We start from the raw sequence: 57,671 nt of genomic DNA on the forward strand, positions 1-57,671 counted from the left end.
CACCACCGGTGCCACGCCCGCCGCCGAAGACGCGGCCACCGCGCGCTCGGCCGGCGCGCCGCCGCCAGGGTTCGGCGCGGCACCCGATTTCAGCGCGACCAATCCGCCGCCGCCCAATGCATTCCCGCCGTCGCCGCCGCGCTATCTGCGGCAGAGCGATTCGGCGTGGAGCGTGTTCGGCCGCATCATCGCGGCGCGCGCGCGGCAACTGTTCGATCGCGCGGGCCAGCGGATCACGCAGCGCACGCTGCGCATCGGCGTGTCGGCGCGCATCTTCCATCCGGAGCCGGGTGCGAAGGGGCTGCGCGGCAAGACCTTGCAGTATCTCGAGGAATCGATCGCGCACTGGGTCATGTCGCGCGACGTGATCGTGTTCATGATTCCGACGGTCGGTCATCAGGGCATGCTGCACCCGAGCAACATCCGCTTGCGCGACTACGCCAAGCATCTCGACGGCCTGCTGCTGCAAGGCGGCGCCGACGTCTCGCCGCAGACCTATGCGGAAACGGCAATCAGTCACGAGTGGCCCGGCGACCGCGTGCGCGACATGTACGAACTCGAACTGCTGCACGAGTTCGTCGAGTCGGGCAAGCCGGTGCTCGGCGTCTGCCGCGGCTGCCAGTTGATCAACGTCGCGTTCGGCGGCACCTTGTATCAGGACATCGCGACCGATGTGCCGACCGCCGGTGCGCACGTCAACGAGAACTACGATCAGCACCGCCACGGCGTCCATTTTCCGGACGGCTCGACATTGCTCAACATGTTCCCGGGACGGCGCGACGCGATCGTCAACTCGATCCACCACCAGGCGGTGAAGACGCTCGGCCGCGATCTCAATATCGAGGCGGTGTCGGCGTCGGACGGCATCATCGAGGCCGTGCGCTACCGGCGCGCGCCGTTCGTGATGGGCGTGCAGTGGCATCCGGAGTTTCATCGCGCGGGCGGCCCGGAACTGCTCGATTGCACGCCGTTGCTCGATACGTTCCTGCGCGTGGCGCGGGAGACGCGGTTCTAGCCGGGTTTTCCGCCTGCGTGCGAGGGGTGGCGCGCTCTGCGTTTCTCGTCGCCGGTTTGTTCGACGCGCTGTCGCGCTATGCGGCGGCGCGTTTTTTCTTCTGACGCTCCTGGTGTCGTACCGTTGCGGTCTGTGTTGCCGCTGTGCCGATGGTTTGCGCGTTGGCATGGGCGGCCGGCGTGCGTTCGCGCTTGCCGGTTTTTATCTGGATAGTCAGGAATCCACGGTGTTGCCCGGTCGCTGGCAAGGTGCGATGGCGGTTTCGTAACCGTGCGAATCTTGCTTGAATCTTTGCTGATCGACGTATCTCGATTTCCACCCTATTTGAGATAGAGCGAGACAGCGGCGCGGTACTTCGCCTTGTCGCGAATCCGCGCGATAATCACCGGCTATTCTGGATTGGCGTGGAGCAGGCAGTATGAGGTTTTCCCTGGTAATTCGACGCGCGTTGCTGCTCGCGGGCGCGTATGCGTTCTGGCATGCCGGTGCCGTGCAGGCGGGGCAGGACGGCGGCACCGCACCGGTGGCCGGCACGCGGCCGGCCGTGAGCGAACTGACGCCGCAACCCGGCGATGCCGCGTCTGCAAGCGCGGCAAGTGCGGCAAGTGCGGCAAGTGCGCCCACGGCTGCGGATGCCTCGGCGCCAGCGGGCAGTGCGCGAGGCGACGTCGCCGAGCTGATGCAATTGATACACGACTCGAACCTGAGCGAGTTGCGCACCACGTACAACGGCAGCTACGGCGCAAGCCTGCTTTTCTATCCGGCACGGATGACGTATTACGTCGCGCTGTTTCAGGACAAGCATTTCTGGCGCGTGATCCAGTCCGACGATGCCGGGCGCGCGGAAGCCATCTACGCCGATTTCGCGCAGCAGACGGCGCGGCTCGCCGACGTCGAGATTCGCCGCACGCAATTGCAGGCGCAGACCGCGTATCTGCAGGGCATCATCGCGACCTCGCAGGAACAGGCGCAGCGCTTGCAGGCCGACGTCGAGGTCGCGCGTACGCAGCAGGCCAAGGTCGACGACTATCAGCGGCAGGCGCACGGCGAAGCGCTCACGTTGAGCGCCGAGCGCGACAAGGCGCAAGCGCAGTTGCGTCAGGTGCAGAGCGAGGTCGAGCAGTTGCGGCAACAGGCCGAAGCGGGTTTGCCGGCGCAGAAATAAGCGCTTGGGGTCGGCCATGAACGCGACCCTGACAAAGCCCGGCTCTGGGGAAGAGCCGGGTTTTTTTACCTCCACCTATCGCTCGATCTATTGGTCGATTCGAACAGCGCAGCTGAATCCCGCCCGCGGATGACGTCGTGCGGACGTTCCGCTCACTTCGCGAATTGCTCCGGAATTTCGGTGACGCGGCGCTGCGAGATGTGAGTCATCCACTCCGTGCCGTTGCTGGCCGACGCATCGTTCGACGCGGCCGGGCGTGGCGGTGGCGCGATCTCGTACACGGGTGTGGCGGCGGCCATGGTCACGGCGGCGTATTCGTCGCGGCTAAAGCGTGCTTGCGCCGGTAGCGAGTCGGTTCGCACAACCGGGCGAGTGTGCAATCGAGGCGAAGCGACCGGTGCGGCACGCATGAGCGCGATGCGCGGCGTGCCATGTGACGACGCCATCTGCACAGGACCGCCTTGCTCCGGCCTGTGATCCTTCCTGGCGCGCGGCATGTTGCCGGAATGCCGGGTGACCACGTTGCTCGAATGGATCGAGTGAGCGGGGTGGATTGGCGCATCCCGTCTTAGCGCTTTGTGCACCGATGCAGCGACAGGTGGGACGCTCGGTGTAGCAACGACCTCGGCATGCCTCGTTGCCGGCGTAACAGTCACTGGAGCCGGAGCGTCGACTTCGCCGACATCCCGCGTTTGCCGATGCGCAACCTCATTGCGCGTGTAATCCTGCTCAGGCCGCACCTCGTGTACCTCGTGCACATCGTGGCTAGCCATAAGCATGTCGAAGGGTTTCAGCAGCGCACCTGCCATCCGAGTCGGCGCGAAATGCTGGCCCATCGCAATCCACGCCAGCATCGCCGCGCCGCCGACCATACAGGTACCGCCCGCTATCGCAGCCCAATGCCGCGAAGCGCGACGTTTTGCGTGCCGGGACGGGCGTACCCTGAGCGGGATTCGCATCGGCTCCTGGGCGAAGGTTCGCAGCGCGTCGGCACCGCTTGCGCTGGAAATAATCGTGGGCCGCGCAACCTCGGCGGCGCGCGTGGCCCTGGTCGCAGGCGCCGCCACATCCGGCCTGTCGAACGGCTGCCACTCGCAGCACGCGAACATGTCCCTGTCTCTCAGGCACGCGGTGCGCAGCAGCGCGACACAGCGCAATTCGAGTTCCGCGCGCCAGGCTTCGCCGGGCGGATGCGCAGACCAGTCGCGGCCGAATGGCGCGGGCAAATGAGCGAGCGGACGCAGGCGTGGTAGCGCGTAAGCGCCTTCGATCAAGGTGAACGGAGTGCTAGGCATCGGTTTCTTCCCGCACCCGACGACGACGGAGCGCCGGTGGGCAGTCGCAGAATCTGTGGGAGCCGATGGCGACTCGGCGCGAGCCCGGGCTGCTGCCGCTCATCGCGCGATCCCGATTGATTCGGAGACCTGATAGCGGCGCGATGCAAAGGCTCGACCCGATGAAGCCATCGGCAAACAGAAAATGATGCCTTGAAACAGCCCCTTTTGACGTTCGGACTTCTCCGAAAATGATGTCCTATACGTTCAGGGACTCAACCGGTACACATACCGCAACGCCGTGATGTCGACCCCGCCCATATGATCGGGCTCCGCGCCGACGAACTGCCAGCCCTGCCGCTCATAGAAGCCGATCGCCGGAGTATTGCCTTCGAGCACGTACAGATACAGCTGCGTCTCGCCTTGTGCGCGCGCCCAGTCTTCGGCGGCGCGCATCAGCAGCTTGCCGACGCCGATGCCCTGGTAGCCGGGCAGCGCGTGCAGGTTGTCGAGCAGCACACCCCACGCGGACTCGGGCTGTCGCTCGACGCACACGAAGCCGGTCGGCTCGTCGCCGAGTTCGGCGATCAGCACGGTGCGGCGCTCGCCGCCCGGCGCATCGAGACGCGCGGCCCAGTAGGCGGCGCGTTCGCGCGTGACTTCGCCATCGAGGAACGCATCGGGCAACAGGCCGCGATAAGTGGCCTGCCAGCTGGCGCTGTGAATCGATGCAATGAGCGCGGCGTCCTCGGTGGTCGCGGGACGCAATGAAAGAGCAGGGGTGGTTCGCATCGGGGTAAGAATCGACTCAATGGTGTTGCACGAAAAGTTTACCGCGCTGCGTGCCGGTGTCGCGTAAGCAAACTGTATGCGTTTCGCGGCGGCGTGTTCAGCAGTAACATTACGTGGCGCGGGCCCCGCATGAATCACGATGTTTACCCTGATACCGGCGGTGCATCGCGAACAGCAAAATGCGGCGCCCTCGCGCGCGCTTTTCCGGTATCGTTCGTGGCATCCGCTTGCCGAACGCAGGGGATCGTTTCAACTGCCTGACCGCGACTGTCGCCGACTATCGAACAGCACGGCGGGCTCACACGAGAGTGTCATGTCTACTGCGACCCACGCTACTTCCGCTACCGAAGAATCCAAGGTCAAGACAGTCTTCCGCGTCGTCAGCGGCAACTTTCTTGAGATGTACGACTTCATGGTCTATGGCTACTACGCTTCGGCGATCGCCAAGACCTACTTCCCGAGCGGCAACGATTTCGCCTCGCTGATGCTGTCGCTGTCGGTGTTCGGTGCGGGCTTCCTGATGCGTCCGCTCGGCGCGATCGTGCTCGGCGCCTACATCGACCATCACGGCCGCCGCAAAGGCCTGATCCTCACGCTGAGCCTGATGGCGCTCGGCACGCTGACGGTCGCGGCAATCCCCGGCTACGCGACCCTCGGGCTCCTCGCACCGGTGCTCGTGCTGCTCGGGCGGCTGCTGCAAGGCTTCTCGGCCGGCGTCGAGCTCGGCGGCGTGTCGGTGTATCTCTCGGAGATCGCGACGAAGGGCAACAAGGGCTTCTACTGCTCGTGGCAGTCGGGCAGCCAGCAGGTCGCGGTGGTGTTCGCCGCGCTGATCGGCGTGCTGCTCAACAAGCTGCTGCCTGCCGACCAGATGTTCGCATGGGGCTGGCGCGTACCGTTCCTGATCGGTTGCCTGATCGTGCCGTTCCTGTTCATCATCCGCCGCTCGCTGCAGGAAACCGAGGAGTTCGCAGCGCGCAAGCATCGTCCAAGCATGGGCGAGATCATGAAGTCGATGCTCGCGAATTACCCGATCGTGCTCGGCGGCATGGGCATGGTCATCATGACGACCGTGTCGTTCTACATGATTACCGCCTACACGCCGACCTTCGGCAGGGAAGTGCTGAAGCTCTCGGCCATCGACACGCTCGTCGTCACGGTCTGCGTCGGTATCTCGAACCTGATCTGGCTGCCGCTTTCGGGCGCGCTGTCGGACCGTATCGGGCGCCGTCCGGTGCTGCTCGTGTTCACGGTCCTGACGATTCTCACTGCGTATCCGGCGCTGCAATGGCTCGTCGCCGATCCGTCGTTCGTGCGTCTCCTGCTCGTGCAATTGTGGCTGTCGTTCCTGTACGGCTGCTACAACGGCGCGATGGTCGTGGCGCTGACCGAGGTGATGCCGGTCGAAGTGCGCACCGCCGGCTTCTCGCTCGCCTACAGCCTCGCGACCACGATCGGCGGCTTTACGCCGGCCATCGCCACGCTGGTGATCCACGTGACGAGCAACAAGGCGGCGCCGGGTCTGGTGCTCGGCGTGGCGGCGATCTGCGGTCTGCTCGCGACGCTGTTCCTGTATCGCACGCCGGAATCGCGCAATCAGTATCGGGCGGCCTGACGGGTTCGGCTGATCGTCTGAAAACAAAAAGCCCCGCGTATGCGGGGCTTTTTGTTGGGCGGCGCGTGGCGAGGCGCGAGAGTGTGCGACGGCGTAGGGTGGTTGCGACGCGTGCTCCTGCGTTCCCGCATTTCCGCGTTCCCACGACGCCGTGCGCTTGCCGCTAACCGTTGCGCAATGCCTTCGCCACCGCATCGGCCACGTCATCCCACGCGCCGGGCCGCGGCTGACGCACGAGTGTCGCGCCCGCATACCACGGGCTGCGCGTGTCGTCTTCGAACCAGCGCCAGTCGGCGGCGAACGGCAGCATCAGCCAGAGCGGCTTGCGCAGCGCGCCGGCCAGGTGCGCGATCGACGTGTCGATCGACACGACCGCATCGAGCCGCTCGATGATCGCGGCGGTATCGGCGAAGTCGCCGATACGTTTGTCGAAGCGATGAATCGAGGCCGCGCGCGGATGCGCGTCGAGCGTCGCGCGTTCGGCATCGTTCAGGTCGGGTTGCAGCACGATCCAGTCGATGCCGTCGAGTGCGAACAGCGGTTCGAGCGCGGCAAGCGGCATCGAACGCGTTTCGTTGCGCTGAATGCGTCCCGACCACGCGAGCCCGATCTTGCGTTTCTCCTGGCCGCCGAGCGAGCCGCGCCATTTGCGGCCATACGCGGGCGGCACGCTTAGATACGGCGTGCGGCCCGGAATCGTGTCGTAGTTCGTGCCGAGCGCGAACGGCAGGCTCAAGAGCGGAATCTGCAGATCGGCGGCCGGGCGCGGCTGGCCGCGCGCGATCAGCGTCACGTGCCACGTTCGCGCGGCGGGCGCGAGGAGCGGCAGCAACGACGGCTGCACTTCGAGCACGACGCGCGCGGCGCGCTGCGCGACCAGCGGCACGAAGCGCACGAATTGCAGCGTGTCGCCGAAACCCTGTTCCGCATGGACCAGCAGCACGCGGTCCTCGATCGGCTCGCCATGCCAGCGCGGCAAGGTTTCGATAACCGGCTGCGCGACCGTTTGCAGCCGCCATTCGTATTCGGGCAGCCCGCGCGCGAAATCGCGCATTGCGAGCCAGGCCAGCGAGCGGTTCATATGCGCGGCCGCGAGATCGGGGCGCAGGCGCAACGCCTGATCGAATGCGCGCACGGCGGCGGCCTGTGCGCCGAGCGCTTGGTGCACGGTGCCGAGCGCGAGCCATGCGAGCGCGAATTGCGGATCGAGACCGACCGAGCGTTCCAGGTACGGCTGCGCCTCGGCGGCCCGGCCGAGCGCCGCGAGCGCATTGCCCATGCCGTAGATCGCGGGCGGCAGATTCGGCTGCAGGCGCAGCGCCGCCTCGAACGAGGCGACCGCCTCGGCATGGCGACCGGTGGCGTCGAGTGTATTGGCGAGATTGAAGTGCGCGGCGACGAAGCGCGGCTCGGTGGCGAGCGCGGCCTCGAAGCAGGGCACGGCTTCGGCCGGCCGGTCGAGCGCGTTCAGCGACATGCCGAGGTTGTTCAGCGCGCCCGCGTGATCGGGGCGCAGCTCCAGCGTGCGCCGGAACGACGTGATCGCCTCTGCATGACGCCCGAGCGCGTGCAGTGCGTTGCCGAGATTGTTGTGCGAGGACGCGTCGTCCGGTTGCAGGCGCAGCGAGCGGCTGAACGCGTCGGCGGCGTCTTCGTGACGGCCCACCGACGCATACGCGTTGCCGAGGTTGTAGTGCGCCATCGGGAACGTCGGCGCGAGCGTGAGCGCGTTGCGGAACTGCTCGATCGCGGCGTCGACCTGGCCGAGCGCCCTCAATGCATTGCCGAGGTTCAGTTGCAGCGCGGCGTCGCCGGGACGCAGATTCACCGCGCGCCGCACGAGCGCGGCGGCTTCCTCATGCTGGCCTTGCTGATGGCGCAGCACGCCGAGCAGGTGCAGTGCGTCGACGTGGCTGGGGTCGTGGTCGAGCGTAGCGCGATAGCCGCGTTCGGCTTCGTCGAGGCGGCCGTCACGATGCGCCGCGAACGCGCGGTCAAAAACGGGTTGCATGACGGGGGAGGGCATTCGGAGCGGACGAGGGCGCATTTTCCCATACTTGCGCGGGCGGACTCCGATTTGCGCCGGTTGTGGACATCTCTTGTGGACCTATCTCCCGGACCCATCGCACGGGCGCATCCCGACGAGCGACAGGCGCCGCGCCCGCGCGTGACGCATGTGCCGCCACGCGATTGATGCAGCGCACCCGTGCGCGGCTTGTCGGCGGCGTACACTAGAACGCATTGTTGCCTCCGGAGTTCCGCATGGACGCTGTCGCCTACGACGCGTCGCCGGTGCTGATCGTCGGGGCCGGTCCCACTGGACTTGCCGCAGCGATGAGTCTCGCCCGCGCCCATATCCCCGTGCGTCTGATCGACAAGGCGGCGCAGCCGAATCCGCATTCGCGCGCGATCGGCATTCAGGCGCGCACGCTCGAACTGCTCGAACAGCATCGGCTGATCGAACCGTTTCTCGAACTCGGCCATCGCGCGCGCGTCGCCAATCTGTTCTCGAACGGCATGCGGCTTGCGCAGCTCGATTTCGATCCGCTGCACACGCGCTATCCGTATCTGCTGTTTCTCGATCAGTCCGTGACCGAGCGGCTGCTCACCGAGCATCTGGCGACGCTCGGCGTGACGGTCGAGCGCGGCACCGAACTGACCTCGTTCATGCAGGGCTCGGCGAGCATTCAGGCGACGCTGCGCCGCGCGGACGGCCACACCGAAACGCTGCGTCCGTCGCACCTGATCGCGGCCGACGGCGCGCATAGTCTGATTCGCCACCGGCTCGCCCTGAGCTTCGAGGGCAAGACCTTCGGGCAGACGTTTCTGCTCGCCGATCTGCGCGCCGAAACCGACTGGCCCGACGACCAGTTCCATATCTTCGCGTCCGGTGAAGGCCTCGTCGCGCTGTTTCCGATGGGCCACGGCCGCCATCGTCTGATTGCCGATCACGCGGCCGGGCTGCCGGGTGCCGCCGTCGTGCCGGTGGCGCCCAGCGAGCCGCCGCCGGGCCCGCCGCTGAATCTGCCGCCGCCGCCGTCGCTCGAACAATGCAAGACGCTGATCGCGCGGCGCGTGCGCGAGCGTGTCGATGTCTCGGATCTCGCGTGGTCCTCGTATTGCCACGTGAATAGCCGCATGGTGGATCGCCTGCGCGTGGGCCGCATTTTTCTGGCCGGCGACGCCGCGCACGTGCACAGCCCGGCCGCCGCGCAGGGCATGAACACCGGCATCCAGGAAGCGCTGAACCTCGGCTGGAAACTCGCGCGCGTGATTCGCGGCGCCGCGCCCGACCGGCTGCTCGATACGTACCACCTCGAACGGCATCCGATCGGGCGCGACGTGCTGCGGCAGACCGGCTTCATCACGCAGATGGCCGAAGCCGGTCACGGTCCGCTGAAGCTGTTGCGCGAGCGCGTGATGCCGGTGCTGGCCGCGCTTGGTCCGCTGCGCGATGCCGCGCGCGCGACGATCAGCGAACTGTCGGTCCAGTACCGGCGCAGTCCGCTCACGCTCGAACGCGTGCTCGACGGCGGCCCGCGTGCGGGCGAACGCGCGCCCGATGCGCTCGTGCATGTGGTCGATGGTCCGCTCGGGCGCGCGCCCGGGGTCGGCTGCCTCTTCGATCTGCACGATCCGGCGTTTTTCTCGCTGTTTCTGCTGGTGCCGCCGCTGCCGGTCGACGGCACGCCGCTCGATCCCGCCGCGAAGCATGCGCCGCCGGCCGACCCCGAGGTGGAGAAGCTCGCGGCCGAAGTCGAGCGCCTGCTGCCGGGCGCGGTGCGAATCTGGCGCGTTACCGATACGAGCGGCGACGGCGCGCCCGCGCTCGCCGAATCGTATGGCCGCACGCGGCCGTCGTTCTATCTGGTGCGGCCCGATGGCTATATCGGCGCGCGCGGGCGCACCGGCTCGGACCTGCACGGCCTGTTGAGGCACTGCGAAGCGTGGTTCACGGCGGCGGGGGAGATACGGGAGCAGGTGGCGCTGTGAGGCCTGACACTCGTTGAGTTGAACGTCGATCCCGGTCTCGCATGCGCATGCCGGCGCGCGCAACCTCGTTGCGCGCGCGGCTCATGCGAAAGCGCTCCGGGACTGGACCTGGACCTAAACTGCTGCCGGTGTTTGCGCCGGCGTCAGCTTCTCGCGATACCTGACGATCGCCTCGCGCGTGAAGTCCGACAGCGCGATGTCATACGTATCCGGCGCTTCGTCGAGCGTCGTGAGCAGCGCGCGCCGCATGCGCGGCTCCCAGAAACGATGGATATGGTCGGCGACGCCGCTCAGCGCCTCCTCGTGATCGGGCATCGATTCGAAGAAATCGCCGATCCGGTTCGCCATGTCGATCAGATTCCGATTGTCCATGGCTCGCCTCACTTGCCCGAGGTGACGGCGGCGGGCGCCTTGGCCGGCTCGCGCTGCTTGAGCAGTTCGAGCTGCTCGCTATTGAAGCGCGAGTAGTCCTTCTGCCATTGCGACGGCTGCTCGACCGGCATCACCTGTACCGCGGTCACCTTGTACTCGGGGCAGTTGGTGGCCCAGTCGGAACTGTCGGTGGTGATGACGTTCGCGCCCGATTCGGGGAAGTGGAACGTCGTATAGACGACGCCCGGCTGCATCCGCTCCGTGACCTTCGCGCGCAGCACGGTCTGCCCCGCGCGCGATTCGATGCCGACCCAGTCGCCGGTCCTGATACCGCGTTCTTCCGCGTCGTGCGGATGCAGTTCGAGCCGGTCTTCGTCATGCCACAGCGAGTTCTCGGTGCGGCGCGTCTGCGCGCCGACGTTGTACTGCGAGAGGATGCGGCCCGTCGTCAGCAGCAGCGGATACCGGCGCGTGACTTTTTCAGGCGATGCGATGAACTTGGTGATCACGAACTTGCCCTTGCCGCGCACGAAGGTGTCGACGTGCATGGTCGGCGTGCCGTCGGGCGCTTCTTCGTTGCACGGCCACTGGATGCTGCCCATTTCGTCGAGCTTGCGGTACGACACGCCGTGGAAGGTCGGCGTGAGCCGCGCGATTTCGTCCATGATCTCGGACGGATGCGCGTAGTCCATCTCGTAGCCGAGCGCGCGCGAGAGCAGCAGCGTGACTTCCCAGTCCGCATAGCCGCCGAGCGGCGGCATCACCTTGCGCACGCGCGAGATGCGGCGCTCGGCATTGGTGAACGTGCCGTCCTTTTCGAGGAACGACGAGCCGGGCAGCAGCACGTGCGCGTATTTGGCGGTCTCGTTCAGGAAGATATCCTGCACGACGATGCATTCCATCGACGACAACGCCGCCGCCACATGATGCGTGTTCGGGTCCGACTGGACGATGTCCTCGCCCTGGCAGTAGAGGCCCATGAAGCTGCCGTGCAGCGCGGCGTCGAACATGTTCGGAATGCGCAGGCCCGGTTCCGGTTGCAGCGTGACGTGCCAGGCGTCTTCGAACAGCGAACGCGTGACCGTGTCGCCGATATGGCGATAGCCCGGCAGCTCGTGCGGGAACGAGCCCATGTCGCACGAGCCCTGCACGTTGTTCTGGCCGCGCAGCGGATTCACGCCGACACCTTCGCGGCCGACATTGCCGGTTGCCATCGCGAGGTTCGCGATGCCGATCACCGTCGTCGAGCCTTGCGCGTGTTCGGTGACGCCGAGGCCGTAGTAGATCGCGGCATTGCCGCCGGTCGCGTAGACGCGCGCGGCTTCGCGCACCTGCTGCGCGGGCACGCCGGTCGCGGCCTCGGTCGCTTCGGGCGAGTTCTCCGGCAGCGCGACGAACGCGCGCCATTGCTCGAACGCGCGCGTTTCGCAGCGCTCGGCGACAAACGCTTCGTTAAGCAGACCTTCGGTGACGATCACATGCGCGAGCGCATTGACGATCGCGACATTGGTGCCGGGCCGCAATTGCAGATGATGCGAGGCCTTCACGTGCGGCGTATCGACGATGTCGATCCTGCGCGGATCGACGACGATCAGCTTCGCGCCCGCGCGCACGCGCCGCTTCAGGCGCGAGCCGAACACCGGGTGGCCGTCGGTCGGATTCGCGCCGATCACCATGATGACGTCGGCCTTATCGATCGAGGCGAAGGTCTGCGTGCCGGCCGATTCGCCGAGCGTGGTCTTCAGGCCATAGCCGGTCGGCGAATGGCAGACGCGCGCGCAGGTGTCCACGTTGTTGTTGCCGAACGCGGCGCGCACGAGCTTCTGCACGAGGTAAGTCTCTTCGTTGGTGCAGCGCGACGACGTGATGCCGCCGATCGAATCGCGCCCGTGCTTCGCCTGGATGCGGCGGAATTCCGAGGCCGCATACGAGATCGCTTCTTCCCAACTGACTTCGCGCCACGGGTCGGTGATCTTCGCGCGGATCATCGGCCTCTTGATGCGGTCCTTGTGCGTCGCGTAGCCCCATGCGAAGCGGCCCTTCACGCAGGCATGGCCTTCGTTGGCCTGGCCGTTCTTGTGCGGCACCATCCGTACGACCTGGTTGCCCTTCATCTCGGCCTTGAACGAGCAGCCGACGCCGCAATACGCACAGGTGGTCACGACCGAGTGCTCGGGCTGGCCGAGCATCACGACGGTCTTTTCCTGCAAGGTCGCGGTCGGGCAGGCGGCGACGCAGGCGCCGCACGACACGCACTCCGATTCCATGAACGGCTGGTTCTCGCTGGCGGCGACGCGCGATTCGAAACCGCGGCCGGCGATTGTCAGCGCGAACGTGCCCTGGGTTTCCTCGCAGGCGCGCACGCAGCGATTGCAGACGATGCACTTCGACGGGTCGTAGGTGAAGTACGGATTCGATTCGTCCTTCCTGTCCTTCAAGTGATTCGCGCCGTCGAAGCCGTAGCGCACCTCGCGCAGGCCCGTCACGCCCGCCATGTCCTGCAGTTCGCAGTCGCCGTTGGCGGGGCAGGTCAGGCAGTCGAGCGGATGGTCGGAGATGTACAGCTCCATCACGTTGCGGCGCAGCGATTGCAGACGGTCGGTCTGCGTGCGCACCTTCATGCCGGCTTCGACCGGCGTCGTGCACGAGGCCGGATAGCCGCGCCGTCCTTCGATTTCGACGAGGCACAGACGGCACGAGCCGAACGGTTCGAGCGAATCGGTCGCGCAGAGCTTCGGTACGTTGACGCCGGCTTCGACCGCCGCGCGCATCACCGAGGTGCCGGCGGGCACCGTCACCGCCTGGCCGTCGATTTCGAGCGTGACGTCGACGTCCGCGTGACGGGCGGGCGTGCCGTAGTCGGTGTCGTCGGAGAACGGGTTGGCAGCGCGCGCCATGGCCTGCGACTTGCACGCGCAGTTGCCTGAGCCGCAGCCGCCGGTGGAAGAGTTGAGCTGATCGGACATGATGGGGCTCCTGGGTCAGGCCGCGGCCGCTTGGGTGGCGTGGCCGGCAGCGGCATCGGCGGCGAGACCGAAATCTGCGGGGAAATGATCGAGCGCGGACAGCACCGGATACGGCGTCATGCCGCCCATCGCGCACAGCGAACCGGACACCATCGTGTCGCACAGATCGCGCAGCAGTTGCACCTGGCGCGTCGACGTATCGCCGTTGCGAATCCGCGCGATCACCTCGACGCCGCGCGTCGAGCCGATCCGGCACGGCGTGCATTTGCCGCACGATTCGAGCGCGCAGAAGTGCATCGCGTATTGCGCGAGTTCGGCGAGGTTCGAGGTGTCGTCATGCACGACGAGACCGCCGTGGCCGATCACCGCGCCGACCGCCGCGTACGCTTCGTAGTCCATCGGGATGTCCCACTGGCTTTCGGGCAGATAGGTGCCGAGCGGACCGCCGACCTGCACCGCGCGCGCCGGCCGGCCGCTGGCGGTGCCGCCGCCGTAATCGTTCAGCAGTTCGCGCAGGGTCACGCCGAACGCGAGTTCGACGAGGCCGCCGCGCTTGATGTTGCCGGCCAGCTGGAACGGCAGCGTGCCGCGCGAGCGGCCCATGCCGAAGTCTTTGTAGAACGCCGCGCCGCGCGCGAAGATGATCGGTACCGTGGCGAGCGTGATCACGTTGTTGATCACGGTGGGCTGGCCGTAGAGACCGGCAAGCGCGGGCACCGGCGGCTTCGCGCGGACGATGCCGCGCTTGCCTTCGAGCGATTCGAGCAGCGCGGTTTCTTCGCCGCACACGTACGAGCCTGCGCCTTTCGCGACGAACAGTTCGAAACGATGCGCGTTCGAGCCGAGCACGCTGTCGCCGAGCCAGCCGGCGGCGCGCGCACGGGCGACGGCCGTTTCGAGCGTCGCGATCGAGTGCGGGTATTCGCTGCGCACGTAGATGTAGCCGACGCTCGCGCCGGTCACGACGCCTGCGATGATCATGCCTTCGATCAGCATGTACGGATCGCTTTCCATCACGAGGCGATCGGAGAAGGTGCCGGAGTCGCCCTCGTCGGCATTGCAGACGACGTACTTCTGCGCCGCCTTCGCGCCGCGCACCGTGCGCCATTTGATGCCGGCCGGGAACGCCGCGCCGCCGCGGCCGCGCAGGCCCGATTCGATCAGCGCTTCGCAGGCGGCGTCGCCATCGGTTTGCAGCGCCGCGCGCAAGCCTTTGAGGCCGCCGTGGGCGACATAGTCGTCGATCGACAGCGGATCGGTGATGCCGATGCGCGCGAAGGTCAGGCGCTGCTGCTTCTTCAGATACGGTATCTCGTCGACCACGCCGACGCGCCGCGCGTGTTCGCCGCCGTCGACGAAGCCCGCGTCGAACAGCGCGGCGACGTCTGCCGCTTCGACGTTCGCATAGCCGACGCGGCCCTCAGGCGTGGCGACTTCGACGAGCGGTTCGAGCCACAGCAAGCCACGCGAACCGTTGCGGATCAGTTCGATCTGCATGCCGCGGCGCGCGGCTTCGCTCGCGATGGCCTCGGCAACGGCATCGGCGCCGAGCGCGAGCGCCGACGAATCGCGGGGAACGTAGAGGCGTGTCATGCCGGCACCTCCACGCATGTGCGGGCCGCGGCGAACAGCGCGTCGAATTTCTGCGGCGACACGCGCGCGTGCAGCGTGCCGTTGAGCATCAGCGCCGGCGACAGCGCGCATTGGCCGAGGCAGTACGCCGATTCCAGTTCGACGGTGGCGCCGTCCTGATGGCCGGCGTCGAAGCGGCAGCCGGTGTGCGCCTCGATGTGCCGCGCGAGCGCTTCGGTGCCCATGCTGCGGCACGCTTCGGCGCGGCACAGCTGCACAGTGACGGGCGCGGCCGGCGTGGTGCGGAAATGGTGGTAGTAGGTGATGACGCCGTGCACTTCCGCGCGCGACAGGCTCAGCGCGCGGGCGAGCGGCTCGACCGTGGCGGGCGGCACATAGCCGACTTCGTCCTGGATCGCGTGCAGGATCGTGATGAGCGTGCGGCCAGGCTGTGCGTGACGTTGCACGAGTTGCTCCGGCGCCGTGGCGAGAGAATCTTCCAAAAGGGGGCTCCTCCAAAGCGATATATGCACTTGTTATTCATAATACGTGCACGTATGCTTCGCTTATTCGATATGGTATAGCCGAACGATAGGCGGGCCGACGGGCGCACGCAATAGGAAAGAGATACACATATATGGTCAGGATCGAATGCCAGGTCGAACTGGTGGTGAAGGGTGCGGACGGCCGCGAGGCCAGCCTGTCGGAGCTGGTGCCGCTGCTCGCGCTCGTCGACGAATCGGGCAGCATTGCCCAAGCCGCGGCGCTTAAGGGTTTGTCCTACCGGCATGCGTGGGGTTTGCTGCGCGGCATCGAGGAGCGTCTGGGCGGCGCGCTGATCGAGAAAGAGCGCGGGCGCGGCTCGGTGCTCTCCGAACTCGGCCAGGCGGTGCTGCGCGCGCAGCGGCTGTGCGGCGAGCGGCTCGACGGCAATCTGCAGGCGCTCGCGAGCGAGGTGGCGAGCGACCTGAACCGCTGGCTCGCGCCGCCCGCCGACGACGTGCGCATCCACGCCTCGCACGGTTACGCGGTGGCCGCACTGGTGACGGCGCTCGTCGCGCACGATCTGCCGGTCGAGATCAAATATCGCGACAGCGCGGACGCGGTCAGTGCACTCGCGCGCGGCGAGTGCGATCTGGCGGGTTTTCACCTGCCGCTCGGCGAATTCCGCGCGGTGTGCGCCGATACCTATCGGCGCTGGCTCGATCCGCAGCGCCATGTGCTCGTGCATCTGACGCGGCGCAAGCAGGGGCTGTTCATCGGCAAGGGCAACCCGAAGCGGATCGGCGGCCTCGGCGATCTCGCGCGCGACGACATCCGCTTCGTCAACCGGCAGCCGGGTTCCGGCACGCGCATGCTGCTCGATCTCGCGCTGCGCCGGATCGGCGTGGACCCGGACCGGGTCAACGGCTACGCGTCCACCGAACTCACGCATTCGGCGATCGCGGCCTTCGTCGCGAGCGGCATGGCGGACGTCGGCTTCGGCGTGGAGCCGGCCGCGCATCACTTCGGGCTCGACTTCATTCCGGTCGTCGACGAAGACTATTACTTCGCGTGCGACCGCGCGCATCTGACGCGCGCGCCGCTCGCCTCGGTGATCGAACTGCTGCGCGGCAGCGCGTTTCGCCATCGCGTCGAGCAGCTCGACGGCTACGATCCGCGCGACTGCGGCAGGCTCGTGGATCTGGCGGAAGGCCTCGGCGAGGCGGCTTGAGCGGTGGAAAACGCGATGGCAAGTGGGGTGGCAAGCGCGCTGGAAAGTGCGCTGGGATGGAAGGTGGAATCGGCGCTGCCCCGGCGATGGCGTAAGCGGTTGTAATCGTTAAGCTGCGTAGGCCGCTGCGAAGTGCGTTCGTTTCAGCTACTCTCTTGGCTTCGCATCCGCTTTAACCACGCGCCACGCCGCGCCGAACACTATGAAAGCTCTTCTTCACGCATGTGCCGCGGTCGCCGCGGCGGGTGTGCTTTGCGCCACCGTTTCCGTTGCTTTCGCGCAGAATTCGCCCGGCGTGCCGGGCGGCATCCTGCAGGACGAGTTCCGTATCAACGAACATCCGCAGATGCCGTTCGCGGCGTCCGCGCCGTCGAGCAAGTATCAGCATGGCAAACCCACGGCGGCGCGCAAGCGTGGCGACATGGGCGATCCGAACGGCTGCAATCTGCAGTGTCCTCAGGACCAGTAAGAGGGGTGTGCCGGGCTTCGTTCGACGTCTGATAACGTCGAACGTCTGATAGTGCCCGAGGCAACGACAACGCCGGCTTTGCGCCGGCGTTGTGCTTTGTGGGCCTGCTTCCCCGCGCGGTTCTGCGTGGGCGATTTGTGACAGCCTACGGCCGATATGCCTTGCGACCGAAGTGTTTCCGCGTGTGTCGGTTCAAGGCTTGGCGATGTGCCACACGTCCTTGAAACCGTCGCCCTTCGTATCCCCCGCCTGCTTGTCGGACGAATAGCGATAGAGCGGATGACCCTTGTACGCCCACTGCTGCTTGCCGTCCGCGGTCGGGATCAGCGTCAGGTCGCCCGCGGGCTTGTCGGTCGGGGCTGCCGTCGCCGCGGGCCAGTAACTCATGCAGCCGCCGGTGCAGGCGCTCACGCCCGGGGTGGTGTCCTTGTCGAAGGTGTAGAGCGACATGCCGTCCGCGGTGACGAAGCGGCCGCCGTCTACCTTGGGCGGATCGGCGAGGGCGCTCTGTTGCAGCGCAACGAAGGCGAGTGGGGCCAGGACGAGGATGGACTTGCGCATGATGCGGGCTCCTGTGTTGACGACGTGTTGGATGGTCGGACGGTGCGGTTTGACCGCGTGTTGCGGGCACTGCGTTTCTGGCAACGCGTTTTGCTAACGCGCTGGACATCTGCGTTGGACTTCGCCAGGTTCGAGTATAGGCAGCGGATGCCGATTTGCGATCCGCCGGCGCGATTCACCGGCTTCACCGGCGCGCGCGTACGGGATGAACGGGTGGGAGCGGGGGAATATTCCGCGCGTGGGGCACGATCCAGCCTGCCCCTGTCGCCAATCAATCTTGAATAAGGGTCACGCGATGAATAGTCCGCCAAAGAGTCACCCGCAAAAAACATGAGGATGGGAACTGGCAACCCATGGCGAAACGCTGGCAAGGGCTATCGGCGGCTATCCGTCCTTTCATGATTCGGCGGTTCGTTCGTTTTGCATGCGACGGGAACGGCAAACACGGGGGGACGGAGACGGTCGCCTGCTACCCGGTGCGCGTACGCGCGAACTAGTGGATGTGCGGCTCGAAGTGCTGCACAACCGCTATGGCGCGCCGGCCGTAGACGGACGTCCCGATCAGGTGGTCGTGCTCGACTGTCTGGACGTGCGGACTTCCGGGATCGACGTGAACGCCATGCTCGAGGAAGCCACGATCATGGAAATGACGCTCGCGCAAGCACCGGGAGCATTGATCCGGCTGGACCTCATGCCGAATGTCGGTCTCGATATCCGGCTGACGTGCAAGGAAGTCGTGATCGTCGACGTGCGGCCTTATTTGCGCGAGGTTTCGTAAGAGCCATGCCGCGGCCGGAGAGAGAGGGCGGCTCCACCGCCGGCCTTGTCGTGACAAAACGTGAAAAAACGCGACACCATCCCTCGCGCGGCAAACGCCCTCAACGGGCGATCTGAGGAAACCCGTATAACTTCTCCGGATTGGACGCGAAGATCATCCGCTGCCAATCGCTCCGGCCGATCCACGAAGCGATCACATCCACCAATCCCGCATCGTCGGGCTTGGTGGTTTTTTCCGTGGGATGCGGCCAGTCGGTGCCCCACAGCATGCGCTCGGGCGCCATCGCGATGAACGCCTTCGCCACCGGCGCGACGTCGGCATACTCGGGCGCGCCGCTTTTCGTATCGACGTACGGGCCCGAGAGCGTCACCCAGGTATTGCCGCGCTCGACCAGTTTGCGCGCGCTCTTCATGGCATCCGAGCCGAGGCCGTCCGGCTGCGGAACATGCGCGATGTGATCGAGCACGAGAGGGCACGGCAACGCGAGCAGGTGCTTCTCCAGCGCCGGCAGCTTCGCGCCCTGCACGACCAGCTCGATGTGCCAGCCGAGCGGCGCGACACGGGCCGCAAGCGGCGCGAGCATCTCGACGGTCGTGGCGCCCGGATAGCTGAGATTGAAGCGTATGGCGCGAACGCCCGCTTCGTTCATCTGCGCAAGCCCGGCGTCGGTGACGGACGTATCCACGACCGCCACGCCGCGCGCGTCGGCGCCGAACTGCTTCAGCGCGTCCAGCAGGCAGCGGTTGTCGGTGCCGTAGGTCGACGGCGTCACCACGACATTGCGGCGCATGCCGAGACGCTGCTGGATCTGCCGGTATTGCCCGACGGTCGCATTGGGCGGCCGCAGCGTGGTGCCCGGCGCGCTCGGAAAGCGGTCGTCGTAGATGTGCATATGGCAGTCCACCGTACCTTCAGGAAGCCTGAACGATGGCCGCTCGGTGCCGCTGGACCAGATCCCGGCGCACTCGCCGAGACGGGGCAGTGCGGCGGCGAGGCTGCCCGCACCGAGCATGCCGAGGAATTGGCGGCGTTTGATATCGGGCATGTCAAACCACCTCGACTTTATTCGGCACGCGTTGATCGGGGCCCGGGCGGCTCAGCAGCAGGAGCGTCGCCACACTCACGAGCGTCAGCAGGCCAAGCGGCATCAGCGCGAGCGCGTAGCTGCCCGTGGCTTCCTTGACCCAGCCGTAGACGTTCACCATCAGGCCGCCGCCGAGCAGATTGGCGATCGCGTTGATGGTCGCGAGTCCCGCCGCGGCCGTGCTGTTGGACAGCATGCTGGAGGCGAGCGCCCAGAACGGCCCCTTGAAGGCATAGGCGCCGACCAGCACCGCGCACAGCATCGTCAGGGTGGGCAAAAGCGAACCGCTCAGCGACGTGCCGAACAGGCCGAGGCCGATGAGCAGCATCGGAATCACCGTATGCCAGCGCCGTTCCTGCAGCCGGTCCGAGCGTCGTCCCCAGTACACCATGAGAACGGACGACAGCGCGTAGGGCACCGAGTTGAGCAGACCGGTCTGCATGACCGTCAAGCCATACGACTTCAGCAATTGAGGCTGCCACACGGAAAGCGTGCTGCCCGCGCCGGAGGCGCACACATCGACGAGCGCGAGACACAGCACATAGCGATTGCGAAACAGTTTCGCGAGCGGCATCGGCGGGACTTTGCTGGGAGCGCGCGCTTCGCTCGCGATGGCGCCGGTCAGCCACTCGCGCTCGCCGGCCGACAGCCAGCGCGCTTCGTCCGGCTTGTTGGTCAGCAGCACGAGGCAGACCAGGCCGAGCAGCACGGTCGGAATGCCTTCGAGGATGAAGAGCCATTGCCAGCCGCGCAGCCCCGCGAAGCCGTCGAGTTGCAGCAGGGCCGCCGAGATCGGCGAGCCGATGAAGCTCGCGGCGGGAATCGCCACCATGAAGGTGGCGACGATGCGGGCGCGATACTTCGCAGGAACCCAGTAGGACAGGTAAAGCAGCACGCCGGGGAAGAAACCGGCCTCGGCCGCGCCGAGCAGAAAGCGCAGCACGTAGAAACCGGTCGGCGTGCGCACCAGCGCGGTGGCCGTTGAAACGAGTCCCCACGTAATCATGATGCGGGCAATCCAGATACGCGCGCCGTAGCGTTGCAGCGCCATGTTGCTCGGCACTTCGAAGAAGAAGTACGAGACGAAGAAGAGACTGCTGCCGAACCCGAAAACGCGCGGTGAAAGTCCGAGGTCGTGATTCATCTGCAGGGACGCCATGCCGACGTTGCCGCGGTCGATGAACGCGAGCAGGTAGCAGAGCATGAGGAAGGGCACGAGCCGCCAGACGACCTTGCGAAGGGTCTGCTGCTCGAGCGCGGATGCAGCGGCGCTGCCGTTGAATTGCATGAGTGAGTCTCCTGCCGTTATTGTGCGCCGGAGCGGCGCAGTCGGATGTGATGTAAAACGTGGATCGCGACGACGCAGCTTGCGAGGACGAACGCCATGACGCTGAACGTATTGCGCACGCCGAGCGCTTCGGCGGCGGTTCCCGCGAGCAGATAGCCGAACGGCGTCGTGCCGTTGTAGGCCATGCCGTACATGCCCACGAGGCCGCCGCGCACCTGCTCGGGGCAGCGCTGCTGGATCGTTGCGTTGGTCGAGGTCGCCGAAAAGGTCAAGCTGAATCCGAGCGCGTAGAACGCCGGGATCGACAGGCCGATGTCGTTCGTCGAGGCGAGCACGAGCAGTGCCGCGATGGCGCTCCACGGCGCGAGCGCGAGCAGCCGTGCCGAGGCGCGCGGCCCCCAGGCCGACGAAAGCAGCACCGCCGCGCTGAGCGATCCGCTGCCGGCCGCGGCGAAGAAGAGGCCCGTATAGTGCGCGGCGTTGTGATAGGCGCGGTCGGCCAACAGCGGAACCAGCGTCTGGTAGCTTGCGGCGAAGAGTCCGATGCAGGCGAGGATCGGCAGGTAGCGCGCCGAAAACGCGTCCGACATCACGTAGCCCACCGCGTCTCTCAGGCCGCTATCCGCGCGTGCCGCGCGCGGCGCGCCGGTGGTTTTCATCGAACGCACGCACAGTGCCATCACGGCCAGCGCGCACGCATACACGCCAAATGCGGCGCCGGGCCCGAACGCCGGATAGACGAAGCCGGCGATGCTCGGGCCGACCATGCGCCCCACGTTGTAGACCATCGTGTTCATGGCAACCGCATTGGACGTGAGTCGCTGATCGAGCAGGCTCGTCACCAGCAGCATCTGGCGGGAGGGCGTTTCCACGGCGCTCGACATACCGATGGCAAGCGCATGCAGCAGGATCAGCTTGACGCCGAGCAGCCCCAGCAGCCGGAGCGTGAGCAGGCTCATCGTGAGCAGCATCGACGTGCCGAGCACGCAGAGCGTCGTGCGCCGCGCGTTGGCCGAGTGAATGCGCGATCCCGCCAGCGGCGCGACCACGAGTTGCGGCCCGTACAGCAGAAAATTCAGCAGCGCCAGCACCGATGCCATGCCCGACAGGTGGTACACGAGCAGGTTCAGCGTGATGTTCTGGGTCCAGCTGCCGAGCACCGAAACGACCTGGCCGCACGCGTAGCGGCGCAAAGCCGGTTCGGCGAGCGCCGGAAACAGCCGGTCGTAGAAGCCGGGCTGCCGTGCCGTCGTGTTCATGCGAGTGCCTTGCCGCGCGTTTCCGGCGCGAAGAACACGACGATCGCCGCCGCGACGAACGCGACGATCGTGGTCGCGAGGCCCAGCACGAAGCCGCCGGCGCTCGAAGCCAGCGCACCGATGACGAGTGGCGCGATAAAGCCGCCGAGCCGTCCGCCGTTATAGGCGAGGCCCATGAGAAAGCCGCGCGAGGCCGTGTCGCCGATGATCTCGGCGAGAAAGGGGCCCGCACCCGCGAAGATGCCGTTCACGCCGAACCCGGTGAGAAAGATCGCGGCCATCAGCAGCAACGGATTCGCGGAGAAGATATAGACGCCTACGGCTGCTGCGCCCACGAGCAGATAAGCGATGAACATGGGCCGCCGGCCGATCCTGTCGACGAAGGCCGAGAACAGCAGGAAGCCCGAGATGGCGCCGAACTGCAACGCGAGAACGAACTTGAGGCTGTGCACGAAGTCGAGGTGCTTCACCGTCACGAGGAACGTGGGTGTCCACGTGAAAACGCCCCAGTACAGGTATTGCAGGAAGAAGATGAACGTGAACGCGGTCAGCAAACCCCGCACGTTGAGCTGCGTGGCAGCGGCGGACGGATGCGCCTTGTCGTGCCGCGCGGCCTGTTTGCGTTCGAGCCAGATCGGCGATTCGGGCGTCTTGCGCGCGACCCAGAAGAGAATGAAGAACGGCAGCGCGCCGATCAGAAACAGCAGGCGCCAGCCGTTGCCGGCGAGTCCGCCGTTAGCCATGCTCACGATGCCCGCCACGCTGATGGCGATGATCGCGCCGATCGGCAGCCCCATCTGCATGAGCGCGCCGCCTTTGCCGCGCCGGCTCGCATGCCAGGTTTCGGCGACGAGCGCGGCGCCGGCCGTCCACATGCCGCCCATGCCCAACGCGCCGCAGAATCGCGAGACGGCGAACCAGTGCTCGTTCGGCGCAAACGCAAGCAGTCCTGAGAACAGTGAATAAATGCCGATACACAGCAACGCCGTACGCACGCGGCCGAGGCGATCCGACACATAGCCGAAGAGAATGCCGCCGACGATCTGCCCGGCGGCGGTGATGCTCGTGAAGAGGCCGAGCTGCGCTTTGCTCAGGCCGAACTGCAAGGCCAGCGTGGGCAACAGCAGCGACAGGAGAAAGGAGTCGTAGCTCTCGAAGGTCCAGCCCAGACCCGCCAGTGACAGCGAGCGCCATTCCGCGCGCGAGATGTCGCGGTACCCCTTCGCGTGCGTGCTGGCGCCGCTTGCCGCGGTCGCTACCGTCGCCGTTTCCGGTTTCATGTCTTGTCTCCTGATAGGTCCAACCCGTAGGTCGACGCGGCGGTTCCGCTGAACAGCGCGGCACGCTCGTCAGGCGACGCACTGCCTGCCAGGCGCTTGAAGGCGTTCCAGAGCACCGTGTAGCCGAACATCCCCTTGTCGACCGGGAAATTGCTTTCGAACATGCAGCGTTGCGCGCCGAAAAGCTCGACGCAGGTCTCGAACATCGGCGCCCACGCGGCCGCGAGGTCGGTGGACGACGGCGGGAGTTCGGCCGCCGCGAAGTCGAAACCGAATACGGTCAGGCCGGCGCCGCCGAGTTTCATGCGGGTGTTCGGCAGATGCGCGAGGCGCCGCAGTGCGGCCGTCCAGGCGCGTCGCACTTCGGCCTGCTCGCCGATGTAAGGCCCGATGCCGAGCGGACCGCCGAAGTGATCGATCACGATCGTCACGTTCGGCGCTTGCACGGCGAGGTCGTAGAGCGCATCGAGCTGGGTGTGATAGACCCAGGCGTCGAGACTGAGACCGTATGTCGCGAGCGTTTGCACACCGTCGATAAACGACCGGCGCTGCATGAGATCGGGCGGCGGCACGACCGGGCTCGACCGCACCGCCTCGCTGTCATGCCATGCGAGCGGATTGCGAATGCCGCGCAGCCGCCCGTCCGAGACGTCGAGCATCTTTTCGAGCACCGGTGCGACGGCGTGACCGAGCGCGAGGTCCGCGCCGCCGACAATGGCCTCGCAGCAGCGCGAAGCGCCATAGGCACCGCTGGCGAACATCGCGGCGACGCCGTTGGCGAATTCGACTTCGCCGACGGGCTTCATGGCGTCGGGGCCGTGGCTTCGCATCATGGAGCGGCACTGCACGTAGACCGTCGAGACGATGCGATGGCCGCCGCCCGTGTCCTGCCGCAATTCGTCGGCGAGGTAGCGGCCCGTCTGCCGGTCCCACAGGTGATGGTGCGCGTCGACGATGGCGAGCTCCGGCTGCAACACTTCCTCGCGCCGCCGCGCGAGCCAGTTTTCCCGGATGGGCAGGTGAGGGGCGTGGACGATCTGCATGGCCTCGCCGCCTAGAACTTCTTGCGCATGCCGACCACGAAGCCGGTCTGGTCGTAGCCCGCCGCGACGGTGCCGTAGCCGTTCACGCCGAGCGCGGAGTTGCCCTTGTTGCGCGCGAAGCCGGCGGTCGCGTAGAGGTCGGTGCTTTTCGAGAGCAGGTAGTCGGCGCTGAGCACCGCCATCCAGGGATCGGCGCTCGTCGAATGGACGTCCTGGTAGTAGGCCGACGCGGTGACGGAGAAAACCGGCGTGAAGTTATAGAGCGCGCCGGCCCAGTACAGATTGGCGGCGCTCGACTGCGCACCGTTCGCGAGCGCGATCGGATTGGCAGGCAGGAACGCGTTCGACGCCTGCAGATAGCGATAGCCGGCGAATGCCTTCAGGCTGCCGATGGCATACGTTGCCGCCGCGACCGCGCGGCGCTCCGTGGCGGTGTTCGTGGCGACGGTGTTGCTGTTGCGCTGTTCGTAGGACACGCTCGCCGCGAGCGGGCCGCGCGCGTAAGTAAGCGAGCCGCCGAAGTAGCGGCCGGTCAGTTGGGCGCCCGGCACTTCGCTGCCGTATCCCGTGTCATAGCGCGTGCTGTACATGGCCGCAACGGTTACGGGCCCGAACGCGCCGACGTATTTCGCGGCGTTGTCGATGCGCCCCGCGGCTGCGTAGTCGACCGACAAGGTCGAATAGCGCGACGACGCGCCCATCGGATCGAACACGACCGCCTGATCGTAGAAGACCGAGTTCTGCCGGCCGAAGGTCAGCTTCTGATTGCCGTACGCGAGGCCGACCCAGGCCTGGCGGCCGAAAAGGCGCGAGGTGGTGGCCGCATTGGCGCCCAGCCCCTTGGTCGATTGCGCGAGCGTGCCGTCGTTGATGTTGAAGCCGTTTTCGAGGGTGAAGATCGCCTGCATCCCGCCGCCGAGATCCTCGATGCCCTTCAAACCCCAGCGCGAACCCGAGAGATTGCCCGAGACCTCGCGGGTCACTGCGCCGCCCGTCGGCGTGTTGTTGATGTGCTCCACACCGACATCGACGATGCCATAAAGCGTCACGCTGCTTTGCGCATGCGCCGCGAGAGGAGTGAGCGCGAGCGCGGCCAGTGCAGCGGCGGCGCGCAACGGAACGGGAGGCTGGGTGGCGAAGGTCGTGACGGCCTTTTTGTACGGCATGATGTCTCCGGAAAGTCGTTTAGGTCTATTGAAGTTATGGGTGAGGCAACGGTGTCAGGTGCGCGAGGCTTCGCCGGCGTCCGCGCCGGGGTCTCCCAGCCACGCGATCGTCAGGGCGCCGACCAGCATCACGCACGCCACCGCGAGCAAAGGCGCGGTGAAGTTGCCGGAGAACTCCTTGATGCCACCGATCATCGACGGCCCGACAAAGCCGCCGAGGTTGCCGACCGAGACGATCAGCGCGAGGCCGCCTGCCGCGGCGCGGCCCGTGAGAAATCCCGACGGGATCGCCCAGTAGGTTGCCTGGAAGGCGAGGATGCCGCTGACCGTCAGGCACAGCGCCATCAGCTTGAGCGTCGGGACGTCGAGCACCGTGCTGACGGCGAGCGACGCCGCGGCGAGGAGCAGCGCGCCCGCCACGTAGGGTACGCGGTTCGACGCGCGGTTGGCGACTCTCGCCCACACCAGCATGAGCACGGCGCCGAGCGCGTAGGGAATCGCCGCGAGCCAGCCGACGACCGCATGGCTGACACCGAATTGCTTGATGATTTGCGGCATCCACAAGCCGACGCCGATCGAGCCGACAATCCCGCAGAAGTTGACGAACGCCAGCACGAAGACTCGCCAGTTCGTCATGGCGTCGCGCAGCCTGGCGCCATGTTTTCTGGCGATGCCCTGCTGTTCGAGCGCGAGGCGTTGCGCGAGGAACTGCTTGTCTTCCTCGCTCAGCCAGCGCGCTTTCTCCGGACGGTCGGCCAGCACGAAGAGACACACGATGCCGAGCAGGATGGCCGGCAAGCCTTCCGCGAGCAGAAGCCATTGCCAGCTGAGCAGCCCGTGCAGGCCGCCCAGTTGCAGCAGCGCTCCGGAGATCGGCGAGCCGATCATGTTCGCGACCGGAATGCCGACGAGGAAGGCCGCCGTGATCTTCGCGCGCCATCTGCCGGGGAACCAGTGCGTGAAGTACAGATAGATGCCGGGCGTGAAGCCGGCTTCCGCGAGACCGAGCAGGAAGCGGGCGGCGGCAAAGCTCTTCGGCCCCGTGACGAAAGCCGTCGCCATCGAAATCAGGCCCCACGTAATCATGATTCGGGCGATCCAGACGCGCGCGCCGACCTTCTGCATGATCAGATTGCTCGGGATTTCGAACAGGAAATAGCCGATGAAAAAGAGCCCGGCGCCCAGGCCGAATTCCTGGGCGGTGAGGCCGAGCTCGCGGTTCATCGTCAGTGCTGCGAATCCGACGTTGGTGCGGTCGAGATAACTGACCACGTAGCACGCGAAAATGAACGGCAATATCCGGCGATAGGCCTTGGCGAGCGTGCGCTCGCTGGCGGCATAGTGCTCCGGGTGCATTGCCGGATGCCCGGGCATGGGGTTGTCGGGCGGCGCGCTGTTCGCGCTCAAGGTTCGGGAAACTTGCATGTGCGCTCCTCCATTGCGCCTCGCCGGGCGCAACGTGTTCTGATCGGACGGGCGGGTCGCGGCAGCGATCCGCCTGGATGCCGGCTAGTGAGTGTGCCTGGCCTGCTGAGGAAGCGGGCCGGCGATATCCATGTCGGCTCGCAGGACGGTTCCCGAGACGGATTCAGTCATGAAGAGCGTCTTCATGTCGGGCCCGCCAAAGCAAAGATTGGTGAGCGATGCGCCTGCCGGACTGGTCAGGACAACTTCGGGTTCCGCCAGGTGATTGAGGACCCACGCACGGCCAAGACCGGGATTGGCGACGAACAGGCGTCCCGCCGTATCGATGGTGAGTCCGTCCGGGCCGCTCGGGCCATACGAGGTAAAGAACTGCCCGACCTTGCTGACCGATCCGTCCGCCTGAAGCGGGACGCGCCACACGCAATTGCCGCGTGTCATCGCGACGTAGAGCACCTTTTCGTCGGGCGAGAGCACGAGGCCGTTGGGGCTCGGGCAATTGCCGAGCAGCATATCGAGCTTGCCCTGCGGCGAAAGACGGTAGACGCGCCCGGTCGGATCGTGCAGACCTGTCTGCCCCTGATCCGTGAAGTACAGATTGCCGGCCGAGTCGAAGGTCAGATCGTTGACGCCCCGGAAGCGCTCGGTATTGCGGCGCTCGAGATAAGGCGACACTGTGCCGCGCTCGATGTCCAGCCGCATCAGCCCGTTGCGATAGTCGGTGATGAGCAGGTGGGCGTCGTCGAGCCGCTTCATGCCGTTGGGCTCGCCGTCGTATTCGGCGATCAGTTCCCACTCGCCGTCGCCGGCAATGCGGAAGATGCGGCCATGCGGAATGTCGGTCACGTAGAGATGACCCGAAGGACTCCAGACCGGGCCTTCGAGAAACGAATCGGTCGACTGACCGCCGCGATTGGCGCGCGCCCATTCGGTCTGCACGCCGGGCTTGCGAAAACGCTCCGGCATGCGGGTGAAGACTTCCGCTTCGCGGACTTCCGGGGACTTGAGCAAATACATATCAACCTCTGACTCTGGCGCCGATCACACGAGGCGTTGGGCGTGCTCTTCGATCGCTGCGAGCACATTCGCCGCCGCACCCTTGCCCATGTTCACGTAGGCCGCGTCGCTCACGCCGCCGATATGCGGCGACAGGATCACGTTGGTCACGCGCTGGAGCGGGTGGGGATGCGCCATCGGTTCGACGTCGAAGCTGTCGAGACCTGCCGCGCGCACCTGGCCGCTGGCGAGGGCGTCGACGAGTGCGGGCTCGTCGATGAGTCCGCCGCGTGCGGTATTGACGAGAATGACGCCCGGCTTGAGCCTGGCGAGCGTTTCGCGATCGATCATCTGGCGGTTTTCGGCCGTCAGCGGACAGTGCAGCGAGACCACGTCGGCCGATGCGTAAAGCTCGTCGAGCGTGACGAGCTTTACGCCGGCGAGGGCTTCCTTCGTATAGGGATCGAACGCGATCACCTGCATGTCGAAGGCCTGGGCCGCAGCGGCGACCCGCCGGCCGATCGCGCCGAGACCCACGAGACCGAGGGTGCGGCCGTTGAGCTCGACCGACTTATGCGTCGACTTGTCCCAATGTCCGGCACGCATGCGCCCATCGAGCTGGGTCACGGACTTGGCGCACGCGAGAATCAGCGCCCAGGCATGCTCGGCGACGGCGGCCGCGTTTGCGCCGGCCGCGGCGCGAACGGCGATGCCGCGTTGCGCCGCGGCGTCCTGATCGATCACGTCGATGCCGCTGCCGTGCTTGGAAATGACCCGCAGGTTTTCGCTGGCATCCATGATGCGCGCGTTGACCTTGCCATACCGGACGATGATCGCGACCGGCTTGTACTGTGCGCACAGCGTGACGATGTCGTCCTCGGTCGGCTGCTTGCCCGCGAAGACCACCTCGAAGCGGTCGAGCAACGCGAGCGCTTGCGGCGCGAGATCCGCCGCCGTGACGAGCACGACAGGTTTCTGGTTGGCCGTTTGCATTACAGCGCCTCGCCTTCGGCCAGCATGCCGGCCGCGCGCAATTCCTTTTCCACCCAGGCCGGCCGCAGCGCCTCGCCGTTGCGGATCGCGGCGATACGCGCCGTTTCCGCGTCGAGCTTCTTCTGCGCGAGCACGAGAATCTGCTCGACTTCTTCGCGCGCAATCACGACGACGCCGTCGGCGTCGCCCACGATGAGGTCGCCCGGTTTGACCGCGGCACCGGCAACGGCGATCGGATGATTCACGCGACCCGCGACGCCCTTGGTCGGGCCGCACGGATTCAGGCCGGCCGAGAAGACCGGGAACGCGCCGTTCGCGAGTTCGTGCGAGTCGCGCACGGCCGCATCGATCACGAAGCCGGCGAAGCCGCTTGCGTGCGCCTGGGTCGCCATGATTTCGCCGATGAGCGCGCAGCTCTGATCGCCCTTGCCATCGACGACGATCACGTCGCCGGGTTTGGCGATGGCGAGCGCGGCATGGATGGCGAGGTTGTCGCCTTGGCGGACTTCGACGGTCACGGCCGGGCCCGCGACCTTCATGTTCGGCGACAGGGGCTTGACGCGGCCGTGCAGGGTGCCGCGGCGGCCGGCAACGTCGGCAAGAATGGCGGCCTGAAAACGGGACGCGGCCTCGACGAGTTCAGGTGAAACGCGTTCGAAGTCGCGAACGATGGCGGGAGTTGCGTTGGAAATTGCGCTCATGGGAGTAGCCTCATGTATTGAGTTGTACAATGTACAACTGTGTTGTACTTAATGAAACTACTTTAGCCGCGCGATTAATCGGTATCCACTGGTGTTTACCCTTTTACGGTATAAAACGACGTTGTACGATGTACAATTCTCCGGTCGACCAATTCGGGGATTGCGATGGGAAACGAAGGGGTTCAGTCAGTTGAAAAGGCGCTGGCGCTGCTCGATTGCTTCAAGCCTGGCGCGGAAGCGCTGTCGCTCGCCGCGCTCGCGCAGGCGTCGGGCATGCACAAGACGACGGTGTATCGCCTGATGAATTCGCTGGAGCGGACGAACTACGTCATACGCTCGGAGGCGGGGATGTATTCGTTGGGTCCGAGGGTGCTGTATCTCGGGAAGCTCTACGAGCAATCCTTCCATCTGTCGTCGGTGGTCGAGCCGATTCTGCACGCACTGGCCGCCGCAACGAAGGAAAGCGCATCGTACTACGTTCTCGGGAATTCCCAGCGTCTTTGCCTGTTCAGGGCGGAGCCGGCGGAGGGTTTGCGCGAGACGCGGCTTCCCGGAACCTCTCTGCCGCTCGACGATACGGCGATTGGATGCGTCCTGCGGTTCTGGGCATTGGGCGAGCCGATTTTCGATGCCACGCCGGACATTCCGCTTTTCACTTCCGGCGCGCGCGACCAGCATACGGCCGCCTTCGCCACACCGGTTTTCGGTGCGGAAGACAAGTGCGTGGCCGCGCTTACGCTGTCCGGGCCGGCATCGAGGCTCGAGGCGGCCCACGAGTCGGGAGAGTTCAAAGGCCTGCAGCTACGCGCAGCGTTCGATCTTTCGCGCAAGCTCGGGGCGAGCGTTGGGCTCTGCGAGCGCATGTATGGTGGTGCGTAGACCCGGGGAGCGGAGTAGGCGCGGTGCCAATTCGCTCGGGAGCAGTTGTCGCCCGGGTGACGGGCTCGATGGTTGAGCCGGAAAAGACAAAAACCCCGTAAGCTTTTGCGGCTTACGGGGTTTTGTGTTCAATCAATGTTTGGTGGAGGCGGCGGGAATCGAACCCGCGTCCAGAAGTCCTCTACGACCAGTTCTACATGTTTAGTTCTGTCTTTTGATTTAACCGGAGCGACGCGGACGAACACGCTGCGCTACGGCGATTCACTAGATTTTCGACCCGGACGTCGTGACGCCGCCAAGGCTTAACTGACGTATATGACCTCTGTCGGTATTGCTACCGGTCTTGCGACACTAGCCCGTCAGTGAACTAGGCAGAGGACGGCGGCCCTTAGGCTGCCAGTGCGAACGTATCGTCGTTTGCAGTTACGTTTTTCCCATTGATTAACGAGGTGACGGGTCCTCGACATGCCCTAGCCGCTTCGCAACCCCTGTCGAAACCAGGTCGCCCCCGCGGTTCGTTGCTCTGAATCTATGAGCCAAGTGGAGATTTTACAATAGATCGACGGCCGCGTCGTGTTTCCGCGTACTTCCGGTTGACGGCGCGCCAATGCGGATGCAGCGCAACAGTGTCAGCAAGTGTGTCGGATCGGCGCGATACGGCTGCGATGCTGGCGAATTGGCGTCACGTAATCAGCTGATTTCGCGCAGCAGCTTCTGCAACTCAGCCGGCGATCTGACCACGTGCTGCGCGTGCCATTGCGTCGGCGGGATATCGTTGCCGCAATAGCCGTATGCCGCGGCGACGGTTTTCATGCCGGCAGCAAAGCCCGCCTGCACGTCGCGAAGGTCGTCGCCGACATAGACGATGCGCTCCGGCGCTACGTCGAGGTCACGTGCGGCATGCAGCAAGGGCGCGGGATGCGGCTTCGGATGCGGGGTGGTGTCGCCGCTCACCACGCAGCCCGCCCGTTCCTCGAGGCCGAGTTGCGCGACCAGCGGCTCGGTGAGCCGCGCGACCTTGTTCGTGACGATGCCCCAGCGCACGCCGCGCGCGTCGAGTTCGTCGAGCACTTCGGCGATGCCCGGAAAGAGCGTGGTCTCGATGCACAGATCCGCTTCGTAGTTGGCGAGGAATTCCTCGCGCATCGAGGTGAATTCGTGATGATCCGGTCCAATGCCGAACGCGCCGCCGATCAGCCCACGCGCACCCGCGGACGCGAGTGGACGCAGCTTTTCGAGCGGGACCATGTCGAGTCCGCGATCGTGGCGCATCTTGTTGACGGCCGCCGCGAGATCGGGTGCCGTGTCGGCTAGCGTGCCGTCGAGGTCGAAAAGCACGGCCTGGCAAAGACCGAGTGCGTCGTCATTGTCTTCGCGTTGGGGTAGGGGAGTCGGGTCGCTCATTGTTCGATCGGAGGCGGCGGGTCAAAGCGGGTCGGGACGTTCAGGTGTCGAGGCGGCAGGCGAGCATGTAGTTGACGCTCGTGTCGGCCGACAGCACGAAATGCTTGCTGAGCGGGTTATAGACGATGCCCTTGATGTCGGTCGTGTGCAGGCCGGCGGCGCGCACGAAGCCCGCGAGTTCCGATGGACGGATGAAGCGCGCATAGTCGTGCGTGCCCTTGGGCAGCATCCGCGCGATGTATTCGGCGCCGATCACCGCGAACAGGTACGACTTCACGTTGCGGTTCAAGGTGGAGAAGAACACCCAGCCGCCCGGCTTCACGAGTTTCTTGCAGGCGTCGACGATTGCGGCCGGCTCGGGCACGTGTTCGAGCATTTCCATGCAGGTGACCACGTCGTAGGTGGCCGGTTCGCGGGCAGCGAGTGCTTCGGCGGCGATTTCTTCGTAATCGACTGTTACACCGCTTTCAAGGCTGTGCAGATCTGCGACGCCGAGTGCCTGCGTCGACAGGTCGATGCCCTTCACATGAGCGCCGAGACTCGCCATCGATTCCGACAGAATGCCGCCGCCGCAACCGATATCCAGCACTTTTTTGCCAGCCAGATGCGCGTGAGCGTCGATCCAGCCGAGGCGAATCGGGTTGAGTTCGTGCAACGGCTTGAATTCGGCATTCGGGTCCCACCACCGATGCGCGAGGTCGCTGAATTTCTGTAGTTCGTGGGGATCGGCGTTGGTCATGGCGAAAGCTGCCTCGATGAGAGCGGTGAGCGAGCGCTCGAGGATAAACCCCGAGTATATAGGGCGAGAGACGGGGCGGCAAAAGTGCCGGCTCGATGAGGCGCGCGGGCATAAAAAAAGCCCCGCCAGAGCGGGGCTTTCGATACTGCGGTAAGTCGCAGCTTACTGCTTCGGCGTACCGACAACTTCGACTTCCACGCGACGGTCCGGTGCGAGGCAGGCGATGAGTTGCTTGCGGTTCTTCTGGTTGCAGCCGGTCGTGACCGGGTTGCGGCGACCCTTGCCTTCCGTGTAGATACGGTTGGATTCGATGCCCTTGCTGACCAGGAATGCCTTCACAGCTTGAGCACGGCGCATCGACAGACGGTCGTTGTATGCGTCCGAACCGATACGGTCGGTGTGACCCGTAGCGACCACGACTTCGAGGTTGATGCCTTGAATCTTCGCTGCCAGTTCGCTCAGACGTTCCTTGCCAGCCGGCTTCAGGATTGCCTTGTCGAAGTCGAACAGAGCGTCGGCTTGGTACGTAATCTTCTGGCTGGTGATCGGAGCGACCGGAGCGACCGGTGCCGGCGGGGTCGGAGCTTGAGCAACCAGAGCGCCGTCGCACTTGGCGTTAGCCGTTGCCGGCGTCCAGAATGCATCGCGCCAGCAAAGCTCGTTCGTGCCGTTCATCCACACGTATTCGCCGGTGCCATTCACCCAGTTGTCGTTCGTGGCTTGTCGCGACGCCGGCACCGACTGTGCCATGGCGGATGCAGCCATAACCGCGGTAGCTGCAATGAACGCGAGCTTTGAAAGTTTATTCATATTTCTCCTCTCGAAATTGAGATTACCGCAGGTTTACTGCGAGCCTGTTGACGAAGACAAGTCATACATTGCTCGAAGTATAACATTGGTGCAGAACAAAAAACGTCTGTGTAGACTTCGAGCAGCGTCTGACTCTTTGTGCGTTGGCATTTTGCCATATCGTTCCCCTCCTACGAAAAAAAAATCCGCCCCCCATCAAATCCCTCTTCAATTGTGGTGCATGCGCAACAAAGATATTCGCCGCGCGGGTACGCCAGGCCTGGCTCAGCGGCGAATCGCCTCATGCAGGAATCGAGCCTGATCGTGACAGAAAGTGGCAGGTCGGAATGGTGTTCTCGCGTGCCCTCTAATATGTATACGTACCATCGCCGGAGGCGGATGCCCGGCATGTTAGAATCGCGTGATGCGTTGCGCCTGCAATGCTTACGCGAAGGTGCTGCGAACCCGTCGCCTTCGCACGTAAAAGATACGGATAATGGATCAATTCGCCAAAGAGACTCTGCCAATCTCCCTAGAGGAGGAAATGCGCCGTTCGTATCTCGATTACGCGATGAGCGTGATCGTAGGGCGAGCGCTTCCCGATGTCCGCGATGGCCTGAAGCCGGTGCACCGGCGCGTGCTATACGCGATGCACGAGCTGAACAACGACTGGAACCGGGCGTACAAGAAGTCGGCGCGTATCGTCGGCGATGTCATCGGTAAATACCATCCGCACGGCGACACGGCTGTCTACGACACCATCGTTCGCATGGCGCAGGACTTCTCGCTGCGCTACATGCTGGTCGACGGCCAGGGCAACTTCGGTTCGGTCGACGGCGACAACGCCGCGGCCATGCGCTACACCGAAATCCGCATGGCGAAGATCGGCCACGAACTGCTGGCCGACATCGACAAGGAAACGGTCGACTTCGTGCCGAACTACGACGGCAGCGAAAACGAACCGGCCATCCTGCCCGCGCGCATCCCGAACCTGCTGATCAACGGCTCGTCGGGCATCGCGGTCGGCATGGCAACCAACATCCCGCCGCACAACCTCAACGAGGTCGTCGACGCCTGTCAGCATCTGCTGAAAAACCCCGAAGCGACGATCGACGAGCTGATCGAGATCATCCCCGCGCCCGACTTCCCGACCGCCGGCATCATCTATGGCGTGGCAGGCGTGCGCGACGGCTATCGCACGGGGCGCGGCCGCGTGGTCATGCGCGCGCTCACGCACTTCGAGGAAATCGACCGCGGCCAGCGCATGGCGATCATCGTCGACGAGCTGCCGTATCAGGTGAACAAGCGTTCGCTGCTCGAGCGTATCGCCGAGCTCGTCAACGAGAAGAAGCTCGAAGGCATTTCCGACATCCGCGACGAATCCGACAAGAGCGGCATGCGCGTCGTGATCGAGTTGAAGCGCGGCGAAGTGCCCGAAGTCGTGCTGAACAATCTGTACAAGGCGACCCAACTTCAGGACACCTTCGGCATGAACATGGTCGCGCTCGTCGACGGCCAGCCTAAGCTGCTGAATCTGAAGGAAATGCTGACGTGCTTCCTGTCGCATCGCCGGGAAGTGCTGACGCGGCGCACGGTCTTCGAACTGCGCAAGGCGCGCGAACGCGGCCACGTGCTCGAAGGTCTCGCGGTTGCGCTCGCGAACATCGACGAATTCATCGCGCTCATCAAGGCCGCGCCCACGCCGCCTATCGCCAAGCAGGAACTGATGTCGCGCGCGTGGGATTCGTCGCTCGTGCGCGACATGCTGTCGCGCGCCGAGGCCGACAACGCCACGGCGGGTGGCCGCGAGGCTTACCGTCCGGAGGGGCTGAATCCGTCGTTCGGCATGCAGGCCGACGGCCTCTACCGTCTGTCCGACACCCAGGCGCAGGAAATCCTGCAGATGCGTCTGCAGCGCCTGACCGGTCTCGAGCAGGACAAGATCATCGGCGAGTATCGCGACGTCATGGCGCAGATCGCCGACCTGCTCGACATCCTGGCGCGCCCGGAACGCATTTCGGCGATCATCGTCGAGGAACTCACGTCGATCAAGGCCGAATTCGGCGATGCGCGCCGCTCGAAGATCGAGCTGAACGCGACCGAACTGAATACCGAAGACCTGATCACGCCGCAGGAAATGGTCGTGACCATGTCGCACGCGGGTTACGTGAAATCGCAGCCGTTGTCCGAATATCGGGCCCAGAAGCGCGGTGGTCGCGGCAAACAGGCCACCTCGATGAAGGAAGACGACTGGATCGACACGCTCTTCATCGCCAATACGCACGACCACATCCTGTGCTTCTCGAACCGCGGCCGCGTGTACTGGGTCAAGGTCTACGAAGTGCCGCAGGGCTCGCGCAATTCGCGCGGCCGCCCGATCGTCAACATGTTCCCGTTGCAGGAAGGCGAAAAGATCACGGTCGTGCTGCCGGTCAAGGAGTTTTCGGCCGACAAATTCGTGTTCATGGCTACCGCGTTAGGAACGGTAAAAAAGACTCCGCTCGAAGCATTCAGCCGCCCGCTGCGCAAGGGTATTATTGCGGTCGGCCTCGATGAGGGCGACTACCTGATCGGCGCGGCCATTACGGACGGCCAGCACGACGTGATGCTGTTCTCGGATTCGGGCAAGGCGGTGCGCTTCGACGAAAACGACGTGCGTCCGATGGGCCGTGAAGCGCGCGGCGTGCGCGGCATGCAGCTCGAAGACGGGCAGAGCGTGATCGCGCTGCTGGTGGCCGGCGACGAGCAGCAGTCGGTGCTGACCGCGACCGAAAACGGTTTTGGCAAGCGCACTTCGATCACCGAGTACACGCGTCACGGCCGCGGCACGAAGGGCATGATCGCGATCCAGACGTCGGAGCGCAACGGCAAGGTCGTCGCCGCGACGCTGGTGGGCCCGGAGGCGCAGATCATGCTGATCACGACGACGGGCGTGCTGATCCGCACGCGTGTCTCGGAAATCCGCGAAATGGGGCGCGCAACCCAAGGTGTTACACTCATCAGCCTTGACGAAGGGACCAAGCTGTCCGGTCTGCAACAGGTGGCTGAGGCTGAAGGCGAGGCGGAGAGCGATTCCGAAAGCCCCGCTGAAGGCGACAACGACGAAGGCGGCGCGGTCTGATCCGTGCCGGTGGTTTCAGCCCCGGTTAATAAGTTGAAGCTACGCTGCGAATCCTCGCGTATCGGGCCGATACGCGCTTCCAGCGAGGCGCGCGGTTCAAGTTAATTTCTCTTAGGGAGTAATGATGCAAAAACGATTCAAACAACTGATGTTGCTGGCTGCCCTCGTACCGACCTTCGCCATGGCTCAAGCGCTGCAGAACCAGGCGCCGGCGGCACCGGCTGCTGCCGCAGCACCGGTTGATCCGGCCAAGCAGGCTGCCATCAAGGACCTGCTCGACGCCATCGACGCGCAGAAGCTGGTCGGTGCAATCGGCAACAGCGCGCAGATGCAGGCCAAGCAGCTCGTGCCGGCCATCCTGTCGGACGCGCTGAGCGAAAACAAGACGCTGACGGACAAGCAGAAGCAGGCTGCCGTTCCGTCGCTGCAGCAGAACGCAGTGCCGAAGCTGGTCGACGGCGCAGGTCAGGTGTTCGCAACGGACGCCTTCCGTCAGGACGCAATGCAGGCTCAGTACGACGCGTACGCGAAGTACTACAGCACGTCGGAAATCAAGGACCTGACCACGTTCTACAAGAGCCCGACTGGCCGCAAGTTCATCCAGGTGCAGGATCAGGTTGGTCGCGACGTCGTGAACGGTCTGATGCAGAAGTACATGCCGGAATCGATCAAGGCAACGCGCGCTCAAGCCGACAAGGAAGTCGCCTCGGTCAAGCCGGCCGCCAAGTAAATTCCGCTCGCACGGCTGCGCTGAGTGCGCAGCCTGCCGCCGCGTCCGTCGGGTCAATGCCCGGGAGGGCGCAGCCGCCGGGCCACGCGGCGTGGCGGGTTGGCGGCGACAATGCGATAATGGTCGTTTGCGCACTGGCGCAGACGGCCATTTTCTTTTTCGGCGAGCCATTTCGCAGGTCTTTTCGCCGATTTCCCGCGCGATTCCGTTTTTTCGCGCCCGCTTCCAGGACTCCACATGCGCGTCTTTAATTTCTCCGCCGGCCCGGCGGCCATGCCCGAAGAAGTGCTGCGCCAGGCAGCCGACGAGATGCTCAACTGGCACGGCAGCGGCATGAGCGTGATGGAAATGAGCCATCGCGGCAAGGAGTTCATGTCGATCCACGAGGAAGCGTTGACCGATCTGCGCGAACTGCTGCAGGTGCCGGCCAGTCATCGCATCCTGTTCCTGCAGGGCGGCGGGCTCGGCGAAAACGCCATCGTGCCGATGAATCTGCTCGGCACGAAGCCGCGCGCCGACTTCGTCGTGACTGGCTCGTGGTCGCAGAAGTCGTTCAAGGAAGCGCAGAAATACGGCACCGTGCATCTGGCCGCGACCGGTCAGACCGCGAGCGGCTTCACGCGCGCGCCGGCGCACTCGGAATGGCAACTATCGGACGATCCGGCCTACGTGCATCTGTGCACGAACGAGACGATTCACGGCGTCGAGACGTTCGAGATTCCCGATCTCGGCGAGATTCCGCTCGTCGCGGACGCGTCGTCGCATATCCTGTCGCGCCCGATGGACATCGCCAAATACGGCGTGCTGTTCGGCGGCGCGCAGAAGAATATCGGCATGGCCGGTGTCACGGTCGTGATCGTGCGCGAGGACATGCTCGATCGCGCGATGCCGATCTGTCCGTCGGCGTTCGAATGGAAGACCGTCGCCGAAAACAATTCGATGTACAACACGCCGCCCACCTACGCGATCTATATCGCCGGGCTCGTGTTCAAGTGGTTGAAAAAGCAGGGCGGCCTGGCGGCGATGGAAGCGCGCAATCTCGAAAAGTCGAAGCTGCTGTACGACGCGATCGATTCGAGCCGCTTCTATCTGAACAAGGTCGAACGTGGCTCGCGTTCGCGGATGAACGTACCGTTCTTCCTCGTCGACGAGTCGCGCAACGAAGATTTCCTGACCGGCGCGAAAGCGCGGGGATTGGTGCAGCTAAAGGGCCACAAGTCCGTCGGCGGCATGCGGGCGTCGATTTATAACGCCGTCCCGCTCGAAGGCGTCAAGTCGCTTGTCGAATACATGAAGGAATTCGAACAGCGCAGCGCCTGAGCCGTATTGACCGGCAGGCGCGCGCATCTTTTCCAGCAGTTACCCGGCAGAGCCATTTTTCACGCATGGACGACGAACTCAATACACGACTCAAACCTCTGCGCGATCGTATCGACGCGCTCGACGCGCAACTGATCGCGCTCCTGAACCAGCGCGCGTCGGTCGCGCTCGAGGTGGGCGAGGTCAAGAAGCATTTCAACGCGCCGGTGTTCCGCCCCGAGCGCGAATTGCAGGTGATCGCGCGCTTGCAGGAGATGAGCGCGGGACCGCTCAAGGACGAGCATATCGGCGCGATCTGGCGCGAGATCATGGCGGCGAGCCGCGCGCTCGAAAAGACGCTCAAGGCGGCCTACCTCGGGCCGGTCGGCACCTATAGCGAACAGGCGATGCACGAGTACTTCGGTCAGTCGATCGAAGGGCTGCCGTGTCCGTCGATCGACGAAGTGTTCCGCGCGGTCGAGGCGGGCGCCGCCGACTTCGGCGTCGTGCCGGTCGAGAATTCGACCGAAGGCGCGGTGTCGCGCACGCTCGATCTGTTGCTGCAGACGCAGTTGATTATCGGCGGCGAACTCGCGTTGCCGATCCATCACAACCTGCTCACGCAAAACGGTCTCGCCGGTGTGACGCGCGTATGCGCGCATGCGCAGGCGCTCGCGCAGTGCCAGCGCTGGCTATCGACGAACGCGCCGCATCTGAAGCGCGAGGCGGTGTCGAGCAATGCGGAAGCCGCGCGCATGGCGGCCGAAGATCCGGGCGTTGCCGCCGTCGCCGGCGATCGCGCCGCGATCCACTACGGCCTGCAGGTCACCAACGCGCTGATTCAGGACGACCCGCACAACCGCACGCGCTTCGTCATGATCGGCAAGCAGCCGACCGGCCCGAGCGGCCACGACCAGACCTCGCTGATCGTGTCGGTTCCCAACGAGCCGGGCGCGATGGTCAAGCTGCTCGAGCCGCTCTCGCGCCACGGCGTGTCGATGACGCGTTTCGAGTCGCGTCCGGCGCGCGTCGGCACGTGGGAGTATTACTTCTATATCGACATCGAGGGCCATCGTGACGATGCGGCCGTGGCCGCCGCGCTGGCCGGACTCGGCGAGAAGGCCGCGTTCCTGAAGATACTCGGCTCGTATCCGCGCGCCCGCTAGGGGCGGTCAGCGGAATCCGTGCGACGCGCAGTGCGTTGCCCGGCGGTCTGATCCGGGTGTTCGGACGGCATATTTGCGCGTGTTTCACCCATCAGTTTCACCCATCATCGTCGTTCGGAGATTTTTCATGACAGCGTCTTTCGGCCCTTCCTACGTGCGCGCGATCGCGCCGTACATCGCCGGCAAGCCGATTTCGGAAGTGGCCCGCGAGTTCGATCTTGAAGAGGCGAGCATCGTGAAGCTGGCGTCGAATGAAAATCCGCTCGGCATGCCTGCCTCGGCGCAGCGCGCGATGGCGCAGGCGATCGCCGATCTTGGCCGTTATCCGGATTCGAACGGCTTCGAGCTGAAGGCGGCACTCGCCGCGCGCTACGGCGTGCCGGCCGAGTGGATCACGCTCGGCAACGGCAGCAACGACATTCTCGAACTCGCCGCTCATGCGTTCGTCGAGAAAGGCCAGGCGGTCGTGTTCTCGCAGTATTCGTTCATGGTCTATGCGCTTGCGGCGCAGGGCGTCGGCGCGCGCGCGATCGCTGTGCCGGCGGTGCGTCATGGTCACGATCTCGACGCGATGCTCGCCGCGATCGACGACGACACCCGGCTTGTCTTCGTCGCCAATCCGAACAATCCGACCGGCACGTTCGTCGACGGCCCGACACTCGCGGCGTTTCTCGACAAGGTGCCGCGCCATGTGGTCGTCGTGCTCGACGAGGCGTACACCGAATATCTGCCGGCGGACAAGCGCTACGATTCGATCGACTGGGTGCGCCGCTACCCGAACCTGCTCGTGTCGCGCACGTTCTCGAAGGCGTTCGGGCTCGCCGGTTTGCGCATCGGCTTTGCGATCGCGCAGCCTGAATTGACCGATCTGCTGAACCGTCTGCGTCAGCCGTTCAACGTGAATACGCTCGCGCAGGCCGCGGCCATCGCCGCACTGAACGACAGCGAGTTTCTCGAAAAGAGCGCGGCGCTGAATGCGCAAGGCTATCGTCGTTTGACCGAGGCGTTCGACCGGCTCGGCCTCGAATACGTGCCGTCCGCGGGCAATTTCGTGCTCGTGCGCGTCGGCAACGACGATTCGGCGGGCGCCCGTGTGAACCTCTCGCTGCTGAAACAGGCCGTGATCGTGCGGCCGGTCGCCAACTACGGTTTGCCGCAATGGCTGCGTATTACGATCGGGCTGCCCGAGGAAAACGACGCGTTTGTCGCGGCGCTCGAAAAGGCGCTTGCGGAGCTTGCCGCGCCTTTGGCGTGAATCAGCGCTGATCCTTCTTGAACCGCGCGCCCGCCCAGCGAGGCTGGCGTGCTTATTGTGTAACCGACTGTGTGACCGACGTGGCCGCGTTTTCTTTTGACAAGCTGGTGATTTTCGGTGTCGGCCTGATTGGCGGATCGCTCGCGCGCGCCTTGCGCGAACGCGGCGAGGCCGATGGGGCGCGCACGGTGATCGGCGTGGGACGGACGTCCGCGTCGAGCGAGCGCGCCTTGGCGCTCGGTGTGATCGATGACGCCGCGTCGCTCGACGACGATGCCGCGTTGCGCGCCGCGCTCGCCGGCGCGGATTTCGTGCTGCTCGCGGCGCCGGTCGCCCAGACGCAGCCGTTGCTCGAGCGCATCGCGCCGTATCTCGATGCAAACACGATCGTTACCGACGCGGGCAGCACCAAGTCCGACGTGGTGGCCGCGGCGCGCGCGGCGCTCGGCGCGCGGATCGGCCAGTTCGTGCCGGGCCATCCGATTGCCGGGCGCGAGTCGAGCGGCGTCGACGCCGCCTTGCCCGATCTGTACGTGAATCGCAACGTCGTGCTGTGTCCGCTGCCGGAGAATGCGCCGCAGGCGGTCGAGCGGGTCGCGGCGATGTGGCGCGCAACCGGCGCGCTCGTGCGGGACATGCTGCCCGAGCAGCATGACCGCGTGTTCGCGTCGGTCAGCCATCTGCCGCACGTGCTGTCGTTCGCGCTCGTCGAGCAGATTCTCAATTCGCCCGATGCCGCGTTGAAGTTCTCGTTCGCGGCGGGCGGCTTTCGCGACTTCACACGCATCGCCGCGTCGAGCCCGGAAATGTGGCGCGACGTGTGCGTCGCCAATCGGGCCGCGTTGCTCGACGAACTCGACGCTTACACCGCGGTGCTCGCGCGCCTGCGCACGGCGATCGAAGCCGGCGACGGCGCCGCGCTCGAAGCCGTGTTCGCGCGCTCGCGCGTCGCGCGCAGTCAATGGCAGGAACAGCGCGCAACCGGCGTGGCCGGCAGCGACGCGTCGAAATAACCGGAAACTGGACTCATCATGGAATTCCTCGATCTCGGACCTTTTTCCCGTGCGTCCGGCACGGTTCGTCTGCCCGGCTCGAAGAGCATCTCGAACCGTGTGCTACTGCTCGCGGCGCTCGCCGAGGGCGACACGACGATCACGAACCTGCTCGATTCCGACGACACCCGCGTGATGCTCGACGCGCTCGAAAAGCTCGGCGTGCGTCTGAAGCGCGACGGCGACACCTGTGTCGTCACCGGCACGCGCGGCGCGTTCACCGCGCGCACGGCCGACCTGTTCCTCGGCAACGCGGGCACGGCGGTGCGTCCGCTGACCGCGGCGCTCGCCGTGAACGGCGGCGACTACCGGATCCACGGCGTGCCGCGCATGCACGAGCGGCCGATCGGCGATCTCGTCGACGGCTTGCGGCAGATCGGCGCGCAGATCGACTACGAGCAGAACGAAGGCTATCCGCCGCTGCGGATTCGTCCCGCGCAGATTTCCGCCGAGGCGCCGATCCGCGTGCGCGGCGACGTGTCGAGCCAGTTCCTGACCTCGCTGCTGCTGACGCTGCCGCTCCTGCGTACCGCGAGCGGCGTCACCACCGTGCAGGTGGAGGGCGAACTGATCTCGAAGCCGTACATCGAGATCACGATCAAGCTGATGGAGCGCTTCGGCATCAAGGTCGAGCGGCACGGCTGGCACCAGTTCGTCGTGCCGGCGGGGCAGCGCTATCAGTCGCCGGGCCGGATCATGGTGGAGGGCGATGCGTCGTCGGCGTCGTATTTCCTTGCGGCGGGCGCGCTCGGCGGCGGCCCGCTGAAAGTGGAGGGCGTCGGCCGCGCGAGCATCCAGGGCGATGTCGGCTTTGCCGATGCGCTGATCCGGATGGGTGCGAACCTGCAGATGGGCGAGGACTGGATCGAAGTGCGCGGCGTCGGCAACGATCACGGCAAGCTCGACCCGATCGACATGGACTTCAACCTGATTCCCGATGCCGCGATGACGATCGCCGTCGCCGCGCTGTTCGCGGACGGCACGACCACGCTGCGCAACATCGCGAGCTGGCGCGTGAAGGAGACCGACCGCATCGCCGCGATGGCGACCGAACTGCGCAAGGTCGGCGCGAAGGTGCAGGAGGGCGAGGATTTCCTTGTCGTCACGCCGCCCGAAAAGCTGATTCCGAACGCCGCGATCGACACCTACGACGACCATCGCATGGCGATGTGCTTCTCGCTCGTGAGCCTGGGCGGCGTGCCGGTCCGCATCAACGACCCGAAGTGCGTCGGCAAGACGTTCCCCGATTATTTCGAGCGCTTCGCCGCGCTCGCCCAACCCTGATTCAACCCGGATTCGCTTGCGAACCGACTGACGTGCGACTTTTTCGATGAAACCGACCCGTCCCTTTCACCAGACGCCCGTCATTACGATCGACGGCCCGAGTGCCTCCGGCAAAGGCACCGTGGCCGCGCTGGTCGCCGCGAACCTCGGCTTTCACCTGCTCGACAGCGGCGCGCTCTACCGGCTCGCGGCGCTCGCGAGCCTGCGCTACGGCGTTGCCGAAAACGACGTCGACGCGCTCGTGACGCTGATCGACGACCTTCACATCACGTTTCGCGAGGGGCTCGCGCAGCTCGACGGCGTCGACGTGTCGAACGAAATCCGCGCCGAGGAAGTGGGCAGCCAGGCCTCGGCGATCGCCGTGCACGTGCCCGTGCGAGCCGCGCTGGTGGCGCGTCAGCGGGCGTTTCGCAAGGAGCCGGGGCTTGTTGCCGACGGTCGCGACATGGGCACCGTGATCTTCCAGGATGCGGTGCTGAAAGTGTTCATGACCGCGAGCGTGGAAGCGCGCGCGGCGCGCCGGCATAAGCAATTGATCCAAAAAGGATTTTCTGCTAATATAGATGACTTGCTCCGGGATTTGCGTGAGCGCGACGAGCGTGACAGTCAGCGCGCAGCCGCGCCGCTCAAGCCCGCGGCGGATGCAAAGCTGCTTGATACCTCCGCATTGTCGGTCGACCAGGCGGTCGAGCAGGTGGTGCAATGGTATGAAGCGCTAGTCCCGCATGCGTGACTCGAAACAGTAACGCAGCGGCGGCGCAACAGTTCCGTTGTTGGTAGGTGCTTCGCGATGGTCGCGAAGCGTTGTTTTTAACCCTTTAACCCCGCGTGGCATTCGCGTTTTTGCCGAAGTTGCTGACCGTCCGGTGAGCCAGGCGCTGCGAAAACCATGCAAATTCTGATTTTTATGTCCGACCTGCAAACCTCTACCCCGAATACCGAATCTTTTGCGGCTCTGTTCGAAGAGTCGCTGACCAAGCAGGACATGCGCGCCGGCGAAGTGATTTCCGCCGAAGTCGTGCGTGTCGACCACAACTTCGTGGTCGTGAATGCTGGTCTGAAGTCCGAAGCCTACATCCCGCTCGAAGAGTTCCTGAACGACGCGGGCGAGGTAGAAGTGCAGGCGGGCGACTTCGTTTCCGTCGCGATCGACGCGCTGGAAAACGGCTATGGCGACACGATCCTGTCGCGCGACAAGGCGAAGCGTCTCGCTTCGTGGCTGTCGCTGGAAAAAGCGCTCGACAACAACGAGCTCGTGACCGGCACGATCACGGGCAAGGTCAAGGGCGGCATGACCGTCATGGTCAACGGCATCCGCGCGTTCCTGCCGGGTTCGCTGGTCGATACGCGTCCGGTCAAGGACACGACTCCGTACGAAGGCAAGACCCTCGAATTCCGCGTCATCAAGCTCGACCGCAAGCGTAACAACGTCGTGCTGTCGCGCCGCGCTGTCATCGAGGCAACGCAAGGCGAAGAGCGCGCGAAGCTGCTCGAAACGCTGAAGGAAGGCGCGATCGTCGAAGGCGTGGTCAAGAACATCACCGACTACGGTGCGTTCGTCGACCTCGGCGGTATCGACGGCCTGCTGCACATCACCGACATCGCATGGCGTCGCGTGCGTCACCCGAGCGAAGTGCTGTCGGTTGGCCAGGAAGTCACCGCGAAGATCCTCAAGTTCGATCAGGAAAAGAACCGCGTTTCGCTCGGTATCAAGCAACTGGGCGACGATCCGTGGGAAGGCATCTCGCGCCGTTACCCGTCGGGCACGCGCCTGTTCGGCAAGGTCACCAACATCACCGACTACGGCGCATTCGTCGAAGTGGAATCGGGCATCGAAGGCCTCGTCCACGTGTCGGAAATGGACTGGACCAACAAGAACGTTGCGCCGTCGAAGGTTGTCCAGCTGGGCGACGAAGTCGAAGTCATGGTTCTCGAAATCGACGAAGACCGCCGCCGTATCAGCCTCGGCATGAAGCAGTGCAAGCCGAACCCGTGGGACGACTTCAGCCGCAACTTCAAGAAGGGCGACAAGCTGCAAGGCGCGATCAAGTCGATTACCGACTTCGGCGTCTTCATCGGTCTGCCGGGCGGTATCGACGGTCTGGTTCACCTGTCGGACCTGTCGTGGAGCGAAACCGGCGAAGAAGCCGTCCGCAAGTACAAGAAGGGCGACGAAGTGGAAGCGATCGTTCTCGGCATCGACGTCGAGAAGGAACGTATTTCGCTGGGCATCAAGCAGCTCGAAGGCGACCCGTTCAGCAACTACGTTGCAATGAACGACAAGGGTTCGATCGTCGATGGCACGGTCAAGACCGTGGACGCGAAGGGTGCCGTGGTTCAGCTCTCGGGTGAAGTCGAAGGCTACCTGCGCGCTTCGGAAATCGCGCAAGACCGCGTGGAAGACGCTCGCAACGTGCTGAAGGAAGGCGACAAGGTCAACGCGATGATCATCAACATCGATCGCAAGTCGCGTGGCATCAACCTGTCGATCAAGGCGAAGGATTCGGCCGAGCAACAGGAAGCCATCCGCGGTCTCGCTGCTTCGGATTCGAGCGCAGCCGCTACCGGCACGACGAACCTCGGCGCGCTGCTGAAGGCCAAGCTCGACGGCCAGAACCAGTAAGCCTGAGAGGTCTGCTGCAGTATGACCAAATCGGAATTGGTCGCCCAGCTGGCTACGCGATTTCCGCAGCTTGTTCTCAAAGATGCGGATTTCGCGGTGAAGACGATGCTCGATGCGATGTCGGAGGCGCTTGCCAACGGCCATCGCATCGAAATTCGCGGCTTCGGCAGCTTCGGCCTCAACCGCCGTCCTTCCCGCGTCGGACGCAATCCGAAGTCGGGCGAGAAGGTGCTGGTACCTGAGAAGTACGTACCGCACTTCAAGCCGGGCAAGGAGTTGCGCGAGCGGGTGGATCGCCGCGCGGGCGAGCCGTTGAAGGCCGAAGAGCCGGATGACGACCTGTAAATGCTTCGCTGTGCGTCGTGCAGCGTGGCATAGCTAGCGTCAGCGGCCAAAGCCAGTCGGCAAAAGACCAGGAAAAGCGCCTTCGGGCGCTTTTTTTTCGTCTGTACTGTGTGGCTGGTGCGGTGATACCTACGCAGGCGCAGGTCACAAACCAGGCGGCGCTTGCCGTTCCTATGTGCGCCCGCATTTCCGCTCGCGGCAACCAGAGACCAGCCCCCGGCAAGCCTCTGCGCCACCACCTGCTGCCCAGCCGCGAGGGCTTCAATTACAATACGGGTCACTTCGGCGCGGGCAACACCGTGGCGCGACGCGTCATCAAGCCGGCGTCACCCCGCAACTGCCGTCAAGAGACTTACTCATGAAATTTATCGTCTGGCTGATCCGCGTGCTGGTGTTCGTGCTGCTGCTGGTGCTAGCACTGTCCAATACGCAACCCGCTACGCTGAATTTCCTCGCCGGCTATGCCTGGTCGGCGCCCCTGATCCTGATTGGCCTCGCGTTTTTCGTGGTCGGTTTGCTCGCGGGGCTTGTGTCGGCGATGCCGGCCGTCGTGCGCTTGCGCATGGAAAATGGCCGTCTCAAGCGCGAGCTGCGTGTGGCGCGCGAAACGCCGCCGGTCGTCGAACAGCCGCCGCTGCCGCCGTTGATCTGAATTTCCCCGTGCCGCGCGCGTTGAGCGCGGCTTTTCGTTTCCGCTTGCCCGCACATTTGCATCAATCGCATGGATCTAGACTTCTGGTGGCTGCTTGTCATACCCGTCGCATTCGCATTCGGCTGGATGGCGGCGCGCTACGACCTCAAGACGCTGCTGTCCGAAAGCGCGAACCTGCCGCGCTCGTATTTTCGCGGCCTGAACTTCCTGCTCAACGAGCAGCCTGACCAGGCAATCGACGCGTTCATCGAGGTCGTCAAGCTCGACCCCGAAACGGTCGAACTGCATTTCGCGCTCGGCAACCTGTTTCGCCGCCGCGGCGAAACGGATCGCGCGATTCGCGTGCATCAGAACCTGTTGAGCCGCGCGGACCTGCCCGTCAGCGAACGCGATCACGCGCTCTACGAACTGGGTCAGGACTTCCTGAAAGCGGGCCTGCTCGATCGTGCGGAAGAAACCTTCCGCTCGCTGCAGGCCGGCGATTACGCTTTGGGCGCGCAACGCGCGCTGCTCACGATCTACGAAATCGAGAAAGACTGGATCAAGTCGATCGACACCGCGCGCCATCTCGAAACGATGGGCGCGCCGTCGCTCGATAAGGAAATCGCGCAGTTCCATTGCGAGCTCGCGCAGGAAGCCTTGCAGCAGAAGAAGCCGGACGAAGCGCGCCGCCAGCTTGGCTTTGCGCTGAAGGCGAACCCGACCAACGTGCGCGCGACGATCCTGTTCGGCGACGTCGACGCGGCCGGCGGCGAGCCCGAAGCGGCGGTCCGGCAATGGCGGCGCGTCGAGGAGCAGAACTCCGCATATTTGCCGCTCGTCGCCGAAAAAATCATGAAGGCCTACGAAGCGCTCGGCCGTGCGCAGGAAGGCGCCGATCTGCTCACGAGCTGGGTGGACCAGCATCCGAACAACGATCTGCTCGACGTCGCCTATCAGCACGTCGCGTCGCTGCGCGGCGCCGAGGCGGCGCATGCGCTCGCGCGCTCGCAAATGCAGAAGTCGCCGAATCTGGCCGGCATGACGCGTTTGCTCGAGGCGCAGCAGGCGGTCGCGGAAGAACCGCGCCGCAGCGAACTGGAGCTGATGCGCACGCTGATCCGCCAGCGCACCAAAAATCTGCCACGTTATACGTGCCAGAATTGCGGTTTCAGGGCGCGGCTTTTCTATTGGCAATGCCCGGGCTGCAGCGGTTGGGAAACCTATGCGCCACGCCGTGTCGAGCCGATTGCCGCGCCGAACTGACGCCGCGCCGCTCGGACCGGCAGGCGCGGCGGCCACCGCGTTGCGCGTATGCCGGCCGCCGCCGTTCGAGCGGCGCGGGCTTCAACACGAATTCATCGCCGCCGGCCTCATGACCGGCACTCATCACCGGACCCCTCTACCGGAAAACGTATGAAAATCACCATTATCGGCACTGGCTATGTGGGCCTCGTCACCGGAGCGTGTCTCGCCGAGATCGGCAACGACGTCTTCTGTCTCGACGTCGATCCGCGCAAGATCGACATCCTCAACAAAGGTGGCGTGCCGATTCACGAGCCGGGCCTGCAGGAGATGATTGCCCGTACGCGCGCGGCCGGACGCATCACGTTTTCGACCGACGTCGCGGCGAGCGTCGCGCACGGCGACGTGCAGTTCATCGCGGTCGGCACGCCGCCCGACGAGGACGGCTCGGCCGATCTGCAATACGTGCTCGAGGCGGCGCGCAATATCGGCCGCACGATGAACGGCTTCAAGGTGATCGTCGACAAATCGACGGTGCCGGTCGGCACGGCGCAGCGCGTGCGCGCAGTGATCGAGGAAGAGCTCGCGAAACGCGGCCTCGCGGACAGCAGGCAGCATCGTTTCTCGGTGGTGTCGAATCCCGAGTTCCTGAAGGAAGGCGCGGCCGTCGACGATTTCATGCGCCCCGATCGCATCGTGATCGGCATCGACGAAGACGAAGCCGGCCAGCGCGCGCGCGAAATGATGAAGCGCCTTTACGCGCCGTTCAATCGCAACCACGAACGCACGCTGTACATGGACGTGCGCTCGGCCGAATTCACTAAGTACGCGGCCAACGCGATGCTCGCGACGCGCATCTCGTTCATGAACGAGATGTCGAATCTCGCGGATAAAGTCGGCGCCGATATCGAGTCGGTACGCCGCGGCATCGGCTCCGATCCGCGCATCGGCTATCACTTCCTGTATGCGGGCTGCGGCTATGGCGGCTCGTGCTTCCCGAAGGACGTGCAGGCACTGATCCGCACCGCGAGCGAAAGCGGCCACAACCTGCGCATTCTCGAAGCGGTCGAGGAAGTGAACTACCAGCAGAAGGACGTGCTCGTGAACAAGATCGCGGCGAAGCTCGGCGACGATCTGAGCGGCCGCACGTTCGCGGTATGGGGGCTCGCATTCAAGCCGAATACCGACGACATGCGCGAGGCGCCGAGCCGCCGCGTGATCGGCGAGTTGCTCGCGCGCGGCGCCCAGGTGCGCGCGTACGATCCGGTCGCGGTCACGGAAGCGCGCCGCGTGTTCGCCATGGACCTGCACGATGCACCCGAGCAGCTCGCGCGTCTGAGCTTCGCGAGCACCCAGGACGAAACGCTGACGGGCGCCGACGCGCTCGTGATCGTGACCGAATGGAAGGAGTTCAAGAGTCCGGACTTCGTGCATCTGAAATCGGTACTGAAGACGCCGCTGATTTTCGATGGCCGCAATCTCTACGAGCCGGACGCGATGACCGAACTCGGCATCGACTATCACGCCATTGGACGCCCCTATGCCCAACCCTCTGAACTTCCGGGCGATGCCTGAGACCCTACCCGCGGCTTCCGCGTCCAGGCAGGCCATGCCGTTGACGGTCGTGCCGCGCGCGCAACTGGGCGCGGCGCGCGTGCTCGTGGTCGGCGACGTGATGCTCGACCGCTACTGGTTCGGCGACGTGAACCGCATTTCGCCGGAAGCGCCGGTGCCGGTGGTGCACGTGCAGCGTCAGGAAGACCGTCTTGGCGGCGCGGCGAACGTCGCGCGCAACGCAGTGGCGCTCGGCGCGCAGGCGGGTCTCCTGTGCGTGGTCGGCCATGACGAGCCCGGCGAGCGCATCGTGCAGCTGCTCGACGAAAGCGGCGTGACGCCGCATCTCGAACGCGATCCGGATTTGCTCACGACGATCAAGCTGCGCGTGCTGTCGCGTCAGCAGCAACTGCTGCGCGTCGACTTCGAAAATTCGCCGGCGCACGAAGTGCTGCTCGCGGGGCTCGCGCGCTTCGACGAACTGCTGCCGGCGCACGACGTGATCCTGATGTCCGATTACGCGAAGGGCGGTCTCACGCACGTCACGCAGATGATCGCGAAGGCGCACGCGGCGGCCAAGCCGGTGCTCGTCGATCCGAAGGGCGACGACTGGGAACGCTATCGCGGTGCCACGCTGATCACGCCGAATCGCGCCGAGTTGCGCGAGGTGGTCGGTCAGTGGAAGTCCGAAGAGGATCTGCTCGCGCGCGTGACGAAGCTGCGTGCCGAACTCGAATTCAAGGCGCTGCTGCTGACGCGCTCGGAAGAGGGCATGACGCTGTTCGCCGACGACGGCATCCTGCATGCGTCGGCCGTTGCACGCGAAGTGTATGATGTGTCGGGCGCGGGCGACACCGTGATCGCGACGCTCGCCGCGATGCTCGGCGCGGGGCTTTCGCTTGTCGAAGCGGTCGGGCTCGCGAATCGCGCGGCCGGCATCGTGGTCGGCAAACTCGGCACCGCCACCGTCGACTACGACGAACTCTTTTCCTGACGCAGCTTGCCGGGCCCTGCCGTCCAGGCGGACGCGCAGGGCTCGCGCAGGCGACCGAGCGAAGCTCATTACCGCAGGCTCATTACTGCAGGCTCAACTACCGCAGGATCATCATGACCGTCATCGTCACCGGCGCGGCCGGTTTTATCGGCAGCAATCTCGTGAAGGCGCTCAACGAGCGCGGCGAACAACGCATCATCGCCGTCGACAATCTGACGCGCGCGGACAAGTTCCGCAATCTGGTCGACTGCGAAATCGACGACTATCTCGACAAGACCGAATTCGTCGAGCGCTTTGCGCGCGGCGACTTCGGCAAGGTGCGCGCGATCTTCCACGAAGGCGCCTGCTCGGACACGATGGAAACCGACGGCCGCTACATGATGGACAACAACTATCGTTATAGCCGCGACGTGCTCGACGTTTGCCTCGCGCAGAACATCCAGTTCCTGTACGCTTCGTCGGCGGCGACGTATGGCGGTTCGAGCCGCTTCGTCGAGGAGCGCGAGGTCGAGCAGCCGCTCAACGTGTACGGCTATTCGAAGTTCCTGTTCGACCAGGTGATCCGCCGCGTGCTGCCCACCGCGAAGAGCCAGATCGCCGGCTTCCGCTACTTCAACGTGTACGGGTCTCGCGAAACGCACAAGGCGCGCATGGCGTCGGTCGCGTTCCACAACTTCAACCAGTTTCGCGCCGAGGGCAAGGTCAAGCTGTTCGGCGAATACAACGGCTATGCTGCCGGCGAGCAGACGCGCGATTTCATCTCGGTCGAAGACGTCGTGAAGGTCAACCTGTTCTTCTTCGATCATCCCGAAAAATCGGGCATCTTCAATCTCGGCACCGGCCGCGCGCAACCGTTCAACGACATCGCGAGCACCGTGGTCAACACGCTGCGCGCGCTGAATAACGAGACGGCGCTGTCGCTCGCGGAGCAGGTGCAGCGCGGGCTTATCGAATACGTGCCGTTCCCCGACGCGCTGCGCGGCAAGTACCAGTGCTTCACCCAGGCCGACCAGTCGAAGCTGCGCGCGGCCGGCTACGACGCGCCGTTTCTGAGCGTGCAGGAAGGTGTCGATCGCTACGTACGTTGGCTATTCGGCCAGGTGTAAATAATTCGGATACCTCTTTAAACTGGAATCTCCTGACCGGTGATGGTCGCCGGTCAGTGGCAACAGGGAGATTCCAATATGTTTCGAAAAGTTCTGGTTACCGCGGCCATGCTCGCCGCTTTCGGCCACGCGTATGCGACGGTCGACGTCAACACGGCTAACGAGGATGCGCTGCGCGGCATCAAGGGCATCGGTCCCGCGAAGGCGAAAGCCATTCTCGACGAGCGTACCGCTCATGGCCCGTTCAAGGACCCGGCCGATCTCGGCAAGCGCGTCAAGGGCATGGGCGGGCATACCATCGAGCGCCTGCAGGCGGAGGGTCTCGCTGTCGGTCCGGCTGGCGCGGCTGCTGGCGCGCAGGTTGCGGCGGCTGCACCGGCCAAGGGCACGGCCGTTCCGGCCGTCACGGCTAAAGACGGCACTGCCGTGGCGGTGAAGAAGTAAGCGCGCGGGCCGCGTGTGTGCAAGCTCGTGCAGTTTCGTGTGGTTTCGTACCACCGCGGGCATCCGGCTCGCCTGCTTCGTGCGCACGCGCGGTCCGCGGCCGCTTTCAGTTTGTTCTGCTGTCGTTGCTCCATCGCGAGTGGCGTGAGTGGCGTAAATGGACACGCCTTCAGCTGTCATTTCCATGACGGGCTCCCGCGGCTCCCCGGCCGCGGGCTTTGGGCCTTGCCGGTGCGGGCATCCATGCGGGCAGAAGGGGCGCACGGCAGCGTCGCAGAGGGTGGTTTAAAATCAACGGACTGAATACAAACTTTCGCGCATCGCTCGCTTCAGAACCCGATATGGCATACAAAACGATTGAAGACACGATCGGCAACACGCCGCTCGTGCAACTGGTCCGGCTCCCCGACGACGAGATCCGCAGCCGCAACAACGTGATTCTCGCCAAGCTCGAGGGCAACAATCCGGCTGGATCGGTGAAGGACCGTCCGGCGTTGTCGATGATCAAGAAGGCGGAAGCGCGCGGCCGCATCAAGCCGGGCGACACGCTGATCGAATCGACAAGCGGCAACACCGGCATTGCGCTGGCGATGGCTGCGGCGATCCGCGGCTACAAGATGGTGCTGATCATGCCGGAAGACCTGTCGGTCGAGCGCCGTCAGAGCATGGCCGCGTATGGCGCGCAGATCATTCTGACGCCGGTCACGGGCGGCATGGAATACGCGCGCGATCTCGCCGAGCAGATGCAGCGCGAAGGCAAGGGCATCATCCTCGACCAGTTCGCGAACCCGGACAATCCGGCGGCGCACGTCGAAGGCACGGGCCCGGAAATCTGGCGCGACACCGAAGGGCGCATCACGCACTTCGTGTCGTCGATGGGAACGACCGGCACGGTCATGGGCGTGTCGACGTATCTGAAAACACAGAATCAGCAGATCGAAATCGTCGGGGCGCAGCCCGAGGAAGGTTCGCGTATTCCCGGCATCCGCAAATGGCCGGAAGCCTATCTGCCGAAAATTTTCGACCGCAGCCGCGTGGATCGCGTCGAGAACGTGAGCCAGTCCGCAGCCGAAGCGATGGCACGCCGCCTGGCGTCGGTCGAAGGCATCTTCGCCGGCATTTCGTCGGGCGGTGCATGTGAAGTCGCGCTGCGTGTCGCGCGCCAGGTCGAGAACGCGACGATCGTGTTCATCGTCTGCGATCGCGGCGACCGTTATCTGTCCACGGGTGTGTTTCCGGCCTGAGTGCGCGAGCCGAGCGAGTCGTAGGTGTCAAGAAAAAGCGCCGGTCGAGCCGGCGCTTTTTGATGTCGTTCGAAGCGAAGCGCACATGGCGCCTCGTCGCGGCATTTATTGCGAAGCGGGGTTCGGCGCACCGGCCGGCGCTTGCGCTCCCTGTGCTCCTTGCGATGCCGTGCCATTGACCGTATTAACCGCATTGGCCGCTTTCGCTGCATTGACCGCATCGAGCGCCTGCATCTGCGCCTTGACCCGCTGGCCCAGCTGATACACCGCGAGCGCATAGAAGAAACTGCGGTTGTAACGCGTCAGCACATAGAAGTTCTTCAGGCCGAGCATGAACTCGGTGCCGCGTCCCGGCGACGGCAGATCGACCACCGTCACCGGCGTGCCGGCTTCCTGGGCGATATCGACGTTCGGCTCGTTCAGCACGAGCCCGGCACGCAGCAACTGGTCGAGCGGCCAGTGCGGTTCGGGCCGGCCGTCGGCGGCCGCCTGCGCGACGCCGAGGCTGCCGATATCCGAGGCAATGCGCCACACCACCGGCCGGCCGCTTTCCCAGCCGTTCTGCCGCAGATAATTCGCGACGCTGCCGATCGCGTCCGCCTGGCTCGTACGCAGATCGATCCCCTTGTTGCCGTCGTAGTTCACCGCGTATTGCACGATGCTGCTCGGCAGGAATTGCGGAATGCCGATCGCGCCGGTATAGGAGCCGAGCACCGTGGTCGGGTCGATCTGCGAGTCGCGCGTCCACACCAGATAGTCTTCGAGATTCTTGCGGAAGGTGGCCTGGCGATCCGCGCGATTGGCGGTGTTCGGGTAATCGAAGCTCAGCGTGGTCAGGGCATCGAGCACGCGGAAGTTGCCCATGTAGCGGCCGTAGATCGTCTCCACGCCGATAATGCCGACGATCACTTCCGGCGGCACGCCGAACTCTTCATAGGCGCGCTGCAAGGTGGCCTGGTTCTCGCGCCAGAAGCGCACGCCGGCATTGATGCGCACCGGGTCCAGGAAGCGCGCCTGATACACGCGCCAGTTCTTGATCGACGGCGAAGGCGAGGGCGTCACGAGTTTCACCGCGGTCGTCGAATAGCTGACGCCGGCAAAGAGCGCGTGCAGCGCGGCTGCGTCGAAGTCATAGCGCGCCACCATCTCGTTGATGAACGCGTCGACATTCGCGTTGTTCGCGTAGCGCTGCGGAATGATCTCTTCCTCGAACGTCTGCCCCTGCTGGACCGGCTGCTGCGGCTGGCTCTGCGCGACCAGCACCGGCGCCTTGCGCGCGGCGCTTTGCGCGTGCGCCGGACTCGCTGTCATGAGCATGCACGATGCGGCGGACAGTGAGGCGGCCAGCGCGCCAAGGCGCAACCGGTTGCGTGTGGATCGTGCGGACAGGGCAGACTTGACGGTCATAGTGAGAGCAGTGGGCGCAATGCGTGGAAGACAGTGAGGCACCGGGAAACAGGTCGGGGCAGTATACCCGACGGCTTTCGCAAAACCGTGCCGATCGTGCCACAGCTGTCAGGCGACGCCGCGGCGGCGGCCTGTGGTAACTTGATGCATGTTGGCGCGCCGGGGCGCGCCGCTCGACGGAGACACGCCGCGCGTATCGCATGCGCCGCGCGTAGAAGAGACGCACAAGAGAACCATGGCAACAGCCTTTTATTCCCACGCCGACTGTCTGCTGCACGACATGGGGCGGTGGCATCCCGAATGTCCCGCGCGCCTGCAGGCGATCGAGGATCAACTGATCGCGAGCCGCATCGACACGCTGATCGAGCGCGAGCCGGCGCCGCTCGCCGACGAAGCCGCGCTGCTGCGCGTGCATACGCAGGCGCATGTCGACTACATCCGCAGCCGCTCGCCGGACGAGGGCATCGCCGAAATCGATCCCGACACGACGATGAATCCGCACACCTGGCAAGCCGCGTTGCGCGCCGCGGGCGCGGCGGTCGCCGCCACCGACGCGGTGCTCGAAGGCCGTTACGACAACGCGTTCTGCAGCGTGCGGCCACCCGGCCACCACGCGGAGCCGGCGCGCGCGATGGGCTTCTGCTTCTTCAACAACGTCGCGATCGCGGCGCGTCATGCACTCGAAGTGCATGGCCTCGCGCGCGTCGCGATCGTCGACTTCGACGTGCACCACGGCAACGGCACCGAGGCCGCGTTCTCGGGCGACCCGCGCGTGCTGATGTGCAGCATCTTCCAGCATCCGTTCTATCCGTTCACGGGCGCCGACAACCAGGCGTCCAACATGTGCAACGTGCCGATGCCGGCGCGCTCGAACGGCATGGCCGTGCGCGAGGCGGTCGACATGCTGTGGCTGCCGCGCCTGCACGAATTCAAGCCGGAGATGCTGTTCATCTCGGCCGGCTTCGATGCGCATCGCGAAGACGACCTCGGCAACATGGGGCTCGTCGAGGACGATTACGCATGGATCACCGAGCAGATGCGCGAGATCGCGCGGCGCTATGCGCGCGGGCGCATCGTCAGCTGTCTCGAGGGCGGCTACAACCTGTCGGCGCTCGGGCGCAGCGTGGTCGCGCACGTGCGGGCGTTGGCCGGGATCTGATATCGCCACAACGTCCGGCAGCGAGGAGCGAGCCATGAACGCCAGTCCCGCCGACAGCGGCAAGGTCTCACTGGTCGAGATCGAACACGACGCGTATCGCGTGCGCGGTGTCGTGCGCGTGACGATGAACCGGCCCGCCGCGTTCAATGCGCTATCCGAAGCATTGCTCGACGAACTGCAGCAGAGCTTGAGCGCGATCTCGAAGACGGACGCGCGCGTTGTCGTGATCGCCGGGGCCGGGCGGGCGTTTTGCGCGGGACACGATCTGAAGGAGATGCGCGCGGCGCCGTCGCTTGAGTATTACCAGCGGCTTTTCGCGCGCTGCACGAAGCTGATGATGACGATCCAGCGCATGCCGCAGCCGGTGATCGCGCGCGTGCACGGCATCGCGACCGCGGCCGGTTGCCAGCTCGTCGCAATGTGCGATCTCGCGGTCGCCGTCGATACCGCGCGCTTCGCCGTCTCGGGCGTGAATCTCGGGCTGTTCTGCGCGACGCCGTCGGTGCCGCTGTCGCGCAACCTGTCGCGCAAGGCGGCGCTCGAAATGCTGCTCACCGGCGATTTCATCGACGCCGCGCAGGCGCAGCAGCAGGGCCTCGTCAATCGCGCGGTCCCGGCCGACATGCTCGACGACGAACTCGCGCGGCTCGCCGCGAGCATCTGCGCGAAGCCGGTCGAAGCGGTCAGCGCGGGCAAGGGGCTGTTCTACCGGCAGCTCGAAATGGGTATCGAGGCTGCCTACCAACTTGCCGGCCAAACGATGGCCTGCAACATGATGGACGACTCGGCGCTCGAAGGCGTGCAGGCGTTTATCGACAAGCGCGCGCCGGACTGGAAGCGGTAGGCGGGCGCAAGCGCTGTGGTTCTGTTCATCAACCGTCGCTGGGCGCAGCCGTCAATTCGAGGTCGCCAGGAGGTCACCGTCGCACCCCGCATCGCTCAGCTTCGTCCCACCGCCCGCATCTCGATCCACTCGATCAACGCGCCGATCACCCGATCGCGGTCGAGATCGTTCATCGTCTCGTGATAGCTGCCTTCGTACAGCGTAAGCGTTTTATCCGGCGAGCCCGCGTGCTCGCCGAAGGCGCGACTGCCGTTGGGCTCGGTCAGTTTGTCCGCGGTGCCGTGATAGACGAGCAGCGGCATGCACAGATTCGCGCGGCCGCGTTCGATGCGCGCCATCGCGAGCAGCAGCTCGGCACCCGTGCGTGCCGGAATCGCGTCGTGATGCACGAGCGGATCGTTGCGATTGGCGTTCACCACCGGCTGTAGACGCGAGAGCAGCGCGGGGTCGATCTTCATCGCCGGGAAGCCCGGGTAGAGGCGGCTGATTATCTGGCTCGCCGCGAGCATCCAGCGCGGCACGTCGCGGCCCGGCGCCAGCGCGGGACTCGACAGGATCAGGCCGCTCAAGCGACGGCCGCTTGCGGCAAGCCGTTCGATCGCATGGAGCGCGGCGATTGCGCCGCCCATGCTGTGCCCCATCAGGAACAGCGGTGCGCAGCTTTGCGCGGCGGCGTCGACGAGCGCCTGCGCGTCGAGCAGATAGTCGTCGAAGCGCTTCACGTAGGCGCGCTTGCCGGGCGCATGGCCGTGGCCACGCAGATCGATCGCGACGAGCTCGATGCCCGCGCCGTTGAGCCGGCCGGCCAGCGCGGCGTAGCGGCCGGCGTGCTCGGCGAG

50 protein-coding genes and 1 other RNA gene (1 of these 51 running past the window's edge) are annotated in these 57,671 nt (G+C 65.1%); 27 read left to right on the forward strand and 24 right to left on the reverse strand.

Annotated features, from left to right (window positions below):
- Both F3J20_RS23495 and F3J20_RS23500 read left to right on the forward strand, forming a co-directional pair.
- Positions 1-1,015, forward strand: a 1,015-nt coding sequence (locus F3J20_RS23495; protein ID WP_167284669.1) for a type 1 glutamine amidotransferase, incomplete at its 5' end; no start/stop codon positions are given.
- A 418-nt stretch (positions 1,016-1,433) separates the two neighbouring features.
- Positions 1,434-2,180, forward strand: a complete 747-nt coding sequence (locus F3J20_RS23500; RefSeq protein WP_167284670.1) for a DUF2968 domain-containing protein — start codon at positions 1,434-1,436, stop codon at positions 2,178-2,180.
- A 152-nt stretch (positions 2,181-2,332) separates the two neighbouring features.
- On the opposite strand, the gene F3J20_RS23505 is transcribed toward F3J20_RS23500, so the two are convergent.
- Both F3J20_RS23505 and F3J20_RS23510 read right to left on the reverse strand, forming a co-directional pair.
- Positions 2,333-3,475: a hypothetical protein gene (locus F3J20_RS23505; RefSeq protein WP_167284671.1), complete on the reverse strand. Its 1,143-nt coding sequence runs from the start codon at positions 3,473-3,475 to the stop codon at positions 2,333-2,335.
- Positions 3,476-3,721: 246 nt separating this feature from the next.
- Positions 3,722-4,246, reverse strand: coding sequence for a GNAT family N-acetyltransferase (locus F3J20_RS23510; protein WP_167284672.1), 525 nt, complete (start codon positions 4,244-4,246; stop codon positions 3,722-3,724).
- Positions 4,247-4,559: 313 nt separating this feature from the next.
- Between F3J20_RS23510 and F3J20_RS23515 the strand changes: the two genes are divergently transcribed.
- Entirely contained in the window at positions 4,560-5,861 is a 1,302-nt protein-coding gene (locus F3J20_RS23515) for an MFS transporter (protein WP_167284673.1), read from the forward strand.
- A gap of 163 nt (positions 5,862-6,024) precedes the next feature.
- On the opposite strand, the gene F3J20_RS23520 is transcribed toward F3J20_RS23515, so the two are convergent.
- A complete protein-coding gene (locus F3J20_RS23520; RefSeq protein WP_167284674.1) occupies positions 6,025-7,872 on the reverse strand; it encodes a tetratricopeptide repeat protein in 1,848 nt (615 codons plus the stop codon).
- Between the two features lie 251 nt (positions 7,873-8,123).
- Between F3J20_RS23520 and F3J20_RS23525 the strand changes: the two genes are divergently transcribed.
- Positions 8,124-9,854 carry an FAD-dependent monooxygenase gene (locus F3J20_RS23525; protein WP_167284675.1) on the forward strand — a complete coding sequence of 577 codons (1,731 nt, stop codon included), beginning with the start codon at positions 8,124-8,126 and terminating at the stop codon, positions 9,852-9,854.
- 114 nt (positions 9,855-9,968) lie between these two features.
- Here F3J20_RS23525 and F3J20_RS23530 read toward each other — a convergent pair whose 3' ends face one another.
- Genes F3J20_RS23530 through F3J20_RS23545 form a run of 4 tightly spaced genes read right to left on the reverse strand, consistent with a single transcriptional unit; the run spans position 9,969 to position 15,267 of the window.
- Positions 9,969-10,226, reverse strand: coding sequence for a formate dehydrogenase subunit delta (locus F3J20_RS23530; RefSeq protein ID WP_167049559.1), 258 nt, complete (start codon positions 10,224-10,226; stop codon positions 9,969-9,971).
- Between the two features lie 8 nt (positions 10,227-10,234).
- Complete coding sequence (gene fdhF, locus F3J20_RS23535; protein ID WP_167284676.1) at positions 10,235-13,192, reverse strand: formate dehydrogenase subunit alpha; 2,958 nt, start codon at positions 13,190-13,192, stop codon at positions 10,235-10,237.
- 15 nt (positions 13,193-13,207) lie between these two features.
- Positions 13,208-14,785: a formate dehydrogenase beta subunit gene (locus F3J20_RS23540; RefSeq protein WP_167284677.1), complete on the reverse strand. Its 1,578-nt coding sequence runs from the start codon at positions 14,783-14,785 to the stop codon at positions 13,208-13,210.
- Positions 14,782-15,267 carry an NAD(P)H-dependent oxidoreductase subunit E gene (locus tag F3J20_RS23545; protein ID WP_167284678.1) on the reverse strand — a complete coding sequence of 162 codons (486 nt, stop codon included), beginning with the start codon at positions 15,265-15,267 and terminating at the stop codon, positions 14,782-14,784. The genes F3J20_RS23540 and F3J20_RS23545 overlap by 4 nt, the downstream gene beginning before the upstream one ends.
- 134 nt (positions 15,268-15,401) lie before the next feature.
- Between F3J20_RS23545 and F3J20_RS23550 the strand changes: the two genes are divergently transcribed.
- Positions 15,402-16,478 (forward strand): substrate-binding domain-containing protein, encoded by a 1,077-nt coding sequence (locus F3J20_RS23550; protein ID WP_167284679.1) that lies wholly within the window; start codon positions 15,402-15,404, stop codon positions 16,476-16,478.
- A gap of 202 nt (positions 16,479-16,680) precedes the next feature.
- Positions 16,681-16,947: a hypothetical protein gene (locus tag F3J20_RS23555; protein WP_167049549.1), complete on the forward strand. Its 267-nt coding sequence runs from the start codon at positions 16,681-16,683 to the stop codon at positions 16,945-16,947.
- Positions 16,948-17,139: 192 nt separating this feature from the next.
- Here F3J20_RS23555 and F3J20_RS23560 read toward each other — a convergent pair whose 3' ends face one another.
- Positions 17,140-17,508 carry a hypothetical protein gene (locus F3J20_RS23560; RefSeq protein ID WP_167049547.1) on the reverse strand — a complete coding sequence of 123 codons (369 nt, stop codon included), beginning with the start codon at positions 17,506-17,508 and terminating at the stop codon, positions 17,140-17,142.
- 496 nt (positions 17,509-18,004) lie between these two features.
- Between F3J20_RS23560 and F3J20_RS32215 the strand changes: the two genes are divergently transcribed.
- Complete coding sequence (locus F3J20_RS32215) at positions 18,005-18,286, forward strand: immunity 50 family protein (RefSeq protein ID WP_240162882.1); 282 nt, start codon at positions 18,005-18,007, stop codon at positions 18,284-18,286.
- A gap of 100 nt (positions 18,287-18,386) precedes the next feature.
- Here F3J20_RS32215 and F3J20_RS23570 read toward each other — a convergent pair whose 3' ends face one another.
- The 10 genes from F3J20_RS23570 to F3J20_RS23615 all read right to left on the reverse strand — a co-directional run bounded on the left by F3J20_RS23570 (position 18,387) and on the right by F3J20_RS23615 (position 29,518).
- A complete protein-coding gene (locus F3J20_RS23570; protein WP_167284680.1) occupies positions 18,387-19,331 on the reverse strand; it encodes an amidohydrolase family protein in 945 nt (314 codons plus the stop codon).
- 1 nt (position 19,332) lies between these two features.
- Entirely contained in the window at positions 19,333-20,658 is a 1,326-nt protein-coding gene (locus F3J20_RS23575) for an MFS transporter (protein ID WP_167284681.1), read from the reverse strand.
- A 17-nt stretch (positions 20,659-20,675) separates the two neighbouring features.
- Positions 20,676-21,917, reverse strand: coding sequence for an MFS transporter (locus F3J20_RS23580; RefSeq protein ID WP_167284682.1), 1,242 nt, complete (start codon positions 21,915-21,917; stop codon positions 20,676-20,678).
- Positions 21,914-23,197, reverse strand: a complete 1,284-nt coding sequence (locus F3J20_RS23585) for an MFS transporter (RefSeq protein ID WP_167284683.1) — start codon at positions 23,195-23,197, stop codon at positions 21,914-21,916. Before F3J20_RS23585 ends, F3J20_RS23580 begins: the two co-directional genes overlap by 4 nt.
- Positions 23,194-24,240 carry an amidohydrolase family protein gene (locus tag F3J20_RS23590; RefSeq protein ID WP_167284684.1) on the reverse strand — a complete coding sequence of 349 codons (1,047 nt, stop codon included), beginning with the start codon at positions 24,238-24,240 and terminating at the stop codon, positions 23,194-23,196. The genes F3J20_RS23585 and F3J20_RS23590 overlap by 4 nt, the downstream gene beginning before the upstream one ends.
- An 11-nt stretch (positions 24,241-24,251) precedes the next feature.
- Complete coding sequence (locus F3J20_RS23595) at positions 24,252-25,406, reverse strand: porin (RefSeq protein ID WP_167284685.1); 1,155 nt, start codon at positions 25,404-25,406, stop codon at positions 24,252-24,254.
- A gap of 54 nt (positions 25,407-25,460) precedes the next feature.
- Positions 25,461-26,780, reverse strand: coding sequence for an MFS transporter (locus F3J20_RS23600; protein ID WP_240162884.1), 1,320 nt, complete (start codon positions 26,778-26,780; stop codon positions 25,461-25,463).
- Between the two features lie 135 nt (positions 26,781-26,915).
- Positions 26,916-27,845, reverse strand: a complete 930-nt coding sequence (locus F3J20_RS23605) for an SMP-30/gluconolactonase/LRE family protein (protein ID WP_167284687.1) — start codon at positions 27,843-27,845, stop codon at positions 26,916-26,918.
- 24 nt (positions 27,846-27,869) lie between these two features.
- The gene (locus tag F3J20_RS23610) at positions 27,870-28,817 is read right to left on the reverse strand and encodes a hydroxyacid dehydrogenase (protein WP_167284688.1); all 948 of its coding nucleotides are present in this window, start codon (positions 28,815-28,817) and stop codon (positions 27,870-27,872) included.
- Entirely contained in the window at positions 28,817-29,518 is a 702-nt protein-coding gene (locus F3J20_RS23615) for an RraA family protein (protein ID WP_167284689.1), read from the reverse strand. Before F3J20_RS23615 ends, F3J20_RS23610 begins: the two co-directional genes overlap by 1 nt.
- Before the next feature lie 165 nt (positions 29,519-29,683).
- Between F3J20_RS23615 and F3J20_RS23620 the strand changes: the two genes are divergently transcribed.
- Positions 29,684-30,397: a helix-turn-helix domain-containing protein gene (locus F3J20_RS23620; protein WP_167284690.1), complete on the forward strand. Its 714-nt coding sequence runs from the start codon at positions 29,684-29,686 to the stop codon at positions 30,395-30,397.
- Positions 30,398-30,537: 140 nt separating this feature from the next.
- Here F3J20_RS23620 and ssrA read toward each other — a convergent pair.
- From ssrA to ompA, 4 genes are all read right to left on the reverse strand, one after another.
- Positions 30,538-30,907: a transfer-messenger RNA gene (ssrA, locus tag F3J20_RS23625) on the reverse strand.
- 180 nt (positions 30,908-31,087) lie between these two features.
- A complete protein-coding gene (gph, locus tag F3J20_RS23630; protein ID WP_167284691.1) occupies positions 31,088-31,801 on the reverse strand; it encodes a phosphoglycolate phosphatase in 714 nt (237 codons plus the stop codon).
- Between the two features lie 40 nt (positions 31,802-31,841).
- On the reverse strand, positions 31,842-32,540 hold the full coding sequence (ubiG, locus tag F3J20_RS23635; RefSeq protein ID WP_167049521.1) for a bifunctional 2-polyprenyl-6-hydroxyphenol methylase/3-demethylubiquinol 3-O-methyltransferase UbiG: 699 nt from the start codon (positions 32,538-32,540) through the stop codon (positions 31,842-31,844).
- A 162-nt stretch (positions 32,541-32,702) separates the two neighbouring features.
- Positions 32,703-33,350, reverse strand: coding sequence for an outer membrane protein OmpA (gene ompA, locus F3J20_RS23640; RefSeq protein WP_167049519.1), 648 nt, complete (start codon positions 33,348-33,350; stop codon positions 32,703-32,705).
- 475 nt (positions 33,351-33,825) lie between these two features.
- Here ompA and gyrA point away from each other — a divergent pair, with 475 nt between their 5' ends.
- The 17 genes from gyrA to cysM all read left to right on the forward strand — a co-directional run bounded on the left by gyrA (position 33,826) and on the right by cysM (position 53,422).
- Entirely contained in the window at positions 33,826-36,450 is a 2,625-nt protein-coding gene (gene gyrA, locus F3J20_RS23645) for a DNA gyrase subunit A (RefSeq protein ID WP_167284692.1), read from the forward strand.
- Between the two features lie 124 nt (positions 36,451-36,574).
- A complete protein-coding gene (locus F3J20_RS23650) occupies positions 36,575-37,180 on the forward strand; it encodes a DUF2059 domain-containing protein (protein WP_167049576.1) in 606 nt (201 codons plus the stop codon).
- A gap of 237 nt (positions 37,181-37,417) precedes the next feature.
- Positions 37,418-38,500, forward strand: a complete 1,083-nt coding sequence (serC, locus tag F3J20_RS23655) for a 3-phosphoserine/phosphohydroxythreonine transaminase (protein ID WP_167284693.1) — start codon at positions 37,418-37,420, stop codon at positions 38,498-38,500.
- Between the two features lie 65 nt (positions 38,501-38,565).
- Entirely contained in the window at positions 38,566-39,645 is a 1,080-nt protein-coding gene (gene pheA / locus F3J20_RS23660) for a prephenate dehydratase (protein WP_167284694.1), read from the forward strand.
- A 127-nt stretch (positions 39,646-39,772) separates the two neighbouring features.
- On the forward strand, positions 39,773-40,900 hold the full coding sequence (gene hisC / locus F3J20_RS23665; RefSeq protein ID WP_167049511.1) for a histidinol-phosphate transaminase: 1,128 nt from the start codon (positions 39,773-39,775) through the stop codon (positions 40,898-40,900).
- Between the two features lie 71 nt (positions 40,901-40,971).
- Positions 40,972-41,913, forward strand: coding sequence for a prephenate dehydrogenase/arogenate dehydrogenase family protein (locus F3J20_RS23670; RefSeq protein WP_167049509.1), 942 nt, complete (start codon positions 40,972-40,974; stop codon positions 41,911-41,913).
- Positions 41,914-41,931: 18 nt separating this feature from the next.
- A complete protein-coding gene (gene aroA, locus F3J20_RS23675; protein WP_167049507.1) occupies positions 41,932-43,236 on the forward strand; it encodes a 3-phosphoshikimate 1-carboxyvinyltransferase in 1,305 nt (434 codons plus the stop codon).
- 46 nt (positions 43,237-43,282) lie between these two features.
- Complete coding sequence (gene cmk / locus F3J20_RS23680) at positions 43,283-43,969, forward strand: (d)CMP kinase (protein WP_167284695.1); 687 nt, start codon at positions 43,283-43,285, stop codon at positions 43,967-43,969.
- 156 nt (positions 43,970-44,125) lie between these two features.
- Positions 44,126-45,859 (forward strand): 30S ribosomal protein S1, encoded by a 1,734-nt coding sequence (gene rpsA, locus F3J20_RS23685; RefSeq protein ID WP_167049503.1) that lies wholly within the window; start codon positions 44,126-44,128, stop codon positions 45,857-45,859.
- Between the two features lie 21 nt (positions 45,860-45,880).
- Positions 45,881-46,204 (forward strand): integration host factor subunit beta, encoded by a 324-nt coding sequence (locus tag F3J20_RS23690; RefSeq protein ID WP_007180889.1) that lies wholly within the window; start codon positions 45,881-45,883, stop codon positions 46,202-46,204.
- Between the two features lie 358 nt (positions 46,205-46,562).
- Positions 46,563-46,856 carry a LapA family protein gene (locus tag F3J20_RS23695; protein ID WP_167049501.1) on the forward strand — a complete coding sequence of 98 codons (294 nt, stop codon included), beginning with the start codon at positions 46,563-46,565 and terminating at the stop codon, positions 46,854-46,856.
- Between the two features lie 69 nt (positions 46,857-46,925).
- Positions 46,926-48,101, forward strand: coding sequence for a lipopolysaccharide assembly protein LapB (lapB, locus tag F3J20_RS23700; RefSeq protein ID WP_167284696.1), 1,176 nt, complete (start codon positions 46,926-46,928; stop codon positions 48,099-48,101).
- Between the two features lie 150 nt (positions 48,102-48,251).
- Positions 48,252-49,655: a UDP-glucose/GDP-mannose dehydrogenase family protein gene (locus F3J20_RS23705; RefSeq protein ID WP_167284697.1), complete on the forward strand. Its 1,404-nt coding sequence runs from the start codon at positions 48,252-48,254 to the stop codon at positions 49,653-49,655.
- The gene (rfaE1, locus tag F3J20_RS23710) at positions 49,621-50,628 is read left to right on the forward strand and encodes a D-glycero-beta-D-manno-heptose-7-phosphate kinase (protein WP_275691481.1); all 1,008 of its coding nucleotides are present in this window, start codon (positions 49,621-49,623) and stop codon (positions 50,626-50,628) included. The genes F3J20_RS23705 and rfaE1 overlap by 35 nt, the downstream gene beginning before the upstream one ends.
- 113 nt (positions 50,629-50,741) lie before the next feature.
- Positions 50,742-51,734 (forward strand): ADP-glyceromanno-heptose 6-epimerase, encoded by a 993-nt coding sequence (gene rfaD / locus F3J20_RS23715; RefSeq protein WP_167284698.1) that lies wholly within the window; start codon positions 50,742-50,744, stop codon positions 51,732-51,734.
- Between the two features lie 78 nt (positions 51,735-51,812).
- Positions 51,813-52,178, forward strand: coding sequence for a helix-hairpin-helix domain-containing protein (locus F3J20_RS23720; protein ID WP_167049493.1), 366 nt, complete (start codon positions 51,813-51,815; stop codon positions 52,176-52,178).
- Positions 52,179-52,519: 341 nt separating this feature from the next.
- A complete protein-coding gene (gene cysM / locus F3J20_RS23725) occupies positions 52,520-53,422 on the forward strand; it encodes a cysteine synthase CysM (protein ID WP_167284699.1) in 903 nt (300 codons plus the stop codon).
- A gap of 105 nt (positions 53,423-53,527) precedes the next feature.
- On the opposite strand, the gene mltB is transcribed toward cysM, so the two are convergent.
- Entirely contained in the window at positions 53,528-54,739 is a 1,212-nt protein-coding gene (gene mltB / locus F3J20_RS23730) for a lytic murein transglycosylase B (protein WP_240162883.1), read from the reverse strand.
- 325 nt (positions 54,740-55,064) lie between these two features.
- On the opposite strand from mltB, the gene F3J20_RS23735 reads away from it, so the two are divergent.
- A complete protein-coding gene (locus F3J20_RS23735) occupies positions 55,065-55,988 on the forward strand; it encodes a histone deacetylase family protein (RefSeq protein WP_167284701.1) in 924 nt (307 codons plus the stop codon).
- 34 nt (positions 55,989-56,022) lie between these two features.
- Positions 56,023-56,832 carry an enoyl-CoA hydratase gene (locus F3J20_RS23740; RefSeq protein WP_167049485.1) on the forward strand — a complete coding sequence of 270 codons (810 nt, stop codon included), beginning with the start codon at positions 56,023-56,025 and terminating at the stop codon, positions 56,830-56,832.
- 95 nt (positions 56,833-56,927) lie between these two features.
- Here the strand turns inward: F3J20_RS23740 and F3J20_RS23745 are convergent, their stop codons facing one another.
- Positions 56,928-57,671 carry the 3' portion of an alpha/beta hydrolase gene (locus tag F3J20_RS23745; protein ID WP_167284702.1) on the reverse strand. The gene runs 174 nt beyond the window's last position, so 744 of the gene's 918 nt are visible here — the last part of the coding sequence; the start codon falls outside the window, past its right edge — the gene reads right to left on this strand; its stop codon occupies positions 56,928-56,930.

It is taken from the genome of Paraburkholderia sp. Cy-641 (assembly GCF_011752945.1).
Lineage (GTDB): Bacteria > Pseudomonadota > Gammaproteobacteria > Burkholderiales > Burkholderiaceae > Paraburkholderia.

Coding starts and splice junctions, on each gene's coding strand:
- F3J20_RS23560 (WP_167049547.1), bottom strand. CDS start 17,508: ATGCGCAAGTCCATCCTCGTCCTGGCCCCACTCGCCTTCGTTGCGCTG.
- F3J20_RS23575 (WP_167284681.1), bottom strand. CDS start 20,658: ATGCAATTCAACGGCAGCGCCGCTGCATCCGCGCTCGAGCAGCAGACC.
- F3J20_RS23720 (WP_167049493.1), top strand. CDS start 51,813: ATGTTTCGAAAAGTTCTGGTTACCGCGGCCATGCTCGCCGCTTTCGGC.
- F3J20_RS23600 (WP_240162884.1), bottom strand. CDS start 26,780: ATGCCCGGGCATCCGGCAATGCACCCGGAGCACTATGCCGCCAGCGAG.
- F3J20_RS23705 (WP_167284697.1), top strand. CDS start 48,252: ATGAAAATCACCATTATCGGCACTGGCTATGTGGGCCTCGTCACCGGA.
- F3J20_RS23525 (WP_167284675.1), top strand. CDS start 8,124: ATGGACGCTGTCGCCTACGACGCGTCGCCGGTGCTGATCGTCGGGGCC.
- F3J20_RS23690 (WP_007180889.1), top strand. CDS start 45,881: ATGACCAAATCGGAATTGGTCGCCCAGCTGGCTACGCGATTTCCGCAG.
- pheA (WP_167284694.1), top strand. CDS start 38,566: ATGGACGACGAACTCAATACACGACTCAAACCTCTGCGCGATCGTATC.
- mltB (WP_240162883.1), bottom strand. CDS start 54,739: ATGCTCATGACAGCGAGTCCGGCGCACGCGCAAAGCGCCGCGCGCAAG.
- F3J20_RS23505 (WP_167284671.1), bottom strand. CDS start 3,475: ATGCCTAGCACTCCGTTCACCTTGATCGAAGGCGCTTACGCGCTACCA.
- F3J20_RS23735 (WP_167284701.1), top strand. CDS start 55,065: ATGGCAACAGCCTTTTATTCCCACGCCGACTGTCTGCTGCACGACATG.
- ompA (WP_167049519.1), bottom strand. CDS start 33,350: ATGAATAAACTTTCAAAGCTCGCGTTCATTGCAGCTACCGCGGTTATG.
- ubiG (WP_167049521.1), bottom strand. CDS start 32,540: ATGACCAACGCCGATCCCCACGAACTACAGAAATTCAGCGACCTCGCG.
- F3J20_RS23510 (WP_167284672.1), bottom strand. CDS start 4,246: ATGCGAACCACCCCTGCTCTTTCATTGCGTCCCGCGACCACCGAGGAC.
- F3J20_RS23610 (WP_167284688.1), bottom strand. CDS start 28,817: ATGCAAACGGCCAACCAGAAACCTGTCGTGCTCGTCACGGCGGCGGAT.
- serC (WP_167284693.1), top strand. CDS start 37,418: ATGCGCGTCTTTAATTTCTCCGCCGGCCCGGCGGCCATGCCCGAAGAA.
- cysM (WP_167284699.1), top strand. CDS start 52,520: ATGGCATACAAAACGATTGAAGACACGATCGGCAACACGCCGCTCGTG.
- F3J20_RS23580 (WP_167284682.1), bottom strand. CDS start 21,917: ATGAACACGACGGCACGGCAGCCCGGCTTCTACGACCGGCTGTTTCCG.
- F3J20_RS23620 (WP_167284690.1), top strand. CDS start 29,684: ATGGGAAACGAAGGGGTTCAGTCAGTTGAAAAGGCGCTGGCGCTGCTC.
- F3J20_RS23540 (WP_167284677.1), bottom strand. CDS start 14,785: ATGACACGCCTCTACGTTCCCCGCGATTCGTCGGCGCTCGCGCTCGGC.
- gyrA (WP_167284692.1), top strand. CDS start 33,826: ATGGATCAATTCGCCAAAGAGACTCTGCCAATCTCCCTAGAGGAGGAA.
- F3J20_RS23590 (WP_167284684.1), bottom strand. CDS start 24,240: ATGCAGATCGTCCACGCCCCTCACCTGCCCATCCGGGAAAACTGGCTC.
- rfaD (WP_167284698.1), top strand. CDS start 50,742: ATGACCGTCATCGTCACCGGCGCGGCCGGTTTTATCGGCAGCAATCTC.
- hisC (WP_167049511.1), top strand. CDS start 39,773: ATGACAGCGTCTTTCGGCCCTTCCTACGTGCGCGCGATCGCGCCGTAC.
- F3J20_RS23605 (WP_167284687.1), bottom strand. CDS start 27,845: ATGTATTTGCTCAAGTCCCCGGAAGTCCGCGAAGCGGAAGTCTTCACC.
- lapB (WP_167284696.1), top strand. CDS start 46,926: ATGGATCTAGACTTCTGGTGGCTGCTTGTCATACCCGTCGCATTCGCA.
- aroA (WP_167049507.1), top strand. CDS start 41,932: ATGGAATTCCTCGATCTCGGACCTTTTTCCCGTGCGTCCGGCACGGTT.
- fdhF (WP_167284676.1), bottom strand. CDS start 13,192: ATGTCCGATCAGCTCAACTCTTCCACCGGCGGCTGCGGCTCAGGCAAC.
- F3J20_RS23595 (WP_167284685.1), bottom strand. CDS start 25,406: ATGCCGTACAAAAAGGCCGTCACGACCTTCGCCACCCAGCCTCCCGTT.
- F3J20_RS23550 (WP_167284679.1), top strand. CDS start 15,402: ATGGTCAGGATCGAATGCCAGGTCGAACTGGTGGTGAAGGGTGCGGAC.
- F3J20_RS23530 (WP_167049559.1), bottom strand. CDS start 10,226: ATGGACAATCGGAATCTGATCGACATGGCGAACCGGATCGGCGATTTC.
- F3J20_RS23515 (WP_167284673.1), top strand. CDS start 4,560: ATGTCTACTGCGACCCACGCTACTTCCGCTACCGAAGAATCCAAGGTC.
- F3J20_RS23555 (WP_167049549.1), top strand. CDS start 16,681: ATGAAAGCTCTTCTTCACGCATGTGCCGCGGTCGCCGCGGCGGGTGTG.
- F3J20_RS23500 (WP_167284670.1), top strand. CDS start 1,434: ATGAGGTTTTCCCTGGTAATTCGACGCGCGTTGCTGCTCGCGGGCGCG.
- rfaE1 (WP_275691481.1), top strand. CDS start 49,621: ATGCCCAACCCTCTGAACTTCCGGGCGATGCCTGAGACCCTACCCGCG.
- F3J20_RS23585 (WP_167284683.1), bottom strand. CDS start 23,197: ATGAAACCGGAAACGGCGACGGTAGCGACCGCGGCAAGCGGCGCCAGC.
- F3J20_RS23570 (WP_167284680.1), bottom strand. CDS start 19,331: ATGCCCGATATCAAACGCCGCCAATTCCTCGGCATGCTCGGTGCGGGC.
- F3J20_RS23695 (WP_167049501.1), top strand. CDS start 46,563: ATGAAATTTATCGTCTGGCTGATCCGCGTGCTGGTGTTCGTGCTGCTG.
- F3J20_RS23740 (WP_167049485.1), top strand. CDS start 56,023: ATGAACGCCAGTCCCGCCGACAGCGGCAAGGTCTCACTGGTCGAGATC.
- F3J20_RS23615 (WP_167284689.1), bottom strand. CDS start 29,518: ATGAGCGCAATTTCCAACGCAACTCCCGCCATCGTTCGCGACTTCGAA.
- F3J20_RS23520 (WP_167284674.1), bottom strand. CDS start 7,872: ATGCAACCCGTTTTTGACCGCGCGTTCGCGGCGCATCGTGACGGCCGC.
- rpsA (WP_167049503.1), top strand. CDS start 44,126: ATGCAAATTCTGATTTTTATGTCCGACCTGCAAACCTCTACCCCGAAT.
- gph (WP_167284691.1), bottom strand. CDS start 31,801: ATGAGCGACCCGACTCCCCTACCCCAACGCGAAGACAATGACGACGCA.
- F3J20_RS23650 (WP_167049576.1), top strand. CDS start 36,575: ATGCAAAAACGATTCAAACAACTGATGTTGCTGGCTGCCCTCGTACCG.
- cmk (WP_167284695.1), top strand. CDS start 43,283: ATGAAACCGACCCGTCCCTTTCACCAGACGCCCGTCATTACGATCGAC.